The following is a 55,386-nucleotide window of genomic DNA, read 5'->3' as shown; positions in this document are numbered from 1 at the left end:
GCGCGGTGACGGCTGGTGGTCCTACAAGCCGTGGCGGCCGGGCAAGAAGTGGCGGGCCCCGGCCTCCTGCCCCACGCCGTCCGTGCCGCCCCCCACCCCCACTCCCGAGCCGACCCCGACGGTGACGGACACGCTGCCGCCCACCGAGACCCCGCCGCCCACGGACTTCCCCACCCCCGAGCCGACCCCGACGGTGACGGACACCGTGCCGCCCGCCGAGACCCCCACGCCCGTCCCGACCCCCACCCCGACCCCGACGCCCACTCCCACCCCGAGCCCCTGACCCCGGGGCCCTCGTCGTCGCCGGTCCCGCGGAATCACCGGTGACCGGCGACGACGAGGCCCGTCTCGTAGGCGACGACCACCAGCTGGGCCCGGTCGCGCGCCCGGAGCTTGTCCAGCAGACGTCCCACGTGCGTCTTCACCGTGCCGACGCTGAGATGCAAAGACCCGGCGATCTCGGAGTTGGACAGTCCCCGGGCGATCAGCGTGAGCACCTCGCGCTCGCGCGCGGTGACCTCGTCCAGCTCGCGCCCGAGGGGCCTGCCGGGCGCCGCCCGCCGGGTGAACTCGGAGATGAGCCGTCGCGTCACCCCGGGGGCCAGCAGCGCGTCCCCGGCGACGATCACGCGGATCGCCTCCAGCAGGTGCGCCGCGGTGGTGTCCTTGACCAGGAAACCGCTCGCCCCGGCCCGCAGGGCCGCGTAGACGTACTCGTCCAGGTCGAACGTGGTCAGGATCAGCACCCGCACCCCGGCCGTCAGGGGTGAGCCGCAGATCAGCCGGGTGGCCTCGATACCGTCCATCTCGGGCATCCGCACGTCCATCAGCACGACGTCCGGGCGTTCCCGCTCGGCCAGGCGCACCGCCTCGGCGCCGGTGGCGGCCTCACCGGCGGTCACCATCCCGGGGGTGGCGTCCACCAGGGCTCGGAAGCTGTCGCGCAGCAGCACGTGATCGTCGGCGAGCAGCACCCGGATCGGCGCGACCCCGCTCACGAGAGCCGCTCCCGCGGCTCGTACGGCAGGGTGGCCGAGACCCGGAAGCCGCCCTCGGGGACCGGGCCCGCGCTCAGCGTGCCACCGTACAGCGTCACCCGCTCCCGCATGCCGATCAGCCCGTGTCCCCCGTGTCCCCCGTGTCCTCCGTGTCCCCCGCCGCCCCGGGGTTCGGCGCCGCCTCGCCCCCGGCCGTCGTCGGCCACCTCGACCAGCACGTTCCGCCCGTCGGCCTCGACGCGGACCCGGCACCGGGCCGGGGCGGCGTGCCTGACCACGTTGGTCAGCGCCTCCTGCACGATCCGGTACACCGAGAGACCCACCGCCTCGGGCAGCTCGTCGGCACCGCGTACCTCCAGCTCGACGGGGACGCCCGCGGCCCGGGTGCGCTCGGCCAGCTCGGGCAGCCGGTCCGGCCCCGGAGCCGGTTCCAGGTCGGCGGGGGAGGCGGTGTCGTCGCGGAGCACCCCCAGCAGGCGGCGGATGTCGGTGAGCGCGGCCCTGCTGGTGTGCTCGATGACGGCCAGCGCGGGCAGCACCTGCCGCGGATCGGTCTCGGCGATGTGACCGGCGACCGTGGCCTTGACCGCGATCAGGCTCATGCTGTGGCCGACGATGTCGTGCAGCTCGCGGGCGAGGCGCAGCCGCTCGTCGGCCACGGCCTGCCGGGAGAGCCGTTCGGCGGCGGCCCGCCGCCGCCGGACCAACGCCCCGGCCGCCCAGGACGCGCCCGTCACCACCCAGATCGCGCCGGCCTCCACCGGCCAGGCGAGCGTCGGCTCACCGGGCGCGGACCCGGAACGGACCTCGATCCCGAGCGTCGCGTACAGGTGGGCGACCGCGGCCGCCGAGGTGAGCAGGCCGATCGCCAGGGCGGTCAGGGAGCGCCGGCGCGGCTCGGTGACCGCGACGCGGTGGAGGATCAGCGCCGCCGGGACGTACGCCGCCCAGATCACCCCGGCACCGACCACGCCGAACAGTGTCGCGGCCACCGCGCCCGCCCCCGACAGGCCCAGCGCGGCCCGGGGCCACCACCGCCGTGCCGTCACCGGCAGCGCGATGAGCGCCGCCGTCGCCCACGCCGCCCAGGCCGGACCGGTGAACACCCGCAGGGGAGGTTCGAAGATCGCGTACGCGGCGAGCGGGAGCAGGATCATCGCCGCTGCGACGTCGAGGAGGGCGGGGAAGGCGATCCCCTGGGAGCTGGGCACACCGCGACGCTACCGTCCCGGTACGGACCGGGCATCCGACCACGGTCGGACGACCGGAGGCACAGGAGACGGGCCGGGAGTACGCCTCCGGGCACGGCGAGGATGTCCGACCGCGGCCCGATGCGCGGGCACCCCGCCGTCCGCGACCGTCGGGACATGACCGACGACCTCCCCTCCCGTGCCGCCGCTCCTGTCACCGGGCGGGCCGCCGAACGCGCCTCCGGGCACACCGGCGAACCCGCCTCCGAACCGTCCGGCCGCCCGGCCGACGATCCGGTCGGCCACCCGGCCGACCACCGGACCGGCCATCCGGTCACCGGCCCGGCCGTCGAACCCGTCGCCGGGCGGGCACACCGGACCGAGCCGTTCTGGTTCCCCGGACCCTGGGTGGGCGGGATCGCGATGATCCTGGGCCCCCTGCTGATGTCCGCCGGGGTGCTCCTCCGCGTCAGGTACCACTACTTCTTCCCGCAGCAGCTGGCGGCCTACGACGCGGAACCGGGGCTGATGGTCGCGGCCTACTCCCTCTTCGTCGCGGGCAACGTGCTCATGTGGCCCGCCGTGCTGACGCTCGCCCGGCTGATCGGCGTCACCAGGCCCGGCTGGGCGGTCTGGGGCGGAACCCTGGTGATGTTCGGGCTGTTCACCCGGACCTTCCACGGAGGCATCGACCACCTGGCCTTCCAGCTCGTCGACCTGCACGGTCTGGAGCCGGCCACCCGGGCGGTCGCAGGCTCGTACGCGGCCTGGCACGTGTTCCGCTTCCCCGCCGTCACCATCGTCACCGGCTGGGTGGTGCTCGCGGTCGGCGCCTACCGGTCCGGGGTGCTGGGGCCGGTACGTTCCGTCGCGCTGGGCGCGATGTGGATCCTCGCCCTGGGCACGCTCAAGGGCACCGAGCCGCAGTCGCTGGCCGCCCTGGCCTGCCTGTGCGTGGCGTTCCTGCCGCTGGGCGTACGGGTACTGCGCGAGGGCCCCAGGCCCACCGGCCGGATCCTGGCGTGGACCGCCCTGGCCGTGGCGCTGACCCTGGTGCTGGTGTTCTTCGGCCCGGAGGGGTGACGGCCCTGCCCCGGAGGGCGACGACCCGGGCCGGGAGCACGGCCCGCTATGTCGCCGGGGTCACTCCCCGGCCCGCACCCGCTCCCGCCGCCGGTAGGCGCCCGGGGGCAGGCCGTACGCCCGCTTGAACGCGTGGGCGAACGCGAACTCCGAGGCGTACCCCACCCGCGCGGCCACCGCGCTCGACGGCGCGTCCGAGTCGTGCAGGAGCCGGGCGGCGACGCTCATCCGCCACCACGTGAGGTAGGCCAGGGGCGGCCGGCCGACCAGGGACGTGAACCGCCGGGCGAAGGCCGCGCGGGACAGGCCCGCGTGCCTGCCCAGCTCCTCGACGCTCCATCGCCGTCCCGGCTCGCCGTGGATGGCCCGCAGGGCGGCCGCCACGGCCGGGTCGTGCAGCGCCGCGGACCAGCCGGTGGTGGTGGCGCCGTCCCCGGCCCGCTCGTCGAGCCAGGCGCGCAGGATCTGGAGCAGGAGCACGTCCAGCAGGGCGGGCACCATGGCGTCGCTCCCCGGCCGGGACCGCTCCAGCTCCTCGCCGAGCAGGCCGGCCGCCGAGCCCAGCCCGGGGTGGCGGCCGGCCCCGGTCCCCAGATGGACGATCTCCGGCAGCTCCTCCAGGAGCGGATGCGCGCGGGAGCGGTCGAGCAGGTAGGCGCCGCAGAGGATGACCGTCGCCGGGCCCGCCCCGCCGGCAGGTGCCGTGTCCCCGTCCCCGGCAGGTGCCGTGCCCCGGCCCGGCCCGGACCGGGGCACGGCCGGTGAGGCCCCGGTCAGCGGGGTGGACGGGCTGTCGGCCAGCCCGTGCGCGCCCCCGCGCGGCAGGAACACCACGTCACCCGTGCCGAGGGGGATCGGGTCACCGTCCGGCGGGATCAGCCACGCCGTTCCGCGCAGCACCGCGTGAAAGCCGGCACCCCCGGTCGCGGGCAGGCTCCGGCCGAACGGCGCGGTGCGGAGCATGCGCGCCGAATGCGGAAGCCCGGCGCGCGCGGCCGTGACGACATCGGAGAGGACGTCCACCCGGCAAGGCTAGCCGAAGACGATGACGCAAACAGGAGAGAGCCCGGCGTATTAAAAGTCTCCCTGCCCCTTCCTACGGTGGGACGCGACCGACAACGGAAAGCAGGGACCCCCATGAGAATCGCCGTCTACGGTGCCAACGGCTACCAGGGAAAGCTCGTCCTGGCGGAGGCCGTCCGACGTGGCCTGGAGGTCGTGGCCGTCGGCCGCGACGCCGGCCGGTTGCGCGAGGCCCTCGCCGTCACCGGCCTGGACGGGGCCGGGGTGGAGGTGCGGACGACCGGTGACGGCGACGTCCCCGGCCACGACGCCCTGGTGACCGCCTTCGGCGACGCCGACGCGGTCGTCAGCTGCGCGGGCCCCTTCACCCGGACGGGCGCGTCGGTGGTCCGGGCCGCGATCGCCGCGGGCCGCCACCACGTCGACACCGCCGGCGAGCAGCTCTACGTCAAGCAGATCTTCGACACGTTCGGGGCGGACGCGGAACGCGCCGGGGTCGCCGTCGTCCCCGCGGCCACCGACGCCTGCGTCCCCACCGACCTGATCGCCCACCTCCTGGCCGAACGGCTGGGACCGCTCGCCGAGATCACCTGCGTCCACCTCATCGAGGGCGGCGGCGGGCCGTCCCGCGGCTCGCTCCGCTCGGTGCTCGAAAGCCTCGACGCCATCAGGACGGGCGGCCTGGTCTACGACGGCGGCGACTGGCGGGCCGGCACGTCACCCGGGCACGCGTCGATCCTGCTGCCCGGGGAGACGGAGGCGACGGCGGTGACGGGGTTCCCCCTGCCGGAGGTCGTCACCGTTCCCCGTCACGTTCCCACCGGTCGCTTCGTGGGCTTCGCGGAGGCGGCGCTCACCGCCGCTCTCAGCGCGCCCGTCGACCCCCGGATCGTCGACGGCCTGCCCGAGGGACCCGATCCGGAGAGCCGCGCGGCCCAGCGGTTCACCTATGTCGTCGACGCCACCGGCGCCGGCGGCCGGCGTGCCCGCGGCGTCGTCCGGGGCTTCGACACCTACGGCACGACCGCGCTCATCGCCGTCGAGGCCGCCCGCAGGCTCGTCGCCGACCCGCCGAAGCCGGGTGTGCTCGCCCCCGCCCAGGCGTACGACCCGGCCGGCTTCCTGGACTTCCTCGCCTCCCACGGCGTGCACCGGACCGTCGAGGAGGCGTAGCGGGGCGGGACGGCGCACCGGCCGGGTGCCCGTGGGAGGCCGGGGAACGCGGGCCGGGGGAACGCGGGTTCAGGCGTGCCGGACCCGCCGCGCGTCGACGGCGACGGCGGCGAGGGCCAGCTGGCCCAGGACCAGCGGGGTGACGACGGGGTAGCCCAGGCAGATGATCGCGGCGACCGGGACGGCGGCGGCCAGCAGCGCCGTGCCGTACCGGTCGCCGGCGAGATGGTCCGCGGCGGTGCGGGCCGCGTCCGGCCAGCTCGTCCCCGGCCGCCAGGCCACCGCGACCCGCAGCGCGAGCGCGCCCGCGACCACGGCCAGCGCGGGGACCAGGTACGACAGCACCTGATGCCCGGGAACACCGGCCCGTACCGCCACCCCGTCGAGCAGCAGCGCACCGGCCACGGCGGCCGGCGCCAGGAAACCCGCGGGCCCGCTCCGCGCGACCTGGCGCAGCCGCGCCCAGTACGGGCGCACCCCCACCGAGACCTCCTCGCGGTCGCGCAGCAGCGCGCAGCCGGCGGCCAGCGCGACGAACGCGGTGACCACCGGCAGCGAGGCGAGGAACATCAGCAGCCCGAGCACCAGCGACTCCGCCAGCAACTCCAGCCTGCCGCCCCTCACCGCGGCCTCACCCCTTCAGCCCGGTCGTGGCCACGCCCTCGGTGATGAACCGCTGGAAGGCCGCGAAGAACAGCACGATCGGCAGCAGCGACAGCACCGAGAGCGCGAACATCGGGCCGAACGAGGCCGCGCTCTCCTGCAGGTCCACGAACATGCGCAGGGCCAGCGGCAACGTCAGCCGGTCGGGGGAGGACAGGTAGATCAGCTGGGTGAAGAAGTCGTTCCAGGTCCAGATGAACGTGAAGATCGCCGTGGTGATCAGCGCGGGTTTGATCAGGGGCAGCGTGACATGACCGAAGATCCGGATCGGCCCGCAGCCGTCGATCCGTGCCGCCTCGTCCAGCTCGCGGGGGAGCTGCCTGATGAACTGCACCAGCAGGAAGACGAAGAACGCGTCGGTCGCCAGGAACTTGGGCAGGACCAGCGGCCAGAAGGTGTCCACCATGCCGAGCTGCTGGAAGATCGTGTACTGCGGGATCAGCACGACGTGCTGCGGCAGCATGATCGTCGCGAGCATGAACGCGAACAGCGGCGTGCGCATCCGGAAGCGCAGCCGGGCGAACGCGTACGCCGCCAGGGAGCAGGTGACGACGTTGCCGACGACGCCGCCGCCCGCCACGATCGTGGAGTTGAGGAAGTACCGCCAGACCGGGGTCTCGGCCGGGCCCAGCACCGCGCCGTAGTTGTCCAGGGTGAACGCCCGTGACCAGAGCCCCACGCTGGAGGCGATCTGCTCGCTGGGCTTGAAGGAGCTGACCAGCAGCCACAGGATCGGGTAGAGCATCACGGCCAGCGCGGCCACCACGACCACGTGCCAGACCGCCCGGCGGGTCATCGGGTCTCACCCCCGTAGTGCACCCAGGACCGGGCGGACCTGAAGATCAGTGTGGTGACCAGGGCGATGCCGAGCAGCAGCACCCAGGCCATGGCCGAGGCGTAGCCCATCTTGAAGTCGACGAAGCCCTTCTGCCAGAGGTAGAGCGTGTAGAACAGGGTCGAGTCCCCGGGGCCGCCGGTGCCGTTGCTGACGATGAAGGCGGCGTTGAACACCTGGAAGGCCCGGATGGTGTCGAGCACCAGGTTGAAGAAGATCACCGGTGACAGCATCGGGACGGTGATCGACACGAAGCGCCGCCACCGTCCCGCGCCGTCCACCGAGGCCGCGTCGTAGAGCTCCGCGGGGATCTGCCTCAGCCCGGCCAGGAAGATCACCATGGGTGCGCCGAACTGCCAGATGCCCAGCAGGACGAGGACCAGCAGCGCCAGGTCCGGGTCGGTGACCCAGGCGCCGGTGCTGATCCCGAACAGGGACAGGACCTGGTCGGCCGCGCCGTCGCCGGAGAACATCGCCCGCCAGACCAGCGCCACCGCCACGCTCGCGCCCAGCAGCGAGGGGGCGTAGAACGCCGAGCGGTAGATCCCCTGCATCCGGCTGGCCCGGTTCAGCAGCAAAGCCACCGCCAGCGCCGCCACCAGCTGCACCGGAACCGAGAACACCACGTACTTCACGGTGGCCCAGACGGCGTTCGTGAAGTGCGGGTCCCGGGTGAACAGCCGGACGTAGTTGTCCAGGCCGACGAAGGAGGGGGCGGTGAACAGGTCGTAGTCGGTCAGGGACAGGTAGAGCGAGGCCAGCATCGGGCCCACGGTGAGCAGCGACGCGCCCAGCACCCACGGCGACAGGAACAGGTAGGCGATCCCGGGCCGCTCGCCGTAGGCGGTGCGGGGCGGGACGGCGGGGGGCCGCGCCCGGGCCCGCTCCAGCGTCGGGACGCTCACCGTCCGCGTCCCGGGCCGTGCGCCGGTACGCGTCCCGATCGGTGCGCCGGTCCGTGTCCCGGTTCGTGCACCCGTACGTGCCCCGGTCCGCGTCCCGGGCCGTCCGCCGGTCCCCGGTACCGGCGGGGGGCGCGCCGCCTCCGCCCTCTCCTCGCCGGTCATCCTTCGAGGACCTGCTGGGCCTCGGCGTAGTAGCGCCGGGCGGTGTCGGCCGGGGTGGCCTTGTCGTACATCACGTCCTGGTAGTACTTGTCGAACAGGCTGAACAGCGTGCCCGCGCCCTTGGGCGGGGCCGGCGGGCCGAGCTTGACCCCGTCGGCGATGAGCTCCTGGTACTCGTACACCTGCTTCCAGGCGCCGGTCACGGTGGGCGCGATCGCCCGCCGGTTGGCCTGGTTGGCGGGCAGGCCCCGGGACATGCCGAGGATCTTGGCGGCCTCGGGGTCGTTCATGACGAAGTCGGTCAGCTTCAGCGCCGCCGCCTTCTGCCTGGTCCTGGCGTTGACGCTGAGGAGCATGGGCGGCTCGGCGTAGAGGCCGGAGTCGCTGCCCACCTGCGGAGGGGGTGCCAGCGCGTAGTCGTTGTCGTAGCCCTTCCAGGCGTCGGGAGCGATCGTGGAGTCGGGCTGGAACTCCGAGGCCGACAGCTTGCGCGCCAGCGGGGAGCCCGCCGGGTTGACCGCGGTGATCTCACCCGGGGTCGACGCCCCGGCCTTGCGGAACCTGGTCGCCATCTCCCACCAGCTGACCACGTCCTGCTCGGTGTAGCCGAGCCTGCCGTCGGCGGTGTAGAGGCCCTTGCCCTGCTGGGAGAGCCAGATCTTGAACCAGGACTCGATGCCGCCGAAGTCCCCTGCGCCGTAGACCTTCCTGCCGGTGCTGTCGCTGATCCTCTTGGCCGCCTCGAAGTAGTCGTCCCAGGTCCAGCCCGGTTTGGGCTCGGCGGCACCGGCCTTCTTCCACAGCACCGGGTCGTAGACCATCACGACCGAGGTCTGTCCCAGCGGCAGTCCGTAGAGCTTGTCCCCGAGCGTGCCCAGGCCCATGACCTCCTTCTTCAGGTCGGCCGTGCGGACCTCCTTGCCGGCGTGCGGCGCGACGTCGAGCAGGGCGTTGCGCTCGGCGTACTCGCGCAGGTGCCGGTCGCTCATCTGCATGACGTCCGGCGCGTTCCCGCCGGCGGTCTCGGTGGCGAGCTTCTGGAAGTAGGCGTCGTAGATCGCGGTGCTGGTGACCACCTTGATACCGGGGTTCTTCTTCATGAACAGCCGGACGGCCTCATTGGTGATCTTCGCCCGCTGGTCGCTTCCCCACCAGGAGAAGCGGATGGTCACCGGCCCGTCGCCGCCGTCCCCGCCCCCACCGCAGGCGGCCGTCACGGCCAGCAGACCTGCCGCGAGAGCTCCCGCGATCACCGTACGTATGCCCATGTCGCCTCCCAGTAAGCGCTTTCCTCATATGCGGGGAGAGCGCCGAGGATCTGTTCCGGTGGGGTTCGTGCCGGGGGAGCACCGGGTCGTCGCGCGCCTGAGATCCGGGTGCCGTCGTGGCATCCGCGAGAGGCGGTCCGGTTTTCCATCGGGTTCTGACAGGTTCTGACACGTCCGTGTTACCCGGAATTAAAACGTTCTTGCCATGAGTGCACAAGCCCCAATCGCGGCGGGCCCCGGGCGGCGCCGGTGGGGAGGGCCATGACGGGACGGACTACGGGGGCGGCAGGGGACGGCAGGGGGCGGTGGAAACGCGGCCGAGGCCCCCGGCCGGATGCCGGGGGCCTCGTGACGGGGGTTCCCGGTGCCGGGAGTGGTCAGCCGTCGATGAGCGAGACGAGGGCGGGGCCCGCGACCACGGCGCGTCCCGTCGTGTGCCGGTAGCGCCGCGCGATGTCGCGGAGGCGGATCCCCCGGCCGAGCCGCCGCTCGACGCGCAGCGGGAGGGCACGCCGCGGTGGCGGGAACGCGGTGGCCAGCGCGGCCAGGAGCGCCCGCGCGTCGGTGCCGGTGACGGCGAGCACCCGGGCCGCGCCGGGGTCGAGCGCGACGAGCGCCAGCGCCAGGTGCTCGGGCCGGTGCTCGCGTTCCCGGCGGGCGAGGGCCAGCCGCAGCGACGCCTCGTAGGCCGCCTGGGCGTCGAGGCCGAGCGGCGGGCGCATCCGGGCGCACCGGCGCCGCGCCCGCGCCGCCCCCAGCGGGAACAGCGGTTCGCGTACGGGCGGGCGGTCGAGCGCCCCGGTCCCGGAAGGACCGAGCAGCCGGTCGAGGTCGATGCCGAGCACGGCCAGCGTGTCCCGGTCGGCGGCGGCTCCGGCCCCTGCGGGCGCCACCTCGCGGACGGCCTCCCGGACGGCCTCCGGCGTCACGCCGTACTCGGCCAGGACGGCGGCGACGCGCCCCCGATCGCCGCCGGCGCCGCCGCCGGCGCCGTCGTCGATGCCGGTGACGACGCCGCCTTTGATGCCGTCCGCGGTGACGTTTTCGGTGACGTCCGCGGTGGCGTCTTCGGTGACGTCCGCGGCGGCGTCTTCGGTGACGTCCTCGGTGAGGGCGAGCAGCAGGTGCTCGCTGCCCGTACGGGGATGCCCGAGGTCACGCGCCAGCCGCAGGGCCAGGCCCATTGTCCGGCGCAGTTCGGGGTGGTCGCCTCGGAACATCAGTCCTCCTGGGCACGGTGGTGTTTGCGGTGGACGGTCTGCTTTGTGACGCCGAGCCGGGCGGCGATGTCCTGCCAGGACCACCCCGCCCGCCGCGCCGCCGCCACGTGCTCGGCCTCCAACTGCTCCACCAGCCGCCGCAGGCGGGCCACGGCGCGCAGTGCCGCCGCCGGGTCGGAGCCGTGCACGGCCTGTTCGAGATCGGCGCTCATGGACACGCCGTCAGCATATGCTGACGATCGTCAAGCCGTCAACATATGCTGACGGAGGTCGGTCCGGTGCATGTCCGTTTGTACGGTGAACGGGATCAGGTGAACGGGATCAGTGGCCGGGGGGAGGAGTGCCGTCACCGATCTCGAACGCCGCCGGGTCGTCGACGACCCGGCAGGGCGCGATCGGCCCCTCCGTCAGGCGGCCGGTGAACGCCCACGCGACCCCCGGACGCTCCCTGTCAGGTCGCACCGGGTTCTCCTGGACCTCGATCATCACGGTCTGTCCGGCCCTGATGTGCCGGGGATCGATGGTGATGCCGTTCTCCGGGCGGATCGCCTTGGCGGAGGCCAGGTTCTTCATCCGCCTCCGGGCCTCCGTCAGTACGGCGGGATCCGTGCTCTCCAGGCGCTCCGCGCTCACGCCGACGTCGTCGCCCTCCACGAAGGACGCCCGGACGTTCCCGCAGCGCCTGCCGAGCGGAAGGTAGGTGATGTCGGCGCGTACGCCCAGGTCCGCCAGGTCCCTCTCCACCTGTTCCGGATCCCGGAACTCATGGATGGTGAGGCTGATCGACCCGTCCGCGTTCCTCGTCAGCGCGTAGGCGGGGGTCTGCGATCCGATCGCCAGCGGTACGGCGACCGCCGCGGCCACAGCCAGCCCCGCTCCCGCCCAGGCGAGCCGGTGACCGGAGAACCGGCCCGGGACCGGGGCGGGTCCCCGTGCCGCTCGCGTCGCCATCTCGGTCCTGAGCGCCGCGAGCAGCCTCTCCTCGAACGTGTCGTTCATTTCGTTCCTTCCATGACGGGCGTGACACCGGGAACCTGCCGGATCGAGCGTCTGGCCCGGTGGAGCCTGACGCGGGCGGTGCCCTGCCGGATGCCGAGCACGGCGGCGGCCTCGGCGGGGGTGAGGCCGTCGACGGCCACCAGCTCCAGCAGGGCCCGGTCCTTCTCGGGCAGCGCGGCCATGGCCTCAAGGGCCCGCCGGGCCGGGGACTCGGCGTCGATCCGCTCCTCCATGCGTGCCACGTCGTCGCTTTCGAGCAGCCGATGCCCCGAGATCCGGCCGGCCGCGCGCAGCTCGCGTGCCGAGCGCCTGCGTTCGGCCAGCAGCGTGTTGCGCGCCACCCCGTACAGCCAGGCGATCTCGCTGCCCCGGTCGGGCCGGTAGGTGTGCGCGGAGTCGAGCACCGCGAGGAACACCTCGGCCGTCAGGTCGGCCACGGTGTGCGGGTCCTGCGTCCGCCTGGCCAGGAACCGGGTCACGGCGTCGAAGTGGCGCCGGTAGAAGGCTTCGAATGCCTCGGGATCACTGGCGATGCTCGCAGGCACCGTCTGTCTGAGGCGCACCGGCGTCACTCCCTCTGTCGTACGTCCGAACACACCCGTACTTGGACGAAGGACGACCGACCGTTACGCGGAGGACTTCGGGACACCAGAGGGGCGTCGATGGAAGAAAGGCGTCCGGTGCGTTCAGTCGGGGTCGGATCCGGGGCGGAGCCTGCCCGTGCTCCAGGCCCAGGAGGCGATGCCGACGCGGTTGCGCACGTCCAGCTTGCGCTGGATGACGGCGATGTGGTTCTTGACCGTCCCGGGGGAGAGGAAGAGCTCGGTGGCGATCTCGGCGTTGGTCCTGCCCCGGGCGACCAGCAGGGCGACCTCGGTCTCGCGCTCGGTCAGCCCCGCGTCCGGCGGGGCCTCCTCGGACGACAGGCCGGCCCGGTCCAGCAGCCGCGGGGTGAGCTGCGGGCTGATGAGCACGTCACCGTTCACGGCCGCCCGTACCGCCTCGACCAGCAGGGCCGGGCCCGAGCGCTTCAGGACGAACCCGGCGGCGCCGTGGCCGAGCGCGGCGTGCACGTACTCGTCCAGCCCGAACGTCGTGACGACGACCACGCGCACGCCGGTGCCGGCCAGGGCCCGGGTGACCTCGATGCCGTCGGCGCGGGGCATCCGGATGTCGGCGAGCACCACGTCGGGACGCAGGTGGCGGGCCGACTCGATGGCGGTGACGCCGTCGGCGGCCTCGGCGACGACGGTCATGTCCGGCTGGGCGTCGAGGATGAGGCGGAAGGCGGTACGGATGCCCTCCTGGTCGTCGGCGACGAGGATGCGGATCGACATGTCGCTCATGGTGCCAGGAAGACGCGGATCGACGTGTCGCCCATGGTTCCGAGGGTGCGGATCGACGTGTCATCCATGGTGCCGAGGGTGCGGATCGACATGTCGCTCATGGTGCCAGGGGGATGCGGGCCGTCAGCGACCACCCGCCGGGTACGGGACCGGCGTGCAGGAGGCCGCCCAGCGACCGGAGGTGGTCGGCCAGGACCGGCAGGCCGAACCCGCCGCGTCCGCTCTCGTCCGGCCCGGTGACCCCGTCGTTGTTCACCGTGACCACGAGCATGGCGGACTCCATCGTGACGGTGACGTCCACCAGGGTGGCGTCCGGGGCGTGGCGGCGCACGTTGGTCAGGGACTCGGACACGATCCGGAACGCGGTGGCGGCCGTCTCGCGGGGCACCGTCTCCTCCAGGTCCGGGTCCACGTTCACCCGGACGCGTGCCCGCCCCGCCGCGGCGAACCGTTCGGCCAGCCCGGACAGCTCGGCCAGGCCCGGCAGCGGTGAGGTGGTCGCGAGCTCGTCCCCGTGCAGCATGAGCACGGTCCGGTCCAGCGCCGACATGGCCCGCTGCCCGGCCCTCTCGATGCGCTCCAGGGCCGCCAGCGCCTGCCCGGGATCACCCGGCCCGACCGTCCGGCCGGCCTGCGCGTGCGCCACCATCTCGCTGATGTCGTGGGCCACGAAGTCGTGCAGGTCCCCCGCGAGCTGCAGGCGCAGGGCGGCGCGGCCGTCGGCCACCGCGCGGGCCCGCCGGGCGTCCAGGGAACGCAGGTACGCCCCCGTGCCCGCCGCGATCATCGTGCCGGCCGACCAGAACGCGCAGGCCCCCACCGCTTCGAGCAGGGACGAGGGCGCGATGAACCGCAGCAGCCAGACGGCGGACGCCAGGCCCGCGAACGCGCCGGCGACCGCGGCCTGCCGTACCGGGGACCACCGGACGGTCAGGCCGGCCAGCACCATGAGCGTCACGCTCTCGGTCAGCCCGAACATGCCCGCCTCCTGCGACAGGGGAAGTCCCGCCAGGGTGGCCACCGTGACGGCCAGGGACACGGCCGCGGCCACACAGGTCACGGCGGCCAGGCGGGTCCGTGCCCACCGGCCCGCGGCCACCCAGACCAGGGTGGCCACCGCCGTCGTGACCGACGCCATGGGCGCCGCCCCGAACATCGGCGCACCGCCGATCCCGGCCAGGACCACCGCGGCGACCGCGGCCACCCGGATGTTCTCACGCACGCTCACCGGGCCGACGATACGCAGGCGCAACCCCGTGCCGCACCTGCCGTACGGCACGGGTGCGGGGCGCCGGGGCCGCGAAGACCTGCCGAACGGCACATGGCCGCTCACCGGTCCGCGGCGGGACGCTGGTCGCATGACAACGATCACCGCGCCGGTCCGGCGCGTTCACCGACCCCCCTGGCAGGGGTACGCCGCGGCCCTGTGGTCGCTCGGCTACGGAGCCCTCGGCGTGTCGTGGGCGCTCGGCGCTCCCGGATTCCCCTGGGGGGCGTCCGATCCCGACCTCGACCGCGAACTGTCCGTCCTCGCCGGTGCGAGCCCGGTCCCCGGCGGCTGGTGGGTCGCCGCCTTCTGCGCGCTGGGCGTGGTCGTCTCGCTGGCCCTGACCCTGACGGGCGGGCGGGGTGCGGCCGGCCGCGTGCCCCTGTTCCTGGTCTGGCCCATGGTCGTGCTGCTGGTCCTGGTGATCCCCGACTCCAGGCTGATGATGGGCGTGGCCTACACCCCGCTGCTGCTGGTGGCCCCCCTGTTCGACCTGAGCCTGGGCGGTACCACCCTGGCCGACGCCTGGCCGTGGCCGGTGCTCAACCAGCTGCTCTGTGTCGCCGGTGGGCTGCTGCTGGCCGCCGCCGCGCTGAACTTCCGGCGCCGCCGCCTCGGGGCCTGCGCCGACTGCGGGCGCACCGGTCACGACGGGTGGACCTCCCCGGCCGCGGCGGCCCGCTGGGGCCGTACGGCCGTCGCCGTCGCCGTCGCCGTGCCGCTGGTGTACTGCGCGACCCGGTGGAGCTGGGCCCTCGGCATCCCGCTGGGGGTGAGGCGGGAGTTCCTGGAGGAGGGGGCGAGGGAGACCCCGGGCATCTGGCTGGCCGGCGCGTACCTGGCGACGTTCGGCGCGCTGGGCGGTGTGCTCACGCTGGGGCTGGTCCAGCGCTGGGGTGAGGTCTTCCCCCGCTGGATCCCGGGGCTGCGCGGCAGGCGCGTGCCCGTTCTCCTCGCCGTGGTCCCGGCCGGCTTCGTCTCGATCGTCGTCACGGTCGCGGGGCTGACCTACATCCGCTGGACCGTCGCCGGCCGGTTCGAGCTGGCCGAATGGGGGGCCTGGCTCCCGGAGACCTTCTGGCCCGTCTGGGGGGCGGCCCTGGCCGCCGCCGCCCTGGCCTACCACCTGCGCAGGCGCCCGGGGTGCCCCCACTGCGGGCACGGCCCGGCCGTGACCGGGACCCCGTCCTCCATCGAGGTCCTGCCCGTCGGCTAAGGCCTGTCTCGAAGTCCGGTATGTAGCGGTGTGTAACGATCGCTAAATAAAGAGATCTCCGGTAGAGGGTTCAACGACCAAGAAGAACCTGAACACCGGAGATCTCGTGACCACCCTAGCGGTGACGCGGCGGTTCGATCTGACCGATGCGCAATGGGCGGCCTTGGAACCGCTGCTGCCGGCGGCCAAGAGGCCGGGGCGGCCCTCGCGGTGGACCAAACGACAGCTGATCGACGGGATCCGGTGGCGGGTACGGGTCGGAGCACCGTGGCGGGACGTGCCCGAATGCTATGGCTCCTGGCAGGCGGTGTACTCCTTGTTTCGCCGGTGGCAGCGCTCAGGTACCTGGCGGCAGATCGTGTGCGGCCTGCAGGCCGCCGGCGATGCCCAAGGGCTGATCGGCTGGCAGGTGGGAGTCGATTCCACGATCTGCCGAGCCCACCAGCACGCGGCCGGGGCATCAAGGACAGCAGACCGGCAGGCCGAGCCGCCCGGCGGGGTGGAGACCGAACCCGGCGATCACGCGCTGGGCCGCTCTCGCGGTGGCCTGTCGACCAAGCTGCACCTGGCGTGCGAGCAGGGCCAGAAACTGTTGTCGCTGGTCCTGACCGCCGGCCAGCGCGGAGATGCACCGCAGTTCGAGGCGGTCATGGCCGCCATCAAGGTGCCCAGAGTAGGGCCGGGACGGCCGCGGACCCGTCCGGACCGGGTACGGGCGGACAAGGCCTACTCCTCCCAAGCCATCCGCTCTCACCTGCGCCGGCGCGGTATCCGCGCCACGATTCCCGAACCGGCCGACCGGGTTCAAGGACGGCTACGACGCGGCAGCCGAGGCGGTCGGCCTCCGGCTTTCGACCGGATCGACTACCGCGATCGCAACACCGTGGAGCGCGGTATCAACCGGCTCAAGCGCCACCGCGCTCTCGCCACCCGATACGACAAGCTCGCCGTCCGTTACCAGGCCACCATCCATATCGCCGCCATCAACGACTGGCTCACCTGCCTTTGAAACAGGCTCTAAGCCCTGCCCGCCGGCGAGAGCAGGTCGCGGGCTGCCTCGGCGAAGGCGAGGACACGGGCCGTGGCGCCGTCGGTACGCCACAGCAGACCCCAGCGGACCGGCGGGGCGTCGTCGAAGGGGACGTAGGTCACGTCGGGGCGGGGGTGGTAGCGCCTGGCGTGCGCGCCGACGGGCAGGACGCCCCGGCCCTCGCCGACGAGGGTGAGCGCCTCGTCGAGGGTGGAGGCCGGGGGACCCGCCTCGACCGGCCACCCGGCGGGCGGCGTCCGGGCCTCTCCGGAGGAACCGGGCGGCGTCGGATCCTCCCCGGGAAGGCCGTCCTCCCCGGAAAGACCGGGAAGGCCGGGAAGGCCGGGGAGCCGGAGCACCCTCACCCGGGCCAGGTCCCGTAGGCGTACCGACTCCCTGCGGGCGAACGGGTGCCCGGACGAGACGGCGAGCATGCGCGCCTCGGACACCAGGGACGGCCCGGTGGCGATTCCGGATTCGCGGACGGAAAGGGGCCCCAGGGCGACGTCGACCTCGCCGTCGCGCACCCAGGGGACCAGGTCGGCCGGCCTGGCCTCGACGAGCCGGACGTCGCAACCGGGCAGGCGTTCCCGGAACAGCTCGGCGACCCCCGACAGCAGCTGCCCGCCCGCCGGGCCGAGGAAGGCGCACCGCAGGACGCCGGTGAGGCCGCGACCGGTGGCCACCGCCTCCTCGAACGCCGTGGCGATCCGGTCCCAGGCGGGGCGGACCTCCTCGTACAGTCGTCGTCCCACCGGGGTCAGCTCCACCCGGCGGCTGGTGCGGTCGAACAGCGGCACACCGGCACGCCGCTCCAGCCTGGCGATGGTCTGGCTGATCCGCGAGGTGGACACGCGCAGGCGTTCGGCGGTACGGCCGAAGTGAAGCTCCTCGGCCAGCGTGAGGAACGCCTCCAGCTCGTACCGCTCCAGCATGACGCCCCTCATCGTTGAACCAGGCTTCACGATCCTTGCACAGGGCCGTATTGATCGGCCCGGCCGGCCGGTCGAGAGTGGGAACCGCCCGAACACCCTCCGACCAGCACGGGAGCATGCGATGTTCGTCACCGATGGGCGAGCCCTGTCCGCCCCGGCCACCGGGACCGAGGCGGTCGTCCGGGAGCTGCGGGACCGCGCCGAGATCGTGGACGCGCTCTACCGGTTCGCCCTGGGACAGGACCTGAAGGACCGGGACCTGTTCGCCTCGGCCTTCGCGGCCGACGCCGAGCTGGACTTCCGTCCCGCCGCGTCCCGGTGGGGCGGTGAGCCGCCCCTGATGTCGGGGCGGGACACGATCGTCACCACCATCCTGGACGCGTTCACCGGCCGGGTGGACACCACCCACCAGGTCACCAACCCCCGCGTCGCCGTGGACGGCGACACCGCGCGCCTCACCGCCCTGGTGGAGGCGCAGCACCTGCTCACCGGCGACCACGCCATCTTCGCGCTGCTGAAGAACCCCTACGACGTCGGCCTGGTCCGTGACGGCGAGCGCTGGGTCGTCCGCCACCTGCGCATCGAGAACACCTGGTACACCGGCGACCCCGTCGCGATCTTCGGTGGCTGAGGGACACCGTCACGGCCGGGCCGCGTCGAGGGCCCGCCGTGCCGTCTCGACCGGCGGAGGCAGCCTGCGGCGGCCCGCCAGCGCCGCGGGCGACCGCAGGGCGGCGTCCCACAGACCCCGCCGTCCCTCGGGGCCGCCGCGCGCGGCGGCGAGCACGCTGCGCGCGACCACCGGCCACGGCCGCCGCAGCAGCGCGGTGAGCACCGCGTTGCGGGCGGCGAGGGTCCGCCTGCCCCGCGGGTCGCGCGAGGGGGAGGGATGGTGGTGGGCGACGACGTCCGGGACGTAGGCCAGTCCCCAGCCCGCCGCGGCCAGGTCCAGGGCCAGGCGCTCCTCCTCGCCGAAGAAGAAGACGACGTCGTCGAACCCGCCCGCGGCGAGGTAGGCGTCCCGCCGCACCACCGCACCGCACGCCAGGAACCCCAGGACGCTCGGCCCGGGAAGGTCCGGTTCGGTGCCCAGGGGAGAGGCGGCCATGGCCGCGCAGATCGGGTCGGGGCGCTCCTGCGGGCCCACCAGCACGCGTCCCGCCAGCACCGCCAGGCGGGGGTGGGCGTCGAGCACGCCGGCGGCGCGGGCCAGCGCGCCCCGAGCCCACCAGGAGTCGTCGTCGGCGAAGGCCACGTAGGGCGTCGTGGCCAGCCGTACCCCGACGTTGCGGGCCGGGGCGCCCAGGTTGCGGCCCAGTTCGACGACCTCGACGTGCGGGAAGCGCCGCCGTACGGCGGGCGCGGTGCCGTCGGCCGAGCCGTTGTCGAGCAGGATCACCGATCCCTCGTGGCGGGACAGGGAGTGTTCCAGCTCCCGGCGCCGGTCGCGGCTGGCCACCACCACCGTCACCCGCGCCGGGGAGCCCGCCGCCGGGGAGTCCGCCGCCGGGGAGTCCGCCCGGCCGGTCGCCGGGAAGGGCAAAGGGGCCGGGCAGGCCTGGCGTCCTTCCCCGCGCGCCGGCACCCCGGTCCGCGCGGTGGTCCCGGTTTCCCCGGACGGTCGGCCGGGCACCCTCAGCCTCTCCTCAGCGGCGGCGTGGCCGGGCGGCCCGCGCCGTCGACGCCGTCGGCGGCGTCCACGCCACCGGCCCTGTCGGCCCTGTTGGCCCCGTCGGCCCCGTCGGCGTCACCGACGCCGATGTCCCCGGCCCCCTCTGCGCCGTCGGCGCCGGTGATGCCGTCGGTGCCGTCGGTGCCGTCGCGTTCCAGTTCGGCGCGGAACCAGCCGATCGTGCGGCGCAGCCCCTCGGCGGCGTCGATCCCGGCGTGCCAGCCGAGACAGCGGGCGGCCAGCGTGGTGTCGGGCCTGCGCACGCGGGGGTCGTCGGCGGGACGCGCGACGTACTCGATCGGCGAGGACGAACCGGCCAGGTCCCGGATCGTCTCGGCCAGGGCGGTCATCGTCAGCTCACCGGGGTTGCCGATGTTGACCGGCCCGGCGACGTCGCGGCCCGCCAGGGCGAGGATGCCCTCGACCGTGTCGTCGACGTAGCAGATGGAACGCGTCTGCCGGCCGTCCCCGGTGACCGTCATCGGCTCACCGCGCAGGGCCTGCCTGACGAACGTCGGGATCGCCCTGCCGTCGAAGGGCCGCATCCGGGGACCGTAGGTGTTGAAGATGCGCGCGATGCCGGTGTCGACGCCGTGGGTCTGGCGGTAGGCCACCGTCAGCGACTCGGCGAACCGCTTGGCCTCGTCGTAGACGCTGCGCGGGCCGACCGGATTGACGTTGCCCCAGTACGTCTCGCGCTGGGGATGCTCCAGCGGATCGCCGTAGACCTCGCTGGTCGAGGCCAGCACGAACCTGGCGCCCTTCTCCTTGGCCAGGCCGAGCAGGTGCAGCGTGCCCAGGCTGCCCACCTTCAGCGTCTCGATCGGGTAGGCCAGATAGTCGGCAGGGGAGGCGGCCGAGGCGAGGTGCAGGATCAGGTTCACCTCGCCCGGCACGTGCACGAAGCCCGTCACGTCGCACTCGACGAGCCGGAAGCCCGGCCGCCCCAGCAGGTGGGAGACGTTGTCCGGCGAGCCGGTGAGGAAGCTGTCCATGCAGACCACCTCGGTGCCGTCGGCCAGCAGCCTCTCGCACAGATGGGAACCCAGGAATCCGGCACCGCCGGCCACCACCGCTCTCATGACGTCCTCACCTCCAGCAGCCCCAGGGCCGCGTCGACAACCTCGGATGTCTCGATCTCCAGCAGGCCGGGATCCGGCGACGCGGCGTGCGGGTCGCCGGTGCGGCCGGTCCACAGGGCCACGTGCGGACCGCCCGGTGGCGGCCCCCACAGCGCGGGGGAGGTGGGGCCGAACAGCACCACCGAGGGCGTCCGGTACGCGGTGGCCAGGTGGGCCACCCCCGGTGTCGCCGCAGACCAGCAGCCTGGCACCGCCGATCAGGTCGGCCAGCCCGGCCGGCCCGGTCCGCCCGGCCAGCACGCTCCCGGACGGCAGGCCCGCCGTCCGGGCCACCTCGCGGGCCAGCGCGACCTCCGCCGGGCCGCCGGTCACCACGACCTCGGCGCCACCGCGGCGCAGCGCGGCCGCGACGAGCGCGAACCGCCCGGGAGGCCACCTGCGCGCGGGCGAGGCCGCCCCCGGATGGACGACGACGGGCCCGCGCAGGTCCGAGGTCCCGAGGGACAGGTCGGCGGGGTCGGCGGGGATGCCGTACCACCCCAGCAGGTCGCACCAGCGGCGCGTCTCGTGAACGTCCCCGCGCCACGGCGGGCCGCCGTCCACCTCGTGGCTCAGCAGCCTGCCCGGGCCGGTGCGGCGCAGCGCCTCGACGCTCTGCGGACCCCTGCCGTGCAGGTTGACCGCGACATCGGGTCCCCCGTGCGGGACGGGGCCCGGTCCTCGCGGAGCCGCGAAGGACCTCTCGCGCGGGGCCGGACACGGTCGCCCGCGGGCGGTGACGGCCCTCGCGTACGGCACCGGGCCCGGACCGGAGACGTCGACCAGGTCGTCCACCGCCCCGGTGCGGGCCGTCAGCCCGCGGTAGACGGCCGGTGCGGCCAGCGTGATCCGGCCGTCCGGGAAGGCGCGCCGCAGCGCCCGCAGCGCGGGCACCGCGGTGAGCAGGTCGCCGAGCCCGAGCCCGCGCAGCACCAGCACCTCTAGGGCCACGAGGGCTCCGTCGAGGGGCAGACGACCAGTTCCCGTACCTCGCAGCCGGGCGGCTGGCCGAGCGCGAAGACCACGGTGTCGGCGACGTCCTCGGGCCGGTTGAGCAGGGCGTCGGCACCGGGCCGGTACTGCTCGGTCCTGTCGTCGAAGAAGGCGGTCCGCATCCCCCCGGGCACCAGCAGCGTCACCCCGACGACGCCCGCCAGCTCGGTGGCGAGCGCCCGGGTGAAGCCGACCACGCCGAACTTGCTGGCGCAGTAGGCGGTGGCGTCGCCCACCGCGCGCAGCCCCAGGGTGGAGGCCACGGTCACCACCCGGCCGCGCGACTCCATCAGGTACGGCAGCGCCGCCCGCACGACCGTCGCCGTGCCCAGCAGGTTGACCATGATCACCCGCTCCCAGTCGGTGGCGGGCACCTCGGCCAGCGGCCCGCAGGCGTCGACGCCCGCGGCGGTCACCACCCCGTCCAGCCCTCCGGCCAGCGCGGCGAGCTCCCGTACGGCCCTCGCGGCCCGTTCCGGGTCGGCGAGGTCGGCCGTCACGTGGTCGAAGCCGTCGCCGGGGGCCCGCAGGTCGACGACGAGCGGCCGCCCGCCCGCCTTGGCGACGGCCCTCGCGGTCGCCTGCCCCAGCCCGGACGCTCCTCCGGTGATCAGTATGTTTCCCAGCATCGGTGTTCCCCTTCTCGGCGTGCCGCCCGTACGGCGACGGTCAGGAGGCCGCCTGCGCGGCCGCGATCAGTCCGGTCGTGGAGCGGCCGGGGACGTGGCTCAGGACGACGCTCTCGGCGCCCAGCCGGTCGAGCACCGCCGTCTCCGGCAGCACCCGGCCGTCGTAGTCGCCGCCCTTCACCCATACTTCGGGCCGGAGCAGCTCTATGGCCGCACACGGGGTGTCCTCGTCGAACACCAGCACGGCGTCCACGCACCCCAGGGCGCGCAGCACCTCGACGCGGTCGTGCTGCCCGACGACCGGCCTGCCGGGGCCCTTGAGCCTGCGCACCGAGGCGTCGGAGTTGACGCAGACGACCAGCGCGTCGCCCAGGGCCCGGGCCCTGCGCAGCAGGCTGACGTGCCCGGCGTGCAGCAGGTCGAAGCAGCCGCCCGTGGCGATCAGGCGCCCGCCGCCCGCCCTGACCGCCTCGGCGGTCCGCAGCGCGTCGCGCGGCCCGTCGCCCGTTCCCTGGACGGCAGGCCGGAGCGACGCGGTCCCGGATCCGTCCCCGTTCAGGGAGCGGATCCGGGAGGCCCCGCGGTCGTCCCCGTCCGGGACGGCCTCCGCGCGGGACGGGACCGGCCGGACCGACGCGGCCCCGCCCTCGTTCACGAACCGCGCGGCCTCCCGTACCCCGGCCGCGACCGCGTCCCGCACCGGCGCGCCGTCGCGCAGCGCCAGCGCCGCGGCACCGGCCAGCCGGTCGCCCGCGCCGCACGTGTCACGCCCCTCGAACGGCGCGGCCGGCGCGGTCGGCAGAGACACCGCGGACGCCGCGGCCATCGAGGACACCGCGGACGACGGCGGGACGGGCAGGTGCGAGCGGTGGCCGTCCTCGCAGGCCAGTACCGCTCCGCGGGCGCCGAGCGTGACCGCCACGGCCCCGGCGCGGAGCGCCGCCACCAGGTGACGTGCGGCCTGCCCGGGATCGGCGGGTGCCCGCCCGTACGACGCGCCGGCCGTCCGGGCACCGGCGGGCGTCCGCCCGCACAGCACGGCCGCCTCGGCCTCGCTCGGTGTCACCAGCGCGCACCCCGGCGGCGGCGGCGACCCCCGCGGGTGCGGGTCCCACACGACCGGCACGCCGAGGCCGCCGAGCAGGTCCCGCACCGCGTCCGCGGCGCCCCTGCCGTAGTCGGAGACCAGCACCGCCCCGGCCCCGCGCAGCGCACGGGCCGCGGCCTCCCCGCCGCCCGCGGGGGCCACGCCGTCGCCGGTGTCGAGCCGCAGCAGCGTCCGGCCGCGCACCCTGATCCTGCTCTTGCGGACCGTCGTGCCGCGCAGCGGCAGCCGCACCACGCTCAGGTGCGGGGTCAGCAGCCCGGCCAGCATCCGGCCGGACGGGTCGTCGGCCAGCGCGGTGACCAGGACGACCTCGGCGCCGGAACGGGCGGCCAGCAGGGCGGCCAGGCCCGCGCCGCCCGGTCGCGGGTGCTCGGCACCGACGTCGACGACCGGCGCGGGCGCGTCCGGGCAGAGACGCTCGCTCTCGCCTTCGACGTCCACGTCGAGCACGGTGTCGCCGACGACGACCAGCGGTCCGGTGGCACCCCTCATGTCAGGGCCTCCTCGGTCGCGGAACAGAGCATGTGGATCAGGACGAGGTGGACCTCCTGGACGATCGAGGTGTCGGGGGAGGGCACGGCCACGACCTCGTCGCTCAGCTCGGCCAGCGCGTTGGGGGCCGGTCCCGTCAGCGCCCACACGAGCAGGCCGGTCTGCTGCGCGGCCCTGGCCGCCGCCAGCACGTTCGGGCTGGTGCCGCTGCACGACAGGGTGATCAGCACGTCCCCGGTCCGGCCGTGGGCGCGCACCTGGCGGGCGTAGACCTCCTCGATCCCGAAGTCGTTGGCGATGGCGGTCACCGACGAGCCGTCGGCGTGCAGCGGTATCGCCGCGAAGGGGCGGCGGTCCTTCTTGAACCTGCCGACCAGCTCGGCCGTCAGATGCTGGGCCTCGGCCGCGGATCCGCCGTTGCCGCAGGCCAGGAGCCTGCCGCCGCTTTCGAGGACGGTGGCCAGCTTCATCCCCCAGGCCTGGACCAGGGCGCATTTCCCGTCCATCCTCGCCAGGGTGCCGGTGAGGTCGGCCAGATGTGCGTTCATGATCAGCCTCCCGATACCGCGAGCCGGTCCTGGCGTGCCGCGACGACACTCCGGTAGACCGCCTCGGTCTGCCCGGCCACGTATGGCCAGCTGTACCTCGCCGTGGTCCTGCGGACGCCCGACTCGCCCATGGCCCGCCTTCGCGGCGGGGAGGCGAGCAGGCCGCGCAGTGCCTCCGCCAGGGCCGCCGGGTCGCGCGGGGGCACCAGCAGCCCGCAGCCGGCGACCGTGTCGAGGTGCCCGCCGACGGCCGAGGCGACCACGGGGACGCCGCAGGCCATCGCCTCCAGCGGCACCATGCCGAACGGCTCGTACCAGGGCACGCTCACCACCACGTCGGCCGAGCGCATCAGCCCCGGCACCTCCTCCCGGCCGACGCTGCCGATCAGACGGACCCGGCCGGACAGGCCCCGGGCCTCGGCCAGGGCGCGCAACCGCCGCGACTCCTCGTCGCCCGGGTCGCCACCGGCGATCACCAGCTCGACCCCGGGCAGCTCCTCCAAAGCCCTGATCACGGTGTCGACCCCCTTGCGCGGCACCAGGCGGCCGATGCTGAGGACACGGTGCGCGCCGGTGCGCGCGGCCACGGGCCCCTCGGGCCGGAACCGGCCGAGGTCGACCCCGCACGGCACGACCCGCACCCGTTCATGGGGCACGCCCATCGCGCGCAGCTCCGTCACCTCGTCGTCGCAGGTGGCGATCACCGCGTCCACCCGGTGGCCGATCTCGCGTTCGATCGCGATGCGCTCCGGGGGGCTGGTGTCGGCCGCACCCTGCCAGCGCCTCTTGACGACGCCGAGCGCGTGGAAGGTCTGCGTGACCGGCACGCCGTACGCGGCCCCGAGCGTGGACACGCCCCGCGTCGCCCCGAGCGCCGCCACGCCGCTCATCCAGAAGTGCGCGTGCGCCACGTCCGGCCGCTGCGCGGCCCAGCGCCTGGCCAGGTGCGCGGCGAACGCGGGCATGTGCCCGAACAGCTCGTCCTTGGGCAGCGGGAGGGCGGGTCCCGCGGGCACGTACTCCACGGTCGCCCCCGGTGCCAGGGACACCGTCGGCGGCAGGGCCGCGTCGTGGCGCCGGGTGTGCACGACGACGTCGTGTCCCCGCCGGGCCAGTTCGACGGCCAGGGCGGCGACGTGCACGTTCTGGCCGCCCGCGTCGGCCCCGCCCACGGCCGCCATCGGATCGGCGTGCTCGGAGATCATTTCGATTCTCATGCGATCAGCTCCCTCACGGCCTTGACGACCTCCTCCGGGCCGACGGAGGCCAGGCACGGATGGCCGGGTACGGGGCAGACGCGCGCCCGGGTGGCGCGGCAGGGCGCGTGCTGGTCGCCCAGCACGACGCACGGCACGCGGTAGGGCGCCCAGCGCCCGGCGGGCACGACCGGGGAGAACAGGCTGACCACGGGCGTGCCGACCGCCGCCGCGAGATGGGCGGGCCCGGTGTTGCCCGACACGAGCGCCGCCGCGCCGTCCAGCACCGCCGCGAGCCCGGCGAACGTGCTGCGTCCCCCGAGGTCGAGACCGTCGCGGCCGGCCACGTACGCGGTGAGGTCCCGCTCGGCCGCGGTGCCGGTGACGACGACCCGGTGGCCGTCGCCGGCCAGCTCCGCGACCGCGTCCCTGTGCCGTTCGGCCGGCCAGGTCCTGGCGGGCACCGACGCCCCCGGGTGGACGACGACGTAGCCGGGCGGCCCGGTCAGGTGCGCGACGGCGGGCAGCGGGCGCCGGACGGCGAGCGCCCCGTCGTCGCCGGGCGGCAGCGCGAAGCCCGCGGCCTCGGCGACGGCGAGCATCCGCTCGGCCTCGGGGACGTCGCGCTCCTCGTCCACCCGTACCCGCACGTCGAGCAGCGCGCCGGGGAAGTCCTGGCTGATCGCGGCGATCCGCGCGACCCCCGCCAGGCGCAGCAGCAGCGCCAGCGGCAGCGCGCTCTGGTGGAAGGAGGTCAGGATCAGCGCCTCGTCGGGGCGGGCGGCGGCGACCAGGTCCAGCAGCGCCCGGGCGTGCCCGGGCGTCACGGCCGGGGCGGCGGGATCGATCCAGGGGGTACGCCACTCGGCGACCTCGTCCACGCCCGGCAGCAGGCCGGCGGCGGCCCGGCCGTGCGGACCGGCCAGGAAGGTGACGTGCGCGGCGGACGCGGCCACCGCCCTGACGGCGGGACCGGCCAGCAGGACGTCACCGGCGTTGTCGGTCCGGGCGACGAGCACCCGTCCCTTCGACGCGGCCCGTCCCCTCGGCCCGGCCTCTGCCTTCGGATCGGCCTGTCCTCCCGGCGCGATCCGTGTCTCCGGCCCGGCCCGTTCTCCCGGCGCGGCCCGTGCCTTCCGCCCGGTCCGTGCGCCCGGTCCGGACCGACCGGCGGTGGCGGCGCTCACCGGCGCGCCCTCAGCTCACCGCGTACGCGGTGCAGGCAGGCGGCGGGCGGGATCGCCACGCTGGTCACGAGCATGCGCGCGACCTCCCCGGCGGAGCGGGGGCCGGGGGCGATGCGCGCCCAGGCGAACTCCGCGGTGAGCGCGGCCCACCCGAGCCCGGCCACGGCCGCCGCCCACCCGGATGCGGTCCACCCGGCCGCCGCCCGTCCGGCCGCCCGCCCGGACGCGGTCCGCCCGCGCGCGGCCCTGGCCGCTACGGCCGCCCTCGTCCCGGATCGGGCCGTCCCGGATCGTGCCGTCCCGCGCCGTGCCGTGGCGACCGGCGGCGGCGCACCACCCGCCCACGCCCTCGCCGCCAGCCCGGCCGCGGCCACTCCCAGCGCGCTGGTCAGCGCGTGGCGGCGCAGGCGCCCGGGGGCGCCACCGAGCCGCTCGCGCCACCCGGGCCCGTGGACGCGCCGCATCAGGGCGTCGTCGGCGTTGCCGCGCTGGCGGCGCAGGCTGGACAGGAAACCGTCGTCGCGCACCGGGTGCAGGCTGACCCGCCTTCCCCGCACCAGGCGCAGACCGGCCCCGGACACGCGCAGCGCCAGGTCCGCGTCCTCGCGGTAGGCGCGCGGGAAACGCTCGTCGAACCCGCCGGTGCGCTCCAGCGCCGAGCGGCGGTAGGCGATGTCGGCGGTGATCCACCCGGCCTCGGCCAGCCCGGCGGTGTCGCGCTCGGCGTCGGTGGGCCGCCGGCCCGCCGGGAGCGGCACCTCGATGCGCCCCTGACAGGCGGCCACGTCGGCGGGCAGGTCCGCGAGGTCGGCGAGCAGCGCCCGCGCCCAGCCCGGCCCGGGGACCACGTCGTCGTCGAGGAAGGCGACCCATTCCCCCTCCGAGGCCCGCCAGCCCGCGTTCCTGGCCGCGGCGGGCCCGCGCCCCCCGGAGCGCACGACGCGCGCGTGCCGGGGAAGCCCGCCCAGCTCGCCCCGGTCCGGCCCCGGCGGCCGGTCGTCGACGACGACGACCTCCAGCTCAGCCGGGAGGGCGGCCAGCGTGGCGGCCAGGCTCGGCCGGCCGACGGTGGGCACCACGACGGAGATCACGAGGCCGGTCACAGGGCCGGTCACAGGGCCGGTCACAGGGCCGGTCACAGGGCCGGTCACAGGGCCGGTCACGAGGTCGGTCACAGGGTCGGTCACGGGGCGGGTCACGAGGCGAACACCTCCCCGCGCCGTACCAGGAACGGGCCGAGCGCCAGCACGTCCACCGGTGAGGAGCCGAAGCACTCCAGCGCGTCGCGCGGGTCGTCGACCATGGGCCGCCCGGCGGTGTTGAGGCTGGTGTTGACCACCACGGGAAGGCCGGTGCGCGCCTCGAACTCGCCCAGCATCCGGGCCAGCAGCGGCTCCTGCCGCTCCGAGACCGTCTGCACCCGCGCCGTCCCGTCCACGTGCACCACCGCGGGGATGCGCTCCCGCCAGGACGGCTCCACGTCGTGCACGAACAGCATGTACGGCGAGCACGCCGGCCCCCGGGAGAAGATCTCCCCGGCGCGCGAGGCCAGCACCATCGGCGCGATGGGCCGGAACTGCTCGCGGCCCTTGACGTCGTTCAGCCGCTCGGTGTTGCGCGCGTACCCGGGATGGGCCAGCAGCGAGCGCCGCCCCAGGGCCCGGGGCCCGTACTCGGCGCGGCCCTGGAACCAGGCCACGATCCGGTCGGCGGCCAGCTCGGCCGCGACCGCGGCGGCCAGGTCGCGCGGCCGGGTGTGCGGCACGCGCGCCACGTCCAGCCACGCGGCCAGCTCCTGTTCGCTCCAGCCCCGCCCCAGGTCGGCGCCGGGCATCGGCACCGTGACCTCGCCGTGGGCCCTGGCCAGATGCAGTGCCCCGCCGAGCGCGGTGCCCGAGTCGCCCGCCGCGGGCTGGACCCACACCTCCTCGAACGGGCCCTGTGCCAGCAACCGGGTGTTGGCGACGCAGTTGAGCGCGACGCCCCCGGCGAGCGTCAGGTACCGGTCACCGGTACGGCCGTGCAGCCACGTCGCCAGCTCCAGCAGCACCTCCTCCAGCCTGGCCTGCACGCTGGCGGCCAGGTCGGCGTGGTCGGCGGACCAGGGCTCCCCGGCCGCCAGGGCCTTGGCGTAGCCGCCCCAGCCGATCGGCTCCACCCTGAACCCGCCGTCGCCGGTCGTGACGATCAGCTCGCGCAGCGCGGCCAGGTGACGGGGCGTGCCGTAGGAGGCCAGCGCCATCACCTTGTACTCGTCGCAGGAGCGCAGGAACCCCAGGTGCTCGGTGACCTCCTCGTACATCAGCCCGAGCGAGTGCGGCAGTTCCTGGGCGGCCAGCACGGTCAGCTCGCCGTCGCGGTAGTGCCCCGCCAGGTGCGACACGGCCTCGCCCCGGCCGTCGCACACCAGCACCGCGCAGTCGCGGTACGGCGAGGCCAGCCCGGCCGACGCGGCGTGCGCCACGTGGTGGGGGACGTAGGAGACCTGCGCCGGGTCGAGGCCGGGCAGCGCGGTGGACAAGAAGGCCGGGGCCCGCCGGGCGTAGGTCGTGCGCAGGTCCTCCCACCCGCGGTCGAGCCCCTCCTGGCCCGGCCGTACCAGGTCGGGGTCGTAGGAGTAGGCGACGGCGTCCAGGTCCTCCGGTTTCAGGCCCGCCTGGCGAAGGCACCAGGCGGCCGCCTGCTCGGGAAGCTCCCACGCCGAGAACGGCACCGGCCGCTTGCCGTGCTTGCGGCGGCTGAAGCGTTCCTCCTCGGCGGCGGCCACGACCTCCCCGTCGACCACGAGGGCCGCGGCGGGATCGTGGAAGATCGCGTTGATGCCCAGGAACCTCATCGAGCTCCCCTTCCGAAAGGTGTCTCACGTATCGGCTGTGATGGCGAAAGGGGAGGTCAGGGCCTCGCCGGTCACCGTTTGGGCTGATCGGAGACCGGGTAGCCGCAGCTCATGCACCGTATCCGGCCACCGGCCGCCGTCCTGTTCGACAGGGACGGGACACTGATCAGGAACGTGCCCTACAACGCCGACCCCGGCCTGGTCGAGCCGGTGCCGGGTGCCCGGGAGGCGCTCGACCGGCTGCGCCGCGCGATGGTGCCCACCGGAGTGATCACCAACCAGTCGGGCGTCGCCAGGCGGCTGATCACCCGCGAGCAGCTCGACCGGGTCAACGCGGAGGTCGAGCGGCTGCTGGGGACGTTCGACACCTGGGCGGTCTGCGCGCACGGCGAGGACGACCGCTGCGCGTGCCGCAAGCCCGCCCCCGGGCTGGTGCTGCGGGCCGCCGCGGCGCTCGGCGTCGATCCGCGCGACTGCGTCGTGATCGGCGACATCGGCGGCGACATGGAGGCCGCCGCGGCCGCGGGCGCGCGCGGCATCCTGGTGCCGACCGCGGAGACCCTGGCCCGCGAGGTGGCCGCCGCGCCGGAGGTGGCCGCCGACCTCACCGAGGCCGTCACCAGGGCGCTGGGCGTGCGGGTACGACGATGAGGATCATGCTCTGGCACGTGCACGGCTCGTGGACCACGGCGTTCGTCCAGGGCCGCCACGACTACGTGGTGCCGCTCGTCCCCGGCCGCGGCCCGGACGGGCGCGGCAGGGCACGGACGTTCGCCTGGCCCGAGGGCGTGCGCGAGGTCTGCTGGGACGCGCTGCGCCACGAGCCCCTGGACGCGGTGGTCTACCAGCGCCCGCACGAGATGGAGCTGGCCCGCGAGTGGCTGGGCCGCGACCTGCCCGGCGTGTACGTCGAGCACAACACCCCGGCCGGGGACGTGCCGCACACCCGCCACCCGCTGGCCGGGCGGGGTGACGTCCCGATCGTGCACGTCACCCACTTCAACGAGCTGTTCTGGGACAACGGCCGGGCGCCCACGCGCGTCATCGAGCACGGCGTCGTCGACCCGGGCCCCCTCTACACCGGGGAGCTGCCCCGGGCCGGGGTGGTCGTCAACGAGCCGGTGCGCCGCACCCGGGTCGCGGGCACCGACCTGCTGCCCCGGCTCGCCGGGGCCGCGCCGCTGGACGTGTTCGGCATGAAGGCCGAAGGGCTCGCCTATCCCGCCTACGACCTGCCGCAGGCCGCGATGCACGCCGAGCTGGCCAGGCGCCGCGTCTACCTGCACCCCTACCGCTGGACGTCGCTGGGCCTGGCGCTGGTCGAGGCCATGCACCTGGGCATGCCGGTCGTCGCGCTCGCCACGACCGAGGCCGTCGAGGCCGTGCCGGCGGCGGCGGGAGTGATCTCCACCAGGGTCGAGACCCTGGCCGCCGCGCTGCGGGAGTTCGTCGCCGATCCCGGCCGCGCCAGGCGGGCGGGCGAGGCCGCGCGCGAGGCCGCGCTCGGCAGGTACGGGCTCGGCCGCTTCCTGTCCGACTGGGATCGCCTGCTGGTCACGATGTGACATATGAGCTCTGTCCCTTTCACCCCAAATATTCACTCATAGAGTGACATGGCGTAGGGCGACAGAACGAATACTCTCAGTAATGATGCGGGCAGAGAAGACTATCCGTATCCCATGTGATCTCGCTCAGGACGCGTCCCGGCCCACCTTCCGATCACGTACCGCCCGGGGCCGGGGCGTCTCCCGTACCGCCCGGGGCCGGGGCGCCGGGCGGGCGGGCCTGCGCAGGCGGGCGAACCATCGGCCGTGCTCGTGGTGATGCTCCACGGTCGTGAGACCACCGGTACGGGCCAGGCGGGCGATGTCGCTGACCGACACCACGGCCCAGCCGAACCAGTCGCCGACCACCTCGGGACGGCGCAGGCGCACCCGGTCCACGCGGCTGGCCGTGGCGGGTCCCGCCAGCTCGACCACCACCTCGCCGCCCGGCCGCAACAGCTGCCGCACCCGGCGCAGCAGGGCGTGGGGATGGCCGCCGATGCCGATGTTGCCGTCGGCCAGCAGAGCGCTGGACCACCGGCCGCTCCAGGGCAGGTCGCCGAAGACGTCGCCGAGCAGCGCCACCCCTCCGGCCCTGCGGGTCAGCCGGACGGCCTGCGGCGTGATGTCGATGCCGAGGGCGGGCACACCGCGACGGGCGAGTTCGGCGGTCAGCCGTCCAGGGCCCGAGCCGATGTCGAGGGTCAGGCCGCGGCAGCGGGCGAGCATCGCCTCGTCGCCGGGGATCGGCGCGAACCAGCGCCCGGCCTCCAGGGCGGTCCGGGTGCCGTCGGCGTACTCGATCTCGGTGCCCAGGCCGGTGAGGGCGGTGGCGTACACCTCACCCATCATCGGGGCGCCCCCGCGGAGATCTCGTGCAGGGCGGCGAAACGGGTTCCCGGCGCCCCGGCCGCCACCCGGCGGGCGTCGGCGGCGGTGTCCACGTCGGTGAGCTCGGGCAGGTGGAACACCCGCAGGCCGGCCAGCCGTTCCAGCTGGGCCCGGCCGGTGTCGGGACGGGACATGGGGACGCCCAGCACGAGGGCCGGATCGGGGACGCGCAGGCCCAGGAGCCAGTAACCGCCGTCGGCGGCGGGGCCGTACACCGCGTCGTGGCAGGACAGGGCACCGGTGGCGGCCTCCAGGAGAGCGGGGGTGATCTGCGGGGTGTCCATGCCGATGAGCACCGCGGGTCCGGGACGCAGCCGGTGGGCGTCGGCGAAGGCGGCGGCGAGACGCTCGTCCAGCCCGCCGCCGCGCTGCGGGATGACCACGAAGCCGGGGGGCAGCCACGGGCCGGGCAGCCCCTCCAGGGCGAGCACGCGCTGGGTGGCGGGGGTGGCCGCCACGCACTCCAGGGTGTCGGCGAGCGCGGCCTCGGCCAGCCCGGCGGCCTGGGCGGGGGTGAAAGGGGGCGTCAGCCGGGATTTGACCCGTCCGGGGACGGGCTCCTTCGCGATGACGAGGATCTGCGTCACGACAGGACCGTACGGCCGATGGCCCGGTCCAACCCTTACGAGGTCGTTACGCCCCCCGCCCGGGGGACCGCGGCGCGGGTGGGCGCTGGCACGCTGAACGGCGTGAGACGGTACATCCTCGGTGGCACGCTGCTGGCGCTGGTCGCCGTCCTGGTCCGGGTGGCGCACGGCCAGCCCGGCCTGTCGTGGTGGTACGCGTGCGCCTGGGGGCTGTTCCCGGCGGCGCTCTGGCTCGCGCGCGCTCTGCCCGGCCGCCATGCGGGCGTCTGGGTGGTGGCCGGGGGGATCGCCGTGTCCGCCACGGGCCTGGCCGCGCCGCCGAGCACCAGCACCGACTCCTACCGCTACGCCTGGGACGGGCGGGTGCAGGCCGCGGGGTTCTCCCCGTACGACCACGCGCCCGCCGACCCCGCGCTCGCCGCCCTGCGCGACCCCTGGCTCTTCCCCGGGAACGGCGCGACCCTGATCAACCGCCCTGCGGTCCACACCATCTACCCGCCGCTCGCCGAGGTCTACTTCCTCCTGGTGCACGGCGCCTCGCCCGACGGGGCCCGGCACAAGGGGCTGCAGGTCGCCGGCGCGCTGCTGTCGGTGGCCGTGCTGCTGGCGCTCCGGCGGCGGTGGGGGGGACCGGGCGGCCGCGTGCTGGGCGTGGTGCCCGGCGGTGCCCGTCGAGGCGGTGAACAACGCCCACGTCGACGTCCTGGGCGTGCTGCTGGTGGTGCTCGCCTTCTCGGTGGCCAGGGGACGCGGCGCGCTGCTCGGCGCCGCCGTGGCGGTCAAGCTGCTGCCCGTGCTCGCCCTGCCCGGCGCGCTGGCCGGCGTGCTGCGCGGCGGGATCGACCGGCGGCGGATCACGGCGATCCTGGTGCCGGCCGCCCTGGTGGTCGTCCTGGCCTACCTGCCGTACGTGCTCGGCTCGCGGGCCTCCGTGCTCGGCTACCTGTTCGGCTACCTCCAGGAGGAGGGGTACGAGGACCCTGGAGCGCGCGGGCGCTACGGCGTGCTGCGGCTGCTCGTGCCGGACGCGTGGGCCCCCGTCGCCGTGGCGCTGGTCATGGCCGCCGTCGTCGCGTACGTGCTGTGGCGGGGGGGACCCCGAGCGTCCCTGGGAGGGCGCGCTGCTGGTCGCCGGGTCGCTGATGCTGCTTCTCACGCCCGGCTACTCCTGGTACGCCCTCCTGGTGGTCGCGCTGGCGGCCATGGCGGCGCGCCCGGAGTGGCTGGGCGTCGCGGCGGCCGGAGCGGTCGCCTACCTGGGGGGCCCGGCCACGGCCGCCTACGCCCTCGCCGCCGGTCTCGTAGTTCTTACGGCTTGCGAACGCCGGCGCCGGCGAACCCCCGCGGAGGCGGTGCCGTCGCTACCGTCGGCCGGGTGAGAGTGATGGTCACCGGCTCGGCCGGTTTCATCGGAGGCCACGTGACGGAGGCGTTCCGGACGGCAGGGTACGAGGTGACCGGCCTCGACCTGCGGACCGGCGGCGACCTCAGGGACCCCTCCGTCCTGGACGGGCTGCTGCCGGGGGTGGACCTGGTCGTCCACCAGGCGGCCAAGGTCGGTCTCGGGGTGGACGTCGCCGACCTGCCCGACTACGCCTCGGTCAACGTGTACGGCACCGCGGTCCTGCTCGCCGCGATGGCCAGGCACGACATCGGGCGGCTGGTACTGGCCTCGTCCATGGTCGTCTACGGCGAGGGCGCCTACGGATGCGCCGAGCACGGACCGGTCAGGCCGGGCCCGCGGTCGGCGGCCGATCTCGGCCGGGGGGTGTTCGAGCCGCCCTGTCCCCACTGCGGTGCGCCGCTGAGCCCCGCGGTGATCGGAGAGGAGGCGCCGGCCGACCCTCGCAACGCCTACGCCACCACCAAACTCGCCCAGGAGCATCTGGCCGCCAACTGGGCCAGGGAGACCGGGGGCGGCGCGGTGGCCCTGCGCTACCACAACGTGTACGGCCCCCGCATGCCGCGCGACACCCCCTACTCCGGGGTGGCGGCCGTCTTCCGCTCCCGGCTGGAGGCGGGGCGGGCGCCCAGGGTGTTCGAGGACGGGGGGCAGCGCCGTGACTTCGTCCATGTCCGCGACGTCGCCGCCGCCAACCTGGCAGCCGCCCGCGTCCTCGTCGCCCCCGTCGCCCCCGTCGCGCCGGGCACGCTGGCCGCCTACAACGTCGCCAGCGGCACCCCGCACACCATCGGGGAGCTGGCGGCGGCCCTGGCCGCCGAACGCGGCGGCCCCGCCCCGGTCGTCACCGGCGAGTACCGGCTCGGGGACGTCCGCCACATCGTCGCCTCTCCCGACAAGGCCCGTACCGAGCTCGGATTCCAGGCCGGGATCGGCTTCGAAGAGGGCGTCGGAGAGTTCGCCACCGCCCCGCTGGGAGCGCAGCCGTGACGATCGAGGTGATCCTGCCGTGCCTGGACGAGGCGTCCGCCCTGCCCTGGGTGCTCGGGCGCATGCCCGACGGGTACCGTCCGATCGTGGTCGACAACGGCTCCACCGACGGCTCGGCCGAGATCGCCGCCTCGCTCGGCGCGTGCGTGGTGGAGGAGCCACGACGGGGATTCGGCGCGGCCTGTCACGCCGGGCTCCTTGCCGCGACCGCCGACGTCGTCTGCCTCATGGACGCCGACGCCTCGCTGGACCCTCGCCAGCTGCCCCGCGTCACCGCCCCGGTCCTGGCCGGGTGGAGCGATCTCGTGCTCGGCCGGCGCAGGCCACGGGAGCGCGGGGCCTGGCCACCGCACGCCCGGCTGGGCAACGCCGTGCTCGCCCGGGACCTGCGCCGCCGTACCGGGGCCGCCGTGCACGACCTCGGGCCGATGCGCGCCTGCCGCAGGGACGCGCTCACCGGTCTCGGCCTGACCGACAGGCGCTTCGGCTACCCGCTGGAGATGGTGCTCCGGGCCGCCGCGAGCGGCTGGCGCATCAGCGAGGTCGACGTCGACTACCTCCGGCGCGACGGGCGCTCCAAGGTGACCGGCACCGTACGGGGGACCCTGCGGGCCGTCGCCGACATGCGCCGGGTCATGGCCGCCCGGGACACGCCGCCGGACCCTGCCTGACGACGGGATCCTCCCCCGAGCAGACCGGCGCGCTCCAGCGGCCCGCCGACCCGGTGGACCGGTGGACCGGTGCGCCCGGCCGGAGCGGCCGGTCAGCCCGCGAACAACAGCAGCAGGCCCACCACGGTGTAGGCCACCATCAGCACCAGGAGCGGGATCTGCCCGACGACGGCGGTCCGCCGCGGGAACAGGGCCAGCGCGCGGTCGTGGGCGAGCACGGTGCCGAGCACGTGGCCGACGACGATGACCGTCACCTGGAGCATGGCGATCCCGGCCGGGGAGGTGCCGGCCGCCTGGACGGTCCATCCCGCGGTGCCCAGCCAGTCGGCGCCGGTGACCAGCGGATCGGAGAGCAGGGCCAGGGTCCGCTGCCCCTCCAGCAGGAGAAGCGTGTAGTAGTGGGCGACCACGTACCCGACGGCGATCGGCACCACCGCGTGCGCCAGCTCGCCCGCGGTCGTCCCCGGCTCGGCCGCGCCCCACCGGCCGGCCAGCGAGGTCGCGCCGCGGTACGCCGCGAGCACCAGGCCGATGACGGTCAGCAGGCCTGCCGTTCCCATGACCGGAGCCGGTACCGCGCTCTCCTGCACGAAGCGCACCCAGATCGGGGCGTTGGAGAGACTGTCGTACATGGTGGAGCCGAGGAGCACCACCACCAGCACCGTCAGCCCCGGCACCGGCCGGAGCCCGGCCATGCCGTCCAGCGAGTTGCGCCAGGTCACGACGCCGCCGGGGCCTCTCACCACCGGGGCGAGCCGGCCGACGAGGGTGCTGTAGACCTCGAACGCGTCCGCGTGGCCGAACCAGCGCGACCCGAACAGCACCGCCCCCGCGAGCATGAACACGACGTAGGCGGCGAGCCAGGCCCCGATGACGGGCAGGGTGGCCCGTTCGGGGGCGACCAGTTCCAGCCAGACGAAGGCGAGGAGGCCACCGGCGGCGGGCCAGTAGCCGAGCCCCTGCGGCAGCGGGCGCAGCCCGGTTTCGGGGTCGCGTCCCAGAGCCCGGCAGGCCAGCAGGTGCAGCGTCCGCAGCGGGTTGAGGACCGGCCACACCGGCCCGAACAGCAGCGAGAGCGGCACCAGCCCGACCCAGAACAGGACGTAGAACACCCCCGCCGTGGGGTTCTCGACCCGGTCCGGGCCGAGGAGCAGGCCCACGCAGAAGTACGCCGCCGCGACGAGCCCGGCGATGCGCCAGACCCACGGCCACGCCCGCGCGGAGACCGTCCGCTGGAGCGGGGAGGGCAGCGGGCGGGGGTGGCGGGCGCCGGTGCCCAGCCGCGGCTCGGTCCACAGGGCGCCCAGCGCCACGAACGACACCAGCAGGGCGAGGATCGCGCCGGTCAGCGCGGCCTCGAAGGGGATCGGCAGGTCCTGGCGGCCGCCGATGCCGTGGGCCAGGAACATCACGCCGCCCTAGCGCACCACGAGCTGGCACAGCTGCAGCTTCGACCCGTGGGTCTCGACCTCGAACAGGCCGTCCCGGTCGGCGACGAACTCGATCGTCGCGGGGACGCCCGGCTTCAGGGTCGCGGCCTTGTCGTAGCCGTGCACGTGCGCCTCGTCGGCCGTGTCACCGGTCACGGTGATCCGTACCGTCTGGCCCTTGGCCACGTCGATCCGTCCGGGAGGGGGCGTCACCTGCCGTCCGGTGACGGCCACCGTGATCTCCTTGACCGTCGAGGCGCCGGGGGCGGGGGCCGCGGCGGGCGAGCCGCAGGCCGTGGCCGTCAGCAGGGCCGTCAGCAGCGCCACGCCGAGCATGAGCGCGGCCGGCAGCGGGCGGCGGCGGGCGAGGGGGGACGTCATGACTGTTCTCCTGAGGGGGGTGTCAGGCCGACGTGGAGAGCGGCGAGCCGGCATGGTGGCGGGGACGGCGAATCGGTACGGGGGCCGGTGCGACGACGGCATGACGGCGACGTGACGGCGACGTGGTGACGGCAGGTCGCGGCAGGTGGCGGCAGGTGGCGGCATGGTGGCTGCGGGACCGGGGCGCGGGCGGCGGGTCAGCGTCGCCTGGCGCTCTTGGCCGCCTTGCCGGCCTTGCTCGCCTTGCCGGTCTTGGCGTCGCGCGGCCCGCGCGACGCGCTCGCGGACCGGCCCGGGGACGTGCTCGCCGGCGGCCCGGTGGGACGTCGCCGGACCTCCGTGCCACGGGACGACGGCCGCCGTGCCGCCCGGACCACCATGAACCCCGCTCCGGCGACCAGGACGGCGGGCAGCAGCCACACCGACGGGTCGAAGCCCGAGGCGGCGGGCCGGGGCTCGTCCGACGACACCGCCTGCGGCGTGCCCTGCGGGGTGACGGGGGCGGCCGCTCCGGCCGACGCTCCGGCCGACGGTGCGGCGGAGCTGGGTTCCGTGTGGGCGAGCAGCGCGGGATCGGGCTCGTTCGTGGGTGCCTTCCAGCCCTTGGGCGGTTTCGACGTCCCGCCTCTGTAGGTGAACCTGACCTCTCCGGTGACCTTCTCGCCGTCCGAGGCGACCGACACGTAGCGGGCGACGTACAGGCCCTGCTCCGGCCAGTACGCGACCGGGACGGTCGCCGGGAACCCGGTGTGGTACAGCTTCGGCTGCCAGGAGCCGTCCACGAGGTTGTACTCGGTGACCGGCTCGTCGAGGCGCTTCGGCTGCCCGTGCGACCAGGGCCGGTCGACACGGGCGCCGCCGGGGGCGGTGACGGAGAAGTACGCGTTCGTGGCGGGCTTCTCGGTGAAGTAGAGCGCGAGCGACTCCAGCGGCTCGGTCACCGTGCTGTCCTTGGCCGGTGTCGACATCGCGAGCTGGCCGTGCGCGGACGCGGGTGTCGCCAGGGCGGTCAGCGCGGCGCCGGCGACGACGACCAGCACGAGCAGCTGGCCCAACCAGCGCGCCATCGCCACCTCTGCTCTCCACCGGTAGGGCTCACCGGCCGTGGAAACGCGGGACGATTCAACCGCTCAAGGTCAAATCCAGTTGAGAGTAGCCGCTTTTGCGGCATATGAACAGAAGATCAGTACTCATTTGGCGAAAGAACGCCACATATCGCGAAATAGGCATGCTATGAGCGGCGGCACACAGCGGATGAGACCGATGCCCCCGGCCATGACCGCAGACGGCACAGACGGCACAGACGCCGAGAACGCCGAGAACGGCGAAGCCCGCGCCTACGGCGTCTCGCCGGTCCCGCCCTGCCAGGCCAGGTCGCCGTCCGCCTGCTTCAGGACGCCCACCGCCTCTCTCAGGCTCTCTGCGACCTCGAAGTAGTCCGTCATGGTGGTCAGGTCGAAAAGCCGCCGGGGACTGCTGCCCGGGGCGAGGATCACGATCAGACGCCCCCCGCGCTCGCCGACCCGCCTGCGGATCTCCACCAGCAGCCCCACCCCTGCCGAGGTGATGAAGGTCAGCCCGGTGAGATCCACGATCAGCCTGACCTCACCGCGGCTGCCCACCGCCTCGTCGAGGGTGGCGTGCACGCGGGGAGCGGTGACGGCGTCCAGCTCGCCCAGGAGACGAAGGATCCGCAGCGACTCCAGCCGCCAGGTGCGTACCTCCAGCGGCGCCTCGGGAGCGTCGGTCATCGGCCGTGGCTGCGGGGAGGAGATGAAGGGATCGGAGGACATCGGGCGCTCACCTTCGCGGGCATGGCGGGAAAGCGGCCTCGTCTCTGGACCGGCATCCCCCTACCCGCCTTGACCGGCTTAACCATTCCTTGAGTGTGCAAGGCTGAAAGGGTCGCCGGAGGCACTTCGCACACGTCGGTCAGATGTCTCGTCGCCGGTGACCGGTGGGGCGCAGCCCCAGAAAATCGCGGGCGAGCCATGTCTTCGCCGTTCACCTCCCCCTCCGGTCCCACCTGGTCGGACGCCCTGCTGTCGCTGCTGGTGGCGACCGACACCTTCGAGGAGTTCCTGCACGAGCTGACCGTGGCCACCGCGGCCGCGCTGCCCGAGGGCAGCATGTGCGGCCTCACCGTCGTGCGAGGCGAGCGCGCCGTGACGATCGCCAGCAGCGACGATCTCACCTTGGCCGTCGACCAGATCCAGTACCGCACCGGCGAGGGCCCGTGCCTGGACACCCTGTCCAGCGGCCAGGCCCACCACACCGCCGACACCTCCACCGAGCCGCGCTGGCGCTCGTTCTGCACCGAGGCCTTCGCCCACGGCGTGCGCAGCTGCCTCGCGCTGCCGCTGATGGCCCCCGGCGGCCAGGTGGGCGGCTACAACCTCTACAACCCCCGTCCCGGCGCCTTCGGCGACGACGTCCTGGCGCGGATGAACGTGTTCGCCGGCACCGCCGCCGGCGCCGTCGCGCTGAGCCTGCGCCTGGCCGACCAGTCCAGGCTGAACGCCGACCTGCGCGCCACCCTGGCCTCACGCAGCGTCATCGACCAGGCGGTCGGCATCGTGATGGCCCAGCAACGCTGCCCGCCCGAAGAGGCGTTCGCCCTGCTCAGCCGCGCCTCCCAGAACCGCAACCTCAAGATCCGCGACCTGGCCGCCGAGATCGTCACCACCGTCGGCGGCCGGCCCTCCGGCCCCGACGCCTTCGACCCCCCCGAGTAGATCGTCGCGCTCCGGCGATGGAGTTGAAGGCCACACCGGGTTACACTTATTTCAGATATCACTCGAGGTGGAGGTGGCCATGCCCCGCACCGGTGTTCTGGCCAGTGCGACACGTGTCGAGGCGGATGGCGGTGACCGTGAGCTGCTTGCTCACCTGGAGGCGACTGCGGCCGCCACGAAGGCGTCGCTGGTGCTGCGAGGACCCGACGGTACTGACATCGAGCTGCCCCGGTCGCTGGTGAACCTCCTGGTGGCGGCGGCGCACGACCTCGCGAAGGGCAACGCCGTCCTGGCTCTGCCGGTAGAGACCCGGCTGACTCCGAACGAGGTCGCCGAACTTCTGGGGCTGTCCCGTCCCTTCGTCGCACGTCTGCTCGACGAGGGTGAGATCCCCTCTCAGTACTTGCCGGACAGCCGTCATCGCCTGGTGCGCCTCGCGGATGTTCTGGAGTTCCAGGCTCGTCGCGAACAGCGCGCGGAAGGCCGTCGCAGGATCATGGATGTCGTCGAAGAAGTGGATCTGCCCTACTGATCTTGCGGGAGTACGCCGATGGTGCGGGTCTTCGTTGACACCAACGTGCTGTTCCCGTTCTCGCTGATGGACCTGATGCTCGCTCTGACCGAGGACGCGGTGCACACCGTGATCTGGAGCGATCACCTGCTGGAGGAATGGGAGCGCGTCATCGTGCGCGAGCAGCATCGCTCCGCGTCGGCGGCGGCCCGCATCAGCGCGGCGATCAGGGAGTTCTTCGACGACACCCGTGTGCCCGAGGACGACTACAAGCACCTGCTGGACCGGTTGGCCGGTCCTGACCCCGACGATCGTCACCACATGGCGGCCGCCATCGCCGGCCGTGCCCAGACCTTGGTCACCTGGAATCTCGCCGACTTCCCCGCCGCGATCCTGAGCCCCTACGGGGTGACCGTCACCGATCCCGACACCTATCTGTGCTCGCTGCTGGCGCAGAGCCCTCGCGAGGTGGTCGCGGCCCTGATCAGGATGGCGGCGGGCAAGCGGCGCCCGCCCATGACCGGAGCGGACATCACCCATGCGCTGGAACGCGCCGGGGTGCCCGTGTTCGCCCGGAGGGCGCGCAACCGCCTGCCCGCCGTACCCGAAGAGTTTTGATTCGAGACGCTCGGGCGGTGGCGATCCGACGGGTCACCGAGAGCGCTGCGGAGAGAACGAGGCCGATGCCCGGGCCTTCGATCCGAGGCCTGGGCGTCGCCGTGCCGTGAGGCCGTCACCCGGGAAAGCCCACCTGAGACTGGTCCACCCGCCTTGTGAGACGTCACCCCATGTGCGGCCGGTGGCACGATTCGCCCCGTCCGTGCTCCGGGGTCGCTCTACCGTCCCGCCATCTCGACGAGGGCGTCGTCGAGGGGGGCCGCTCCGAAGCCGAACGTACGCTGGGTCAGGGTGGAGTCCAGGACGAACGGGCGCCGGTAGAGGTACTGCATCTCCGGGACCTCCGCCATGATCGGGTCGGTCCCGGCCAGACGGTGGATCTCCTCCAGGGGCAGGCTCTCCAGCTTCGGTCCGGGCGCCCCGGTCAGGAAGGTCAGACGCGTCGCCAGCTCTCGCGCGGAGATCACCGTGGACGGGACGTGCCAGGCCCTCTCCCACGAACGCTCCGCACGCGCCGCCGCGACCAGGGTGCGCGCGACATCACCGGTGTACGACCAGCTCTGCGGCACGTCCAGGTCATAGGGCAGGAACGCGGGATCCCCGGCCAGCAACGGCCTGGTCGCCGTCAGGTTGAACAGCGAGTAGGCGTCCGCGCCGAGGAGGTCGGCGGCGCGCACCTCGGTGACCCGGGCCCGGGAGGCCAGGGCGTTCTCCCAGATCCGGGCCCGGACCGCGCCCTTGACCGTGGTCGGCGACATGGGCAGCTCTTCGGTGAACGGCCCGTGGACCGGGCCGTAACCGTAGACGTTGCCCAGCATCACGTAGCCCACCCCGGTGCGCTCGGCGGCGGTCAGCTGCGCGGCGGCCAGCGCCGGGAACTCCTCGGGCCACCGGTCGTACGGCGGCGCGGCGCAGTTGATCAGGGCGGCCGCTCCCTCGGTGAGAGAGGTCAGCGAATCGGCGTCGGAGGCGTCCGCCGCCACTCGCTCGACCAGTGGATGCTCGACGCCGCCGCCGCTTCTGGTGAGCTGGCGCACCCGCTCGCCCGAGTCGGCCAGCAGCCGGGTGGTCGCCATGCCGGTCGAGCCGGCTCCGAGAACAACGGTGAAAGTCATGGGACCACAGTGCTGTGGGGGATGAAGCTAGGCTAGTGGCCTGAATGCCATATGTCCGGAGGTTTTGGCCATGCATCGAATAGCCGTCATCGCCACCCCGCCGGTGACCGTGTTCGACCTGTCCATCCCCGAGATGCTGTTCGGCGCCGTCGAGGTGGACGCCGCCCCCGGCTACGAGGTCGTCGTCTGCACGGCCGATCCCGGAGTCGTCGCGGGCACCTACAGCCTCGGCGTGACCGTCCACCACGGCCTGGACGCCGTGGACGGCGCGGACACCGTGATGGTCACCGGCTCCGGGGCGCGGGACGGTGCCGACCCCCGGGTGCTGGCCGTCCTGCGCCACGCGGCGAAGGCGGGCAGGCGGATCGCCTCGATCTGCACCGGCGCGTTCACCCTGGCACAGGCGGGACTGCTCGACGGCCGGGGTGCGACCACCTACTGGGTGTACTCCGGAGAGCTGATCCGCCGCTTCCCCGCCGTCGACGTCCAGCCCGATGTGCTCTATGTCGAGGACGGCAGGATCCTCACCTCGGCCGGGCTCACTGCCGGGATCGACCTCTGTCTCCACATGATCCGGGCCGACCACGGCGCCGCCGTCGCCAACACAGTCGCCCGGCTGGTGGTCTTCGCCCCGGTACGGCCCGGTGGCCAGGCCCAGTTCATCGACTCGCCCCTGCCCGCCGAGCGCGGCACCTCCCTGGCCGGAACCCGCGAGTGGGCGCTCGGCCGGCTGCACGAGCCGCTGACCCTCTCCGACCTCGCCTCCCACGCCCGCACCAGCGTCCGGACCCTGACCCGCAGGTTCCACGCCGAGACCGGCCTCAGCCCCCTGCAGTGGCTGCTCCACCAGAGGGTCCAGCGGGCGAGAGAGCTGCTGGAGACCACGAGGCTTCCCATGGATCAGGTGGCCGGCCACAGCGGGCTCGGCAGCGCCGACTCGCTGCGCCAGCACCTGGTCAGACGACTCGGCCTCACCCCCAGCGCCTACCGTGCGACCTTCACCCGCTCCTCATGACGTCTCCAGATTCGTGAGACGTCACCCCATGTGCGGGTAACGATGGTCGGTCGGCGGGACGAACGTCTCCTTGATCGTGCGGGCGTTGACCCAGCGGATCAGGTTGAGGATGGACCCGGCCTTGTCGTTGGTGCCCGAGGAGCGGGCGCCGCCGAAGGGCTGCTGGCCGACGACCGCGCCGGTCGGCTTGTCGTTGACGTAGAAGTTGCCCGCCGCGAACCGCAGCCGCTCCGACGCCTGGGTGATCGCGTGACGGTCCCGGGCGATGATCGAGCCGGTCAGCGCGTACGGCGAGGCGTCGTTCACCCCGTCCATGACCTTCTCGAAGTCCGCGTCGTCGTAGACGTGCACCCCCAGGATCGGCCCGAAGTACTCCTTGACGAAGATCTCGTCGGTGGGGTCGGACGACTGCAGGACCGTCGGCCGCACGAAGTAGCCGGTGGAGTCGTCGTAGGAGCCGGTCAGCACGTCGATCGAGTCCAGCGAGCGGGCCCGGTCGATCGCCTCCCTGTGCTTGGCGAACGCGCGGGCGTCGATGACCGCGCCCATGAACGTCGACAGGTCCGCGGCCACGTCCCCCACGGTCAGCGACTCGGCGGTGCTCACCAGGTCGTCGCGGATCAGCGACCACAGCGAGCGCGGCACGTACGCGCGCGAGGCCGCCGAGCACTTCTGCCCCTGGTACTCGAACGCGCCGCGGACCAGCGCGGTGACCAGCACGGCCGGGTCGGCCGAGGGGTGGGCCAGCACGAAGTCCTTGCCGCCGGTCTCGCCGACCAGCCGCGGGTAGGACCGGTAGGAGGTGATGTTGGCGCCGACCGTGGACCACAGGTGCTGGAACGTCGCGGTGGAGCCGGTGAAGTGGATGCCCGCCAGGTCCGGGTGGACGGTGGCGACCTCCGAGACGGCCTGGCCGTTGCCGGTCACCATGTTGATGACGCCCGGCGGCAGCCCGGCCTCCTCCAGCAGGCGCATGGTGAAGTGCGCGGCGAACTGCTGGGTGGGGGAGGGCTTCCAGACGACCACGTTGCCCATCAGGGCCGGGGCCGAGGGCAGGTTCCCGGCGATGGCGGTGAAGTTGAACGGCGTGATCGCCAGGACGAAGCCCTCCAGCGGCCGGTACTCCATCCGGTTCCACACCCCGGGTGAGGAGAGCGGCTGGTCGGTCTGGAGGCGGCGCGCGAAGTCCACGTTGAAGCGCAGGAAGTCGATCAGCTCGCAGGCGGCGTCGATCTCCGCCTGCTGCGCGGACTTGGACTGCCCCAGGATCGTCGCGGCGTTCAGCGTCTGCCGGTACGGCCCGGCCAGCAGGTCGGCGGCACGCAGGAAGATCGCGGCCCGCTCGTCGAAGGGCAGGGCCCGCCAGGACGGCGCCGCCCGCAGGGCCGCGTCGATCGCCGCCCGCACGTCGTCGGCGCCGGCGTCGGCGGTGCGGCCCAGCACCGAGGCGTGGTTGTGCGGCTGCACCACGTCGATCGAGGCGCCGGCGGCCATCCGCTGCTCGCCGCCGATCGTCATCGTCAGGTCCAGCTGCGCCCCGGACAGCTCCTTGACACGGGCCTCCAGCGCGGCACGCTCGGCGCTGCCGGGCGCGTAACCGAGCACCGGCTCGTTGACCGGGGCGGGAACGGTGGAGATGGCATCCATCACTTGCCTCCAAGGGCACGCAGAAAGAAGGCGATGTTCGCCGGGCGCTCGGCCAGCCGGCGCATGAAGTAGCCGTACCAGTCGTCGCCGTAGGGGACGTAGACGCGCACGGTGTGACCGGCTCCGGCCAGGGCCCGCTGCTTGTCGGCCCTGATCCCGTACAGCATCTGGTACTCGTAGTCGCCGATCGCCCGGGCGAACCGGTCGGCGAGGGTCTCGGTGATGGAGATCAGCCGGTCGTCGTGCGTGGCCACCATCGGGTAGCCCGCACCCGACATCAGGATGCGCAGGCAGCGCACGTAGGCCAGGTCGACCTCGGTCCTGCTCTGGTGCGCCACCGAGGCCGGTTCGGCGTAGGCGCCCTTGACCAGGCGGACCCGGGAGCCCGCATGCGCCAGGTCGCGGCAGTCGGCCTCGCTGCGGAACAGGTAGGACTGCACGGCGACGCCGACGGACGGGAAGTCCTCGCGCAGGGCCCGCAGCGTCTCCAGGGTGGAGTCGACCGTGGTGTGGTCCTCCATGTCCAGGGTCACGGTCGCCCCGCAGGCGCGGGCGGCCTCGCAGACGTGCCGCGCGTTCTCCGTCGCGATCTTGGCGCCGTCGGCCCCGAGGGCCTGGCCGACCGCCGACAGCTTCACCGACACCTCGGCGCGGTCGCCGAGGTCCAGCTCGGTCAGGGCGCCGAGCAGCGTGACGTACGCCCCGGCCGTCCGGGCGGCGGCGTCGGCGTCCCGCGTCTCCTCACCCAGATGGTCGACGGTGACGGTCAGGCCGGCGGCGGTCAGGCCGCGGATCGCCTCGACCGCGTCGGCGGGCGTCTCGCCCGCGACGAAGCGGTCGACGACCTTGCGGGTCACCGGCACGCCGGAGACCGCGCGCCGTACCAGAGGTGACCGGGAGGCACCGAGAAGCAGGGAACCGAGCATGTCCCCACCCTAGAACCCGCCCCCGACCGGCGGTCATGTGCATCTGCCACGACCGCCGACGGGAGTGTTCATACAGATGTACGACAATGGTCGGGTGCTGCAGGAGACGGTGGACGAGATCGCCGCGAGGCTCGGCGCGTCCGCGACCCTGGAGGACCGCTCCTTCCAGCTCCTGGCGTACGCGGCGCAGAGCGGCGACATCGACGTGGTGCGGCGGGAGTCCATCCTCCGGCGCCGCGCCACGGACCAGGTGCGGGCCTACTTCGAGGGGTACGGCATCGCCGTCGCCCCCGGGCCCGTGCGGATCCCGGCCGACGCCGACTTGGGGGTGCTCGCCCGGGTCTGCGTGCCGCTGCGGCACCACCGGGTGACCTACGGCTACCTGTGGCTCCTCGACGACGGCACGCTCGGCGACGACGCCCTCGCCTCCGTCGCCGGCCTGGTCTCCCGGGCCGCCGCCGTCCTGGCCCAGGAGGCCCGCAGCCGCCAGGACCTGGGCGCCGGGCTGCGCGAGCTGTTCTCCTCCGACGCCGAGGAGCGCTCCGGAGCCCTGGCCCGGCTGGACGTGCGCGGCCCGGTCGCGGCGATCGCCGTGCGCGGCTCACCGGACCGGGTCGCGGCCCTGTGGACGCTGCCGCGCGGCGTGCTGGCCGACCCCGCCTTCCCGGACAGGGACGGCGGGGACCGGCAGGGGGAACCGCTGGCCGCCCTGCTGGTCCCGGCGGGCCAGGCGCGGGAGCTGGCCGGCCGGGTCCAGGGCATGTACGGCACGACGGTGGGCCTCGGCGGTTCCCGCGAGGACGCCGCGCGGGCCTGGCGGAGCTGGGACGAGGCCGTGCACGCCCTCGACGTCGCCACCAGGGTGCCCGCGCTGGCGCCCGTGGCCGCCTGGCCGGACCTGGGCGTCTACCGGATGCTCATCCGGATGTCCCGGGACCGGCTGCGGGAGCTGGCCGGGGAGACCGGCCGGCTGGCCGAGGACCCGGAGCTCGCCAGGACCGTGGAGGGCTACCTGGACCGGGCCGGTCACGCCCAGGAGACCGCGGCCGCGCTCGGCGTGCACCGCCAGACGCTCTACTACCGGCTGGCCAAGGCCGAGCGGCTCACCGGCCGCGACCTGGCCGACGGCCAGGAACGCCTGCTGGTCCACCTCGCCCTCAAGGCGGGCCACCTGCTCTGACTCCGAGGACGTGCTTTCCTGGCGGTCAGACGTTCGCCCGGTAGATCTTCACCCAGTCCACGTACATGCTGACCGTCGGGGGAGTGGAGCGGTTGCGGCACGGCGACCACTGGTTGCACGTCACGTCGTTCTGGAGCGTCAGGTGCATGGAGCGGCTCCTGGGCACGTTCGGCCCCCGGTAGTCCCACACCTTCCTGCCGTCCAGCCAGAACGTCAGCCGTCCGGGCAGCCAGTCGACCGCCACCGTGTGCCAGCGGGTGAAGTCGGCCCGCATCTGCCGCTGCGCCTGGGGCCGCTCGCCGCGGTGCACGAAGATCCCGCCCGACCTGCGGGACGGGTCGATGATCTCGGCGAAGTCGACCTCCGCGTACTCCCCGCCGCCCTGGTCGGACGGCCAGAGCAGGGCCACCGGCGTGTACCCGGCACCGCGCTCGGCGCGCAGCCGCACCTCCCAGCGCCCGTAGCGCTGCGCGGTGCGGGTCGCGATGCCCCCCGACAGGTCCTTGCCGCCGTAGATGCCCCCCTTGAGCCGCAGGGCACCGCCGCTCACGGTCGAGGCCCGGCCGGTACGCGGGTTGGTCTCGGCGCCGGGGGAGTGGTAGACGACCCAGCGGCGGCCGTCGACCCGGCTGCCGTCGAAGTTCTCCACCAGGACGGGGGCGCCCCAGCCCCGGCCGCCGGACGTGCCCTTCTCACCGGCGGAGACGGGCCCGGCGGGCGAGCCCGGCGCGGCGGTGGGGGCCGCCCCCGCGGACGCGTGCGCCGGGGGCAGGGCGGAGAGCGCCAGCGTTGCGGCCAGGACGCCCAGGAACGTGCCACGAATCGACATGGGCCCATCAAAGCAACGATTGCACTCCAGTAACAGAGGTATCGCGATTTCGCATCCGTCCCTCACCTTTCCCCTGCGGCGGCAAAGGCCCTTCGCCGAGGAGGGCACAAAAAGACCGGGGACCCCGTCGGGGTCCCCGGTCTCGATGCCGCTCGCGGCGCCCCGGCGGGCGCCGCGAGCGGTGGCTAGTGAGCGGCGGCGGCGCCGGACAGGGCCGTCTCGTAGACGTGGACGAGCTCCTGGCTGATCCGCTCCCACGAGTAGCGGGACCGGGCGCGGTCGGCGCCGGCGAAGCCGAGGGCGGTACGCCGGGTCGGGTCGGCGAGCAGCTCGCGGGTCAGGCGGGAGGTCTGCGCCGGGCGGTCGGCGGGCACCAGCAGGCCGGTCACCCCGTCCACCACGGAGTCGAGGTGGGCGCCCACCGCCGAGGCGATGACCGGCACGCCGCAGGCCATGGCCTCCAGCGCGACGACCCCGGCCGGGGCCTCCCTGGGCAGCGAGAACACCACGTCGGCGCTGCGCATCAGCTTGGCCACCGAGGTGTGCGGGACGTGGCCGAGCACGGTGATCCGGTCCTCGACGCCGATCTCCTTGGCCAGCAGCATCATGCGGTGCGCGTCGGCGTCGTGCTCCAGCTCCGTGGCCGCGGGCCCACCGGCGATGATCAGCTCGGCGTCCGGGACGCCTTCCAGAGCGCGGATCGCGGTGTGCACGCCCTTGTCGGCCGAGAGCGGGCCGACGTGCAGCAGGCGGGGACGGGTGCCGCGGGCGGCGGAGGGGCCCTGGCGGCGGAACCGCTCGACGTCGACTCCGCACGGGATGATCGAGATGTTGCGGCGCGGCACGCCCAGGCGGATCAGCGAGGTCTCCTCGTCACCGCACCCGGCGATCACCGCGCTGGCGCGGCGGCCGATGGCCCGCTGCACGCGTACCTTCTTGGCGTCCTTGGCGTCGCGGGAGCTCTCGCTGCTGAAGGTCTGGGTGAACGGGACGTTGAGCCCGTTCGCACCGGCGATGGCGGCCAGCCCGCCGGTCCAGGAGTGGGCGTGGATCACGTCCGGGCGGTCCTGGCCCCAGCGGTCCATCAGCTGGTCGCCGAGGTCCGACAGGTAGGGAAGGACGCCGTCCTCCGGCAGGTTCTCGGCCGGACCGGCGGTGAGGTGCTCCAGCGTGACGCCCTGCGACACGCGGACCCGGGACTTGTCCGAGTCGGAGTTACGGCGGGTGTAGATGGTGACCTTGTGCTCGCGGCCGAGCTCACGGGCCACTGCCATCAGGTGAGCGCGCTGAGCTGCCAGGTCGGACTCGTCCTGGGTGGAGGAGAGAGCCTCGGAGGAGACGAATGCAATGTTCACGGCACACCTCTGGGAGGAGATAGGCATGGAAAGCCTGTAATTCCTTCAGGGGTGCCTGCGTCTTAGGCACACGTCTGTATGGGGACAACCATACCCTGATCGGCGCCGAAGCCAAACCCTTCTACCCAGAAGGAAGCGTTCAATACTTCCGGCTCTGCCTGGACTCCTCGGCCCTGGCGCTCGGGACGCGCAACTGGACCACGCATCCTCCCAGGTCATGGTGGATGTCGAGACGGTCGCACAGCTGGCGGGCGATCCACATCCCGTCCCCGGAATCGGCCGCGGGACCGATCGCCGAACCGGTCACGGCACCGTTCGCCGGCCCGGCCGACCCGTTCGCGGGGACGACGGACCTGTTCGCCGGCCGCGCGGGGTCGGTCGCGGAACCGGCCGGGGAGGCGGCCGCGGGACCGGCGGGGGACCCCGGCGGGCGGAGACCCGCCACCGGGTCGCAGATCCGCCCGCCCCTGCGGTCGAGATGGCAGACGATCGCGCCCAGCCGCTCCCAGATCCGTACCGTCACCGGCGGCCCCAGCACGGCCGCCACCTCGTGGGCCGCGACCGCCAGCAGGGACGCGTGGTCGCGGCTCAGCCCCAGGAGCGACGCCTGGCCGCCGACGAACGTCCGCAGGGCGTGCAGCGTCTCCACCCGCGCCACGGCCGAGTCCGCGGGCGGCTGCGGGAGCGGGACCGCGTCGCACTCGGCGATGAAGGCCGCGGGGTCGGCGTACTCGGGACAGGGCGCGGCCACGGCGCCGTCCTCGCAGAGCCACGGATGGGTGCGCCGGGCCGCGTCCAGCACCCCGGAACCGGCGGTCCTGGCGTCGTACGGGCAGATCATCCAGATGTTGGTGCCGCGCAGCAGCAGGTTCAGAGCGGCCTCCATGCGCTGCCAGGCCAGCACGTCGGCCGGTGCCCGGCCGGTCCACACCGGCTCGGCGAGGATCCGCACGTGCCCGCCCCGCGGGGCCTCGGGCCCGCGCCGCTGCCAGTAGCGGTGGAAGGCGGTGGCACGCTCCACGGTGCGACGGCCCAGGAACGCGGTCTCGGCGTAGTCCACCAGGCGGCCGTCCCGGCCCAGGGCGTTGGCGAGGAGCTCCAGGTTGGCCGGGGTGGTGGTGACCATCACCGGGTCGCCCGCGGCCAGCCCGTCCCGGACGAAGGGCAGCGCGACCGCCAGGAAACGCTCGTCGGAGTCGTGGATCGCGGCCTGGTGCGCGAAGGACCCGGCGGCGTGGGCCGTACCCCGGTGAACGGAGGTCATGAAGGCCGTCCCACTCCCTCGTACGCGGTCCGGCCACCGGCGGCCCTGGTCACCGGGCGGGACGCGGGCTCCCGCCCGGCCGGTCGCGCCCGAGGGGCACGTCCGCCGGTCACGCCGCCGATCATGCCCCGCCGGTCACGCTATACGACACGAAGGGCGAGTATCACGATCTCATCCCATACCCGCCCGCCGGAGAACGCGTGCCGGTCCTCCTCCACGGTCTTGACGACCGTGGCCGGGCTCTGCGCCACGCAGCGCGCCAGCACGTCGGCCAGCCTGGTCTCGCCGTAGGACTCGCCCACCTCGTTCTGCGAGGCGACCAGGCCGTCCGAGTAGAACACCAGGGTCTGGCCCGAGGTCAGGGTGAGCTCCTCGGTGAACATCTCGGCCTCCGCGGCGATGCCCAGCGGCACGCCGCCCCCCGCGGTGAACCGCACCCCGCCGTCGGGCTGCAGCAGCGCGGCGGGATGGTGTCCCGCGCTGGCCAGCCTGATCTTGCGCGCCCGGATGAACCCGGTCACGGCCATCACGAACATGCCGTTGTTCTGGGCGCTCAGGGCCTGGTTCAGCTTGCGCATCACCTCGCCCGGGTCGGACTCCCAGACGCTGAGCACGCGCAGGCCGTTGCGGACCATGGCGCTGACCGACGCGGCCTCCTCGCCCTTGCCCGCGGCGCCGCCCAGGGCGAACCCCCACCCGTCGCGGGAGGGGAAGACGTCGTAGAACTCGGCGCCGACCGGGCTGGACCCCGCGTTGTAGATCGCCGCCGCCTCGAACCCGGGGATGTCCGGCAGGCTCCGCGGCACCACGCTGGTACGCAGCGCGTCGGCCGCCCGCGAGCGGGTCTGGAAGCTGCGCCGGGCCCGCACCGCGAGCCCCAGGTGGGCGCCGATCTCCTCCATCAGGCCGAGATCGGCCAGCGTGAACGGCTCGCGGTCGCGCAGCCGCACCAGGGTCAGCGAGCCCAGTACGTCGGCCCCGCCGCCGCCGATCGGCACGATCAGCACCGAGGCGGCGCCCATCACCCGCAGCAGCGGCGGCCCGCCCGGCACGTCGCCGAGCAGCCCGTCGTCCTCCAGCATCTCGTGCACCACGCCCGAGCCGCCGGTCAGCACGTGCGCGACGCCCGGCGCGGTCAGCGGGTTCATCTGCTCGGCCAGGCGGACCAGCTGGGTCACCGGCCTGTCGCTCGGGCCGAGCACGCAGGCCCGCTTGGGCATGCCGTCCCGGATCATGTCGGCGAAGACCCAGTCGGCCCACTCGGCGGCCAGCAGCCGCGCGGCCCGGGTGACGGTCACCGGCTGGCGCAGGCTCTCCTCGTCCAGCAGCAGCCGGGTCATCCTGGACAGCAGCTCCTGCCGGCGCGCCGCGGCCATCACCAGGACGGAGTCGGAGCGGTCGGCCGGGCCCGGGGGAGGGCCAGGCAGCTGGGCCTCCAGCGGGAGGATCATGACCGCGACCATCTCCTGCGGCTCGCCCGGCATCGTCAGGCGGGTCACGGCCAGCTGCACCGTGTGCGCCCGGCCCTGGTGGGCCAGGCGCGTCTGCAGGGTCGCGGTCTGGCCGCCCTGCTGCACCGCGGTCAGGTGCGAGCGGAACGCCGCCCGCCGGGAGACGTCCACGAAGAGCGGGAACGAGCGGCCGATCAGGTACCCGGCCGGGCTGCCCAGCATCCGGGAGGTCTCGGCGCTGATCCGCCGCACCACCCCCGAGGCGTCCAGCACCACCACAGGGATGGGGAAGGTGCGGAACACCTGCCGCAGCAGCTTGAGCTCCCGCTGGGACCCGCTCTCGCGCTCACCGGAGCGTTTGGGCGCCTTGCGCAGCTCGCGCACGGAGGCGTCCAGCAGCTCGCGCGCGGTGTCGAGCTCCGCGAGCGCCGCGTCGAGTGTGGACCGGGGGTCCGCGGGGTAGGCGGACTTCGCCTCACGCAGGGAGGAGATCCTGGCGGTCAGGGCGCTCAGCGCCTGCTCCAGGGTCTGAAGGCCAATACCGTCGGTCAATGGTCGTCCTCGTCAGGGGGCGGGGATGGGGCGTTATCCCGTCGTAGACGGTACGCCACTCGAGGCCGGATCGGCGCGTGGTCAGGTAGTGGTTAGGTTGGTGGCACAGGAAAGGAGGCCCGCGGATGGACATGGTCACTCCCGTCCTCGCCAGGGATCTCGCGGTCCTCGGCAGGGTCAGCGAGGAGACGTCCAGCGAGAGCGTGCTGCGCGGGCTCACGGCCACCCTCGCGGGCGGCGTCCCCGGCTGCGCGGGCGGTTCCGCCGAGCTGTGGCGCGGGGAACGGGTGGTCGTCTCGGCCTCCCACAGCGAGCTCGTGGTGCTCGCCGACAGCGAGGAACGGCTCGGTGAGGGCCCCTCGGCAGAGGCCCGCGCCACCGGGCGCCACGTGATCGTCCAGGACGTGCTGCGCGAGTCCCGCTGGCCGGGCTACGTCGCCATGGCCGTCCGCTGCGGCGTCCGCTCGATCCTGACGATGCCGATCACCGTCGAGCGCGCCGTCCTGGTCCTGGGCATGTACGGCGTGCGGCCCGGGGTCTTCGCCGCCAGGAACGTCCCGCCGCTGGCCGACATGCTCGCCGAGCAGGTGGGCGTCGCCCTGGCCAACATGTGGGACTACGACGAGGTGCGCACCGACGCCGCGCAGATGCAGGAGGCGCTCGCCGGCCGGGCGATCATCGACCAGGCCAAGGGCATCATCATGAAGTCCAGCGGCTGCTCGGCCGAGGCCGCCTTCGACGAGCTGCGCCGCATCTCCCAGCACCACCAGGTGAAGGTCGCCGACCTGGCCCGGCTGCTGGTCGACGAGCACCAGCGCAACCGCGAGGCCAAGGCAGGAGCCCCGGAGGGTTCCGCAGGGGGGTTCACGGAAGGTCTCACGGAGGGCTTCACGGGCGGCTGAGGCGTCGTCGGCGCCGGCCCCGCCCCGGGGGCCCGGGTGCCCCTAGCTAGCGGTCACCGGCCCCCGAGGAGTCGCCGAAGGCCGCCAGGGCGTCCTCGACCGTGTCGTACAGCGGCAGCCGCTGGGCCAGGCCTGTGATCCACATCACCTTGGTCTTGGCGTACTCCACCCCGATGAGGGCGAACTTCGCGCCCGCGGTGGTGCTGACCTGCCAGTGGTGGACGATGAGCCCCAGCGCACGCGAGTCCATGAAGGTCACGCCGCTCAGGTCGATCGCCATGTCCGGGCCGTGCTCGCCCGACTCCGTCGCCAGGTAGTCGGCGAACTGGTCTCTCGTCGTCGCGTCCAGCAGACCCGTCACGTGGATCACGTTGATCCCACCGACGACCGCCGACGTGAGAGTCAGGGCCGCCGATCTCTCGCCGTTCTCCGACACCGTCACTCAGGGCCTCCTCGCCATTCGATTAGCAACCTTACTGTTACCTGCGAGCGAGTAATACTCCGGGATTCATGGCAATAATGGAAGCAGAGGTCCAGCAGAGGGCCTCGCCTCGAAACGTAGGTCGAGGCGATGCCGTCTGCCCGGATGTTGCTTCCGTGGTCGGCTCGCCCGACAGTAATACCAGGGAGCAGCAATGTCTGTTCAGGCACTCGAAATCACCGACATGACCGCTGAGGAACTCCTCGCCGAGATGTCGCTGCCTGAGATCTCCGAGTACCGCGCCGAGCGCCTGCGCGAGCGCATCGTCGAGATGCACCGCCACCTCGCCATGGAGATCGCCCGCCGCTACCGCTACCGCGGCGAGCCGATGGAAGACCTCCTGCAGGCCGCGTACGTCGGTCTGATGAAGGCCATCAACGGCTTCGACCCGTCCCTGGGTCACCCCTTCCGCGGCTACGCGGTGGTCACCATGACCGGTGAGGTCAAGCGCCACTTCCGCGACCGCACCTGGGCCATCCGCGTCCCCCGCGTCTTCCAGGAGCGCCGGGCCGAGCTGAACCGGCTGGTCGCCGACCTCAGCCAGGACCTCGGCCGCGCCCCCACGGTCAGCGAGCTGGCCGCCAAGATGAAGATCTCCGAAGAGGACGTCCTGCTCACCCTGGACGCCTCCGCCGCCTACAGCGCGCTCTCGCTGGACGCCCCCCTCGGCGCCGACGACGACGCCGCCGCGCTCGGTGACGTCATCCCCGACGAGGACGACGCCCTGGGCACCCTGGTGGACCGCGAGGCGGTCAAGCCGCTGATCGACAAGCTCCCGGCCCGGGAGAAGAACATCCTCCTGCTCCGCTTCTTCGGCAACATGACCCAGGCCGAGATCGCGGCCGAATTCGGGATCTCCCAGATGCACGTCTCCCGTATCCTGCGGAAGGTGCTCGATCAGCTCCGCGAGGAACTTGTCGCCGAATGCTGAATACATCGCCCGCTACAGGGCACCCCAGTCGGCGACAACGGACGTGGCGTAAGGTGCGTTTGAATGGATCCCGGATGCTGAGAACGAAGGCGGACTGGGACAGGGGAGGCGGGTCTCGGGTGAACGAGGACGGTGCTCGTCCGGCTCGCTTCATGGCGAGTGGCGACCGTTCCAGGATCCCTCCCGCCGGGGCAGCGGTGGCCGAGCTGGCCTTCTGCCTCCCCGACCTGCCCGACGTGCGCGACTTCGCCTCCACCTACGCGGTGCGGAGCGGAATGTCGCAGGAGAGCCTGGCCGACTTCCTGGTCGCGCTGAACGAGGTGGCCACGAACGCGGTCACCCACGGACACCCCACGGCCAAGGCCGTCCTGCGCATGTGGACGGTCGGCCGGGCCCTCGTCGTGGAGATCCACGACGAGGGCCGGTGGGACCCCGGTCCCGCGCCGGGTGAGACGCCCCCCGGGCCCCATGCCACCAGTGGCATGGGCCTGTGGGTGGCCCGGATGGTCAGCTCGGACATCAAGTTCGAGACCGGTGCCTCGGGCACCTTCATCACCATGACGTTCAAGATCTGACGACCTCCACCGGCCCGCCGTCCCCCCGGCGGCCCGCACGACCGGTGGACACGAGGCCTCACCCGTCCGGCGCGCGCCCCGCCGGCACGAGGCACTGATATACCGAAGTACCCGAAGTACCGGCACCGACGATCGCCCGCCGACGTCCGTGACCGATGATCCGATCCTTCCCAGCCATGGGCATCGCCCCGTACCGGCCTCTGCGCGCCCCGTACGGCACCGTTCCGGCTTCTTTCCTTCCCGGCCTTGTTCCGGGGTCTTCGTTTCGCGCAGGGCCCTGTTCCGGGATATCGCTGTGCGCGGCGCCG

At 73.9% G+C, this 55,386-nt stretch carries 54 protein-coding genes and 2 pseudogenes (1 of these 56 running past the window's edge); 18 read left to right on the top strand and 38 right to left on the bottom strand.

Going from position 1 to position 55,386, the window contains the following annotated elements; genetic code table 11:
- Positions 1-283, top strand: the 3' portion of a protein-coding gene (locus tag ABD832_RS34360) for a hypothetical protein (protein WP_344904073.1). 608 nt of this gene lie to the left of the window's left edge; the window shows 283 of its 891 coding nt (coding positions 609-891); the start codon falls outside the window, past its left edge; the stop codon is at positions 281-283.
- Between the two features lie 34 nt (positions 284-317).
- On the opposite strand, the gene ABD832_RS34355 is transcribed toward ABD832_RS34360, so the two are convergent.
- Together ABD832_RS34355 and ABD832_RS34350 are read right to left on the bottom strand one after the other, a co-directional pair.
- A complete protein-coding gene (locus ABD832_RS34355; protein ID WP_344904070.1) occupies positions 318-998 on the bottom strand; it encodes a response regulator in 681 nt (226 codons plus the stop codon).
- Positions 995-2,209, bottom strand: coding sequence for a sensor histidine kinase (locus tag ABD832_RS34350; RefSeq protein WP_344904067.1), 1,215 nt, complete (start codon positions 2,207-2,209; stop codon positions 995-997). The genes ABD832_RS34355 and ABD832_RS34350 overlap by 4 nt, the downstream gene beginning before the upstream one ends.
- 156 nt (positions 2,210-2,365) lie before the next feature.
- Between ABD832_RS34350 and ABD832_RS34345 the strand changes: the two genes are divergently transcribed.
- Positions 2,366-3,271: a hypothetical protein gene (locus tag ABD832_RS34345; protein ID WP_344904064.1), complete on the top strand. Its 906-nt coding sequence runs from the start codon at positions 2,366-2,368 to the stop codon at positions 3,269-3,271.
- Positions 3,272-3,331: 60 nt separating this feature from the next.
- Here the strand turns inward: ABD832_RS34345 and ABD832_RS34340 are convergent, their stop codons facing one another.
- Positions 3,332-4,294 carry an AraC family transcriptional regulator gene (locus ABD832_RS34340; RefSeq protein ID WP_344904062.1) on the bottom strand — a complete coding sequence of 321 codons (963 nt, stop codon included), beginning with the start codon at positions 4,292-4,294 and terminating at the stop codon, positions 3,332-3,334.
- A 114-nt stretch (positions 4,295-4,408) separates the two neighbouring features.
- Here ABD832_RS34340 and ABD832_RS34335 point away from each other — a divergent pair, with 114 nt between their 5' ends.
- The gene (locus ABD832_RS34335; protein WP_344904059.1) at positions 4,409-5,467 is read left to right on the top strand and encodes a saccharopine dehydrogenase family protein; all 1,059 of its coding nucleotides are present in this window, start codon (positions 4,409-4,411) and stop codon (positions 5,465-5,467) included.
- Between the two features lie 69 nt (positions 5,468-5,536).
- Here ABD832_RS34335 and ABD832_RS34330 read toward each other — a convergent pair whose 3' ends face one another.
- From ABD832_RS34330 to ABD832_RS34285, 10 genes are all read right to left on the bottom strand, one after another.
- Positions 5,537-6,091 carry a hypothetical protein gene (locus ABD832_RS34330; protein ID WP_344904057.1) on the bottom strand — a complete coding sequence of 185 codons (555 nt, stop codon included), beginning with the start codon at positions 6,089-6,091 and terminating at the stop codon, positions 5,537-5,539.
- Between the two features lie 7 nt (positions 6,092-6,098).
- Positions 6,099-6,926, bottom strand: a complete 828-nt coding sequence (locus ABD832_RS34325; protein WP_344904054.1) for a carbohydrate ABC transporter permease — start codon at positions 6,924-6,926, stop codon at positions 6,099-6,101.
- Positions 6,923-7,870: a carbohydrate ABC transporter permease gene (locus ABD832_RS34320; RefSeq protein WP_344904051.1), complete on the bottom strand. Its 948-nt coding sequence runs from the start codon at positions 7,868-7,870 to the stop codon at positions 6,923-6,925. The genes ABD832_RS34325 and ABD832_RS34320 overlap by 4 nt, the downstream gene beginning before the upstream one ends.
- A gap of 158 nt (positions 7,871-8,028) precedes the next feature.
- On the bottom strand, positions 8,029-9,300 hold the full coding sequence (locus tag ABD832_RS34315; RefSeq protein ID WP_344904048.1) for an ABC transporter substrate-binding protein: 1,272 nt from the start codon (positions 9,298-9,300) through the stop codon (positions 8,029-8,031).
- A 377-nt stretch (positions 9,301-9,677) separates the two neighbouring features.
- Positions 9,678-10,520 carry a Clp protease N-terminal domain-containing protein gene (locus tag ABD832_RS34310; RefSeq protein ID WP_344904045.1) on the bottom strand — a complete coding sequence of 281 codons (843 nt, stop codon included), beginning with the start codon at positions 10,518-10,520 and terminating at the stop codon, positions 9,678-9,680.
- A complete protein-coding gene (locus tag ABD832_RS34305; RefSeq protein ID WP_344904481.1) occupies positions 10,520-10,732 on the bottom strand; it encodes a helix-turn-helix domain-containing protein in 213 nt (70 codons plus the stop codon). Before ABD832_RS34305 ends, ABD832_RS34310 begins: the two co-directional genes overlap by 1 nt.
- Positions 10,733-10,841: 109 nt before the next feature.
- A complete protein-coding gene (locus ABD832_RS34300; RefSeq protein ID WP_344904042.1) occupies positions 10,842-11,519 on the bottom strand; it encodes a hypothetical protein in 678 nt (225 codons plus the stop codon).
- The gene (locus ABD832_RS34295; protein ID WP_344904039.1) at positions 11,516-12,082 is read right to left on the bottom strand and encodes an RNA polymerase sigma factor; all 567 of its coding nucleotides are present in this window, start codon (positions 12,080-12,082) and stop codon (positions 11,516-11,518) included. Before ABD832_RS34295 ends, ABD832_RS34300 begins: the two co-directional genes overlap by 4 nt.
- A gap of 123 nt (positions 12,083-12,205) precedes the next feature.
- Positions 12,206-12,856, bottom strand: a complete 651-nt coding sequence (locus tag ABD832_RS34290; protein WP_344904036.1) for a response regulator transcription factor — start codon at positions 12,854-12,856, stop codon at positions 12,206-12,208.
- Between the two features lie 106 nt (positions 12,857-12,962).
- Complete coding sequence (locus ABD832_RS34285; RefSeq protein WP_344904033.1) at positions 12,963-14,093, bottom strand: sensor histidine kinase; 1,131 nt, start codon at positions 14,091-14,093, stop codon at positions 12,963-12,965.
- A 130-nt stretch (positions 14,094-14,223) separates the two neighbouring features.
- Between ABD832_RS34285 and ABD832_RS34280 the strand changes: the two genes are divergently transcribed.
- Entirely contained in the window at positions 14,224-15,348 is a 1,125-nt protein-coding gene (locus ABD832_RS34280; protein WP_344904030.1) for a hypothetical protein, read from the top strand.
- A gap of 121 nt (positions 15,349-15,469) precedes the next feature.
- Positions 15,470-16,357: an IS5 family transposase gene (locus tag ABD832_RS34275; RefSeq protein WP_344895986.1), complete on the top strand. Its 888-nt coding sequence runs from the start codon at positions 15,470-15,472 to the stop codon at positions 16,355-16,357.
- A gap of 8 nt (positions 16,358-16,365) precedes the next feature.
- Here the strand turns inward: ABD832_RS34275 and ABD832_RS34270 are convergent, their stop codons facing one another.
- Positions 16,366-17,313, bottom strand: coding sequence for a LysR family transcriptional regulator (locus ABD832_RS34270; RefSeq protein WP_344904027.1), 948 nt, complete (start codon positions 17,311-17,313; stop codon positions 16,366-16,368).
- A gap of 121 nt (positions 17,314-17,434) precedes the next feature.
- Between ABD832_RS34270 and ABD832_RS34265 the strand changes: the two genes are divergently transcribed.
- The gene (locus ABD832_RS34265) at positions 17,435-17,944 is read left to right on the top strand and encodes a nuclear transport factor 2 family protein (protein ID WP_344904024.1); all 510 of its coding nucleotides are present in this window, start codon (positions 17,435-17,437) and stop codon (positions 17,942-17,944) included.
- A 9-nt stretch (positions 17,945-17,953) separates the two neighbouring features.
- Here the strand turns inward: ABD832_RS34265 and ABD832_RS34260 are convergent, their stop codons facing one another.
- From ABD832_RS34260 to ABD832_RS34210, 10 genes and pseudogenes are all read right to left on the bottom strand, one after another.
- Entirely contained in the window at positions 17,954-18,775 is an 822-nt protein-coding gene (locus tag ABD832_RS34260; RefSeq protein ID WP_425582708.1) for a glycosyltransferase family 2 protein, read from the bottom strand.
- A gap of 362 nt (positions 18,776-19,137) precedes the next feature.
- Positions 19,138-20,067, bottom strand: a pseudogene (locus ABD832_RS34255) (UDP-glucuronic acid decarboxylase family protein); the annotation flags it as partial.
- Positions 20,068-20,346: 279 nt separating this feature from the next.
- Positions 20,347-20,670: pseudogene (locus ABD832_RS34245) on the bottom strand (glycosyltransferase family 9 protein); the annotation flags it as partial.
- A gap of 377 nt (positions 20,671-21,047) precedes the next feature.
- Entirely contained in the window at positions 21,048-21,728 is a 681-nt protein-coding gene (locus tag ABD832_RS34240) for an SDR family oxidoreductase (RefSeq protein ID WP_344904021.1), read from the bottom strand.
- A 40-nt stretch (positions 21,729-21,768) separates the two neighbouring features.
- Positions 21,769-23,328 carry an adenylyltransferase/cytidyltransferase family protein gene (locus ABD832_RS34235; RefSeq protein WP_344904018.1) on the bottom strand — a complete coding sequence of 520 codons (1,560 nt, stop codon included), beginning with the start codon at positions 23,326-23,328 and terminating at the stop codon, positions 21,769-21,771.
- Positions 23,325-23,876 carry a D-sedoheptulose-7-phosphate isomerase gene (locus tag ABD832_RS34230; protein WP_344904015.1) on the bottom strand — a complete coding sequence of 184 codons (552 nt, stop codon included), beginning with the start codon at positions 23,874-23,876 and terminating at the stop codon, positions 23,325-23,327. The genes ABD832_RS34235 and ABD832_RS34230 overlap by 4 nt, the downstream gene beginning before the upstream one ends.
- A 2-nt stretch (positions 23,877-23,878) precedes the next feature.
- Entirely contained in the window at positions 23,879-25,093 is a 1,215-nt protein-coding gene (locus ABD832_RS34225; RefSeq protein ID WP_344904012.1) for a glycosyltransferase, read from the bottom strand.
- Complete coding sequence (locus ABD832_RS34220) at positions 25,090-26,091, bottom strand: glycosyltransferase family 9 protein (protein WP_344904009.1); 1,002 nt, start codon at positions 26,089-26,091, stop codon at positions 25,090-25,092. Before ABD832_RS34220 ends, ABD832_RS34225 begins: the two co-directional genes overlap by 4 nt.
- Before the next feature lie 164 nt (positions 26,092-26,255).
- Positions 26,256-27,362 carry a glycosyltransferase family 2 protein gene (locus ABD832_RS34215; RefSeq protein WP_344904006.1) on the bottom strand — a complete coding sequence of 369 codons (1,107 nt, stop codon included), beginning with the start codon at positions 27,360-27,362 and terminating at the stop codon, positions 26,256-26,258.
- 92 nt (positions 27,363-27,454) lie between these two features.
- The gene (locus ABD832_RS34210) at positions 27,455-29,095 is read right to left on the bottom strand and encodes a carbamoyltransferase family protein (protein ID WP_344904003.1); all 1,641 of its coding nucleotides are present in this window, start codon (positions 29,093-29,095) and stop codon (positions 27,455-27,457) included.
- Positions 29,096-29,206: 111 nt separating this feature from the next.
- Here ABD832_RS34210 and ABD832_RS34205 point away from each other — a divergent pair, with 111 nt between their 5' ends.
- On the top strand, positions 29,207-29,746 hold the full coding sequence (locus ABD832_RS34205; protein ID WP_344904000.1) for a D-glycero-alpha-D-manno-heptose-1,7-bisphosphate 7-phosphatase: 540 nt from the start codon (positions 29,207-29,209) through the stop codon (positions 29,744-29,746).
- Positions 29,743-30,660 (top strand): glycosyltransferase, encoded by a 918-nt coding sequence (locus ABD832_RS34200; RefSeq protein WP_344903997.1) that lies wholly within the window; start codon positions 29,743-29,745, stop codon positions 30,658-30,660. The genes ABD832_RS34205 and ABD832_RS34200 overlap by 4 nt, the downstream gene beginning before the upstream one ends.
- A gap of 126 nt (positions 30,661-30,786) precedes the next feature.
- Here the strand turns inward: ABD832_RS34200 and ABD832_RS34195 are convergent, their stop codons facing one another.
- Positions 30,787-31,479, bottom strand: a complete 693-nt coding sequence (locus ABD832_RS34195) for a methyltransferase domain-containing protein (protein ID WP_425582696.1) — start codon at positions 31,477-31,479, stop codon at positions 30,787-30,789.
- A gap of 8 nt (positions 31,480-31,487) precedes the next feature.
- On the bottom strand, positions 31,488-32,117 hold the full coding sequence (locus ABD832_RS34190; RefSeq protein ID WP_344903994.1) for a TIGR04282 family arsenosugar biosynthesis glycosyltransferase: 630 nt from the start codon (positions 32,115-32,117) through the stop codon (positions 31,488-31,490).
- 664 nt (positions 32,118-32,781) lie between these two features.
- Between ABD832_RS34190 and ABD832_RS34185 the strand changes: the two genes are divergently transcribed.
- A complete protein-coding gene (locus tag ABD832_RS34185) occupies positions 32,782-34,509 on the top strand; it encodes an NAD-dependent epimerase/dehydratase family protein (RefSeq protein WP_344903991.1) in 1,728 nt (575 codons plus the stop codon).
- A complete protein-coding gene (locus ABD832_RS34180; protein ID WP_344903988.1) occupies positions 34,506-35,180 on the top strand; it encodes a glycosyltransferase family 2 protein in 675 nt (224 codons plus the stop codon). Before ABD832_RS34185 ends, ABD832_RS34180 begins: the two co-directional genes overlap by 4 nt.
- A gap of 92 nt (positions 35,181-35,272) precedes the next feature.
- Here ABD832_RS34180 and ABD832_RS34175 read toward each other — a convergent pair whose 3' ends face one another.
- From ABD832_RS34175 to ABD832_RS34160, 4 genes are all read right to left on the bottom strand, one after another.
- Positions 35,273-36,589 (bottom strand): hypothetical protein, encoded by a 1,317-nt coding sequence (locus ABD832_RS34175; protein ID WP_344903985.1) that lies wholly within the window; start codon positions 36,587-36,589, stop codon positions 35,273-35,275.
- A gap of 9 nt (positions 36,590-36,598) precedes the next feature.
- The gene (locus ABD832_RS34170; RefSeq protein WP_344903982.1) at positions 36,599-36,991 is read right to left on the bottom strand and encodes a cupredoxin domain-containing protein; all 393 of its coding nucleotides are present in this window, start codon (positions 36,989-36,991) and stop codon (positions 36,599-36,601) included.
- A gap of 197 nt (positions 36,992-37,188) precedes the next feature.
- Positions 37,189-38,058 carry a copper resistance CopC family protein gene (locus tag ABD832_RS34165; RefSeq protein ID WP_344903979.1) on the bottom strand — a complete coding sequence of 290 codons (870 nt, stop codon included), beginning with the start codon at positions 38,056-38,058 and terminating at the stop codon, positions 37,189-37,191.
- 270 nt (positions 38,059-38,328) lie between these two features.
- Positions 38,329-38,784 (bottom strand): STAS domain-containing protein, encoded by a 456-nt coding sequence (locus ABD832_RS34160; RefSeq protein ID WP_344903976.1) that lies wholly within the window; start codon positions 38,782-38,784, stop codon positions 38,329-38,331.
- Between the two features lie 198 nt (positions 38,785-38,982).
- Here ABD832_RS34160 and ABD832_RS34155 point away from each other — a divergent pair, with 198 nt between their 5' ends.
- The 3 genes from ABD832_RS34155 to ABD832_RS34145 all read left to right on the top strand — a co-directional run bounded on the left by ABD832_RS34155 (position 38,983) and on the right by ABD832_RS34145 (position 40,855).
- Complete coding sequence (locus ABD832_RS34155) at positions 38,983-39,726, top strand: GAF and ANTAR domain-containing protein (RefSeq protein ID WP_344903973.1); 744 nt, start codon at positions 38,983-38,985, stop codon at positions 39,724-39,726.
- Between the two features lie 79 nt (positions 39,727-39,805).
- Positions 39,806-40,258, top strand: coding sequence for a helix-turn-helix domain-containing protein (locus ABD832_RS34150; RefSeq protein ID WP_344903969.1), 453 nt, complete (start codon positions 39,806-39,808; stop codon positions 40,256-40,258).
- 18 nt (positions 40,259-40,276) lie between these two features.
- Positions 40,277-40,855 (top strand): PIN domain-containing protein, encoded by a 579-nt coding sequence (locus tag ABD832_RS34145; protein ID WP_344903966.1) that lies wholly within the window; start codon positions 40,277-40,279, stop codon positions 40,853-40,855.
- A 218-nt stretch (positions 40,856-41,073) separates the two neighbouring features.
- Here ABD832_RS34145 and ABD832_RS34140 read toward each other — a convergent pair whose 3' ends face one another.
- On the bottom strand, positions 41,074-41,970 hold the full coding sequence (locus tag ABD832_RS34140) for an NAD-dependent epimerase/dehydratase family protein (RefSeq protein WP_344903963.1): 897 nt from the start codon (positions 41,968-41,970) through the stop codon (positions 41,074-41,076).
- A gap of 70 nt (positions 41,971-42,040) precedes the next feature.
- Here ABD832_RS34140 and ABD832_RS34135 point away from each other — a divergent pair, with 70 nt between their 5' ends.
- On the top strand, positions 42,041-42,985 hold the full coding sequence (locus ABD832_RS34135; RefSeq protein ID WP_344903960.1) for a GlxA family transcriptional regulator: 945 nt from the start codon (positions 42,041-42,043) through the stop codon (positions 42,983-42,985).
- A gap of 21 nt (positions 42,986-43,006) precedes the next feature.
- On the opposite strand, the gene pruA is transcribed toward ABD832_RS34135, so the two are convergent.
- Positions 43,007-44,632 carry an L-glutamate gamma-semialdehyde dehydrogenase gene (gene pruA / locus ABD832_RS34130; protein ID WP_344903957.1) on the bottom strand — a complete coding sequence of 542 codons (1,626 nt, stop codon included), beginning with the start codon at positions 44,630-44,632 and terminating at the stop codon, positions 43,007-43,009.
- Complete coding sequence (locus ABD832_RS34125) at positions 44,632-45,558, bottom strand: proline dehydrogenase family protein (RefSeq protein WP_344903954.1); 927 nt, start codon at positions 45,556-45,558, stop codon at positions 44,632-44,634. The genes pruA and ABD832_RS34125 overlap by 1 nt, the downstream gene beginning before the upstream one ends.
- Before the next feature lie 76 nt (positions 45,559-45,634).
- On the opposite strand from ABD832_RS34125, the gene ABD832_RS34120 reads away from it, so the two are divergent.
- Positions 45,635-46,738, top strand: coding sequence for a PucR family transcriptional regulator (locus ABD832_RS34120; RefSeq protein ID WP_344903951.1), 1,104 nt, complete (start codon positions 45,635-45,637; stop codon positions 46,736-46,738).
- Between the two features lie 25 nt (positions 46,739-46,763).
- On the opposite strand, the gene ABD832_RS34115 is transcribed toward ABD832_RS34120, so the two are convergent.
- From ABD832_RS34115 to ABD832_RS34100, 4 genes are all read right to left on the bottom strand, one after another.
- A complete protein-coding gene (locus ABD832_RS34115; RefSeq protein ID WP_344903948.1) occupies positions 46,764-47,567 on the bottom strand; it encodes a glycoside hydrolase family 16 protein in 804 nt (267 codons plus the stop codon).
- A 185-nt stretch (positions 47,568-47,752) separates the two neighbouring features.
- Positions 47,753-48,922, bottom strand: a complete 1,170-nt coding sequence (locus ABD832_RS34110; protein WP_344903945.1) for a glycosyltransferase — start codon at positions 48,920-48,922, stop codon at positions 47,753-47,755.
- A 139-nt stretch (positions 48,923-49,061) separates the two neighbouring features.
- A complete protein-coding gene (locus tag ABD832_RS34105) occupies positions 49,062-50,186 on the bottom strand; it encodes an anti-sigma factor RsbA family regulatory protein (RefSeq protein ID WP_344903942.1) in 1,125 nt (374 codons plus the stop codon).
- A 140-nt stretch (positions 50,187-50,326) separates the two neighbouring features.
- Positions 50,327-52,189 (bottom strand): SpoIIE family protein phosphatase, encoded by a 1,863-nt coding sequence (locus tag ABD832_RS34100; RefSeq protein ID WP_344903939.1) that lies wholly within the window; start codon positions 52,187-52,189, stop codon positions 50,327-50,329.
- A 125-nt stretch (positions 52,190-52,314) separates the two neighbouring features.
- Here ABD832_RS34100 and ABD832_RS34095 point away from each other — a divergent pair, with 125 nt between their 5' ends.
- Positions 52,315-53,091 carry an ANTAR domain-containing response regulator gene (locus ABD832_RS34095; RefSeq protein WP_344903936.1) on the top strand — a complete coding sequence of 259 codons (777 nt, stop codon included), beginning with the start codon at positions 52,315-52,317 and terminating at the stop codon, positions 53,089-53,091.
- A 46-nt stretch (positions 53,092-53,137) separates the two neighbouring features.
- Here ABD832_RS34095 and ABD832_RS34090 read toward each other — a convergent pair whose 3' ends face one another.
- Complete coding sequence (locus tag ABD832_RS34090) at positions 53,138-53,533, bottom strand: STAS domain-containing protein (RefSeq protein ID WP_344903933.1); 396 nt, start codon at positions 53,531-53,533, stop codon at positions 53,138-53,140.
- A 193-nt stretch (positions 53,534-53,726) separates the two neighbouring features.
- On the opposite strand from ABD832_RS34090, the gene ABD832_RS34085 reads away from it, so the two are divergent.
- Entirely contained in the window at positions 53,727-54,503 is a 777-nt protein-coding gene (locus ABD832_RS34085; RefSeq protein WP_344903930.1) for a SigB/SigF/SigG family RNA polymerase sigma factor, read from the top strand.
- Positions 54,504-54,655: 152 nt separating this feature from the next.
- Complete coding sequence (locus ABD832_RS34080) at positions 54,656-55,078, top strand: ATP-binding protein (protein ID WP_344903927.1); 423 nt, start codon at positions 54,656-54,658, stop codon at positions 55,076-55,078.
- The last annotated feature ends 308 nt before the right edge of the window (positions 55,079-55,386 follow it).

The organism is Streptosporangium longisporum (assembly GCF_039534895.1).
GTDB classification, from domain to species: domain Bacteria; phylum Actinomycetota; class Actinomycetes; order Streptosporangiales; family Streptosporangiaceae; genus Streptosporangium; species Streptosporangium longisporum.
This window is presented reverse-complemented; position numbering and strand designations above follow the sequence as displayed.

What these genes read in the sequence shown, in the direction of transcription:
- ABD832_RS34345 (WP_344904064.1), top strand. Translation starts at nt 2,366, where the DNA reads ATGACCGACGACCTCCCCTCCCGTGCCGCCGCTCCTGTCACCGGGCGG.
- ABD832_RS34335 (WP_344904059.1), top strand. Translation starts at nt 4,409, where the DNA reads ATGAGAATCGCCGTCTACGGTGCCAACGGCTACCAGGGAAAGCTCGTC.
- ABD832_RS34325 (WP_344904054.1), bottom strand. Translation starts at nt 6,926, where the DNA reads ATGACCCGCCGGGCGGTCTGGCACGTGGTCGTGGTGGCCGCGCTGGCC.
- ABD832_RS34315 (WP_344904048.1), bottom strand. Translation starts at nt 9,300, where the DNA reads ATGGGCATACGTACGGTGATCGCGGGAGCTCTCGCGGCAGGTCTGCTG.
- ABD832_RS34310 (WP_344904045.1), bottom strand. Translation starts at nt 10,520, where the DNA reads ATGTTCCGAGGCGACCACCCCGAACTGCGCCGGACAATGGGCCTGGCC.
- ABD832_RS34305 (WP_344904481.1), bottom strand. Translation starts at nt 10,732, where the DNA reads ATGAGCGCCGATCTCGAACAGGCCGTGCACGGCTCCGACCCGGCGGCG.
- ABD832_RS34300 (WP_344904042.1), bottom strand. Translation starts at nt 11,519, where the DNA reads ATGAACGACACGTTCGAGGAGAGGCTGCTCGCGGCGCTCAGGACCGAG.
- ABD832_RS34290 (WP_344904036.1), bottom strand. Translation starts at nt 12,856, where the DNA reads ATGTCGATCCGCATCCTCGTCGCCGACGACCAGGAGGGCATCCGTACC.
- ABD832_RS34280 (WP_344904030.1), top strand. Translation starts at nt 14,224, where the DNA reads ATGACAACGATCACCGCGCCGGTCCGGCGCGTTCACCGACCCCCCTGG.
- ABD832_RS34270 (WP_344904027.1), bottom strand. Translation starts at nt 17,313, where the DNA reads ATGCTGGAGCGGTACGAGCTGGAGGCGTTCCTCACGCTGGCCGAGGAG.
- ABD832_RS34265 (WP_344904024.1), top strand. Translation starts at nt 17,435, where the DNA reads ATGTTCGTCACCGATGGGCGAGCCCTGTCCGCCCCGGCCACCGGGACC.
- ABD832_RS34240 (WP_344904021.1), bottom strand. Translation starts at nt 21,728, where the DNA reads ATGCTGGGAAACATACTGATCACCGGAGGAGCGTCCGGGCTGGGGCAG.
- ABD832_RS34235 (WP_344904018.1), bottom strand. Translation starts at nt 23,328, where the DNA reads ATGAGGGGTGCCACCGGACCGCTGGTCGTCGTCGGCGACACCGTGCTC.
- ABD832_RS34230 (WP_344904015.1), bottom strand. Translation starts at nt 23,876, where the DNA reads ATGAACGCACATCTGGCCGACCTCACCGGCACCCTGGCGAGGATGGAC.
- ABD832_RS34225 (WP_344904012.1), bottom strand. Translation starts at nt 25,093, where the DNA reads ATGAGAATCGAAATGATCTCCGAGCACGCCGATCCGATGGCGGCCGTG.
- ABD832_RS34210 (WP_344904003.1), bottom strand. Translation starts at nt 29,095, where the DNA reads ATGAGGTTCCTGGGCATCAACGCGATCTTCCACGATCCCGCCGCGGCC.
- ABD832_RS34205 (WP_344904000.1), top strand. Translation starts at nt 29,207, where the DNA reads ATGCACCGTATCCGGCCACCGGCCGCCGTCCTGTTCGACAGGGACGGG.
- ABD832_RS34200 (WP_344903997.1), top strand. Translation starts at nt 29,743, where the DNA reads ATGAGGATCATGCTCTGGCACGTGCACGGCTCGTGGACCACGGCGTTC.
- ABD832_RS34175 (WP_344903985.1), bottom strand. Translation starts at nt 36,589, where the DNA reads ATGTTCCTGGCCCACGGCATCGGCGGCCGCCAGGACCTGCCGATCCCC.
- ABD832_RS34170 (WP_344903982.1), bottom strand. Translation starts at nt 36,991, where the DNA reads ATGACGTCCCCCCTCGCCCGCCGCCGCCCGCTGCCGGCCGCGCTCATG.
- ABD832_RS34165 (WP_344903979.1), bottom strand. Translation starts at nt 38,058, where the DNA reads ATGGCGCGCTGGTTGGGCCAGCTGCTCGTGCTGGTCGTCGTCGCCGGC.
- ABD832_RS34160 (WP_344903976.1), bottom strand. Translation starts at nt 38,784, where the DNA reads ATGTCCTCCGATCCCTTCATCTCCTCCCCGCAGCCACGGCCGATGACC.
- ABD832_RS34155 (WP_344903973.1), top strand. Translation starts at nt 38,983, where the DNA reads ATGTCTTCGCCGTTCACCTCCCCCTCCGGTCCCACCTGGTCGGACGCC.
- ABD832_RS34150 (WP_344903969.1), top strand. Translation starts at nt 39,806, where the DNA reads ATGCCCCGCACCGGTGTTCTGGCCAGTGCGACACGTGTCGAGGCGGAT.
- ABD832_RS34145 (WP_344903966.1), top strand. Translation starts at nt 40,277, where the DNA reads ATGGTGCGGGTCTTCGTTGACACCAACGTGCTGTTCCCGTTCTCGCTG.
- ABD832_RS34140 (WP_344903963.1), bottom strand. Translation starts at nt 41,970, where the DNA reads ATGACTTTCACCGTTGTTCTCGGAGCCGGCTCGACCGGCATGGCGACC.
- ABD832_RS34135 (WP_344903960.1), top strand. Translation starts at nt 42,041, where the DNA reads ATGCATCGAATAGCCGTCATCGCCACCCCGCCGGTGACCGTGTTCGAC.
- pruA (WP_344903957.1), bottom strand. Translation starts at nt 44,632, where the DNA reads ATGGATGCCATCTCCACCGTTCCCGCCCCGGTCAACGAGCCGGTGCTC.
- ABD832_RS34125 (WP_344903954.1), bottom strand. Translation starts at nt 45,558, where the DNA reads ATGCTCGGTTCCCTGCTTCTCGGTGCCTCCCGGTCACCTCTGGTACGG.
- ABD832_RS34120 (WP_344903951.1), top strand. Translation starts at nt 45,635, where the DNA reads ATGTACGACAATGGTCGGGTGCTGCAGGAGACGGTGGACGAGATCGCC.
- ABD832_RS34115 (WP_344903948.1), bottom strand. Translation starts at nt 47,567, where the DNA reads ATGTCGATTCGTGGCACGTTCCTGGGCGTCCTGGCCGCAACGCTGGCG.
- ABD832_RS34105 (WP_344903942.1), bottom strand. Translation starts at nt 50,186, where the DNA reads ATGACCTCCGTTCACCGGGGTACGGCCCACGCCGCCGGGTCCTTCGCG.
- ABD832_RS34095 (WP_344903936.1), top strand. Translation starts at nt 52,315, where the DNA reads ATGGACATGGTCACTCCCGTCCTCGCCAGGGATCTCGCGGTCCTCGGC.
- ABD832_RS34085 (WP_344903930.1), top strand. Translation starts at nt 53,727, where the DNA reads ATGTCTGTTCAGGCACTCGAAATCACCGACATGACCGCTGAGGAACTC.
- ABD832_RS34080 (WP_344903927.1), top strand. Translation starts at nt 54,656, where the DNA reads ATGGCGAGTGGCGACCGTTCCAGGATCCCTCCCGCCGGGGCAGCGGTG.